Annotated in this window: 56 protein-coding genes and 1 other RNA gene (2 of these 57 cut by a window edge); 27 read left to right on the top strand and 30 right to left on the bottom strand. The window is 43.1% G+C overall.

The features are described from left to right. From J7649_RS04605 to J7649_RS04520, 18 genes are all read right to left on the bottom strand, one after another. Nucleotides 1-612, bottom strand: the 5' portion of a protein-coding gene (locus J7649_RS04605) for an esterase/lipase family protein (protein ID WP_219309572.1). The gene continues 1,395 nt to the left of window position 1, outside the view; 612 of the gene's 2,007 nt are visible here — the first part of the coding sequence; its start codon is at nucleotides 610-612; its stop codon lies beyond the left edge, outside the window. A 120-nt stretch (nucleotides 613-732) separates the two neighbouring features. Next, on the bottom strand, nucleotides 733-1,683 hold the full coding sequence (locus J7649_RS04600; protein WP_114540776.1) for an ABUW_2363 family tetratricopeptide repeat lipoprotein: 951 nt from the start codon (nucleotides 1,681-1,683) through the stop codon (nucleotides 733-735). A 117-nt stretch (nucleotides 1,684-1,800) separates the two neighbouring features. After that, nucleotides 1,801-2,610 (bottom strand): serine O-acetyltransferase, encoded by an 810-nt coding sequence (gene cysE / locus J7649_RS04595; RefSeq protein ID WP_004279928.1) that lies wholly within the window; start codon nucleotides 2,608-2,610, stop codon nucleotides 1,801-1,803. Next, the gene (locus J7649_RS04590; protein ID WP_004279927.1) at nucleotides 2,610-3,458 is read right to left on the bottom strand and encodes an RNA methyltransferase; all 849 of its coding nucleotides are present in this window, start codon (nucleotides 3,456-3,458) and stop codon (nucleotides 2,610-2,612) included. The genes cysE and J7649_RS04590 overlap by 1 nt, the downstream gene beginning before the upstream one ends. A gap of 37 nt (nucleotides 3,459-3,495) precedes the next feature. Next, entirely contained in the window at nucleotides 3,496-7,068 is a 3,573-nt protein-coding gene (gene dnaE, locus J7649_RS04585; protein WP_219309570.1) for a DNA polymerase III subunit alpha, read from the bottom strand. A gap of 619 nt (nucleotides 7,069-7,687) precedes the next feature. Continuing rightward, the gene (locus J7649_RS04580) at nucleotides 7,688-8,383 is read right to left on the bottom strand and encodes a methionine ABC transporter permease (RefSeq protein WP_004279923.1); all 696 of its coding nucleotides are present in this window, start codon (nucleotides 8,381-8,383) and stop codon (nucleotides 7,688-7,690) included. After that, the gene (locus J7649_RS04575; protein WP_071852172.1) at nucleotides 8,380-9,405 is read right to left on the bottom strand and encodes a methionine ABC transporter ATP-binding protein; all 1,026 of its coding nucleotides are present in this window, start codon (nucleotides 9,403-9,405) and stop codon (nucleotides 8,380-8,382) included. Before J7649_RS04575 ends, J7649_RS04580 begins: the two co-directional genes overlap by 4 nt. A gap of 76 nt (nucleotides 9,406-9,481) precedes the next feature. After that, nucleotides 9,482-10,357: a MetQ/NlpA family ABC transporter substrate-binding protein gene (locus J7649_RS04570; RefSeq protein ID WP_005263086.1), complete on the bottom strand. Its 876-nt coding sequence runs from the start codon at nucleotides 10,355-10,357 to the stop codon at nucleotides 9,482-9,484. Nucleotides 10,358-10,961: 604 nt separating this feature from the next. Further along, on the bottom strand, nucleotides 10,962-11,519 hold the full coding sequence (locus J7649_RS04565) for a GNAT family N-acetyltransferase (protein ID WP_219309568.1): 558 nt from the start codon (nucleotides 11,517-11,519) through the stop codon (nucleotides 10,962-10,964). A gap of 27 nt (nucleotides 11,520-11,546) precedes the next feature. Further along, nucleotides 11,547-12,272: a DUF4145 domain-containing protein gene (locus tag J7649_RS04560; protein ID WP_219309566.1), complete on the bottom strand. Its 726-nt coding sequence runs from the start codon at nucleotides 12,270-12,272 to the stop codon at nucleotides 11,547-11,549. Between the two features lie 132 nt (nucleotides 12,273-12,404). After that, nucleotides 12,405-13,688, bottom strand: coding sequence for a phosphoribosylamine--glycine ligase (gene purD, locus J7649_RS04555; protein ID WP_219309564.1), 1,284 nt, complete (start codon nucleotides 13,686-13,688; stop codon nucleotides 12,405-12,407). 127 nt (nucleotides 13,689-13,815) lie between these two features. Further along, nucleotides 13,816-15,390, bottom strand: coding sequence for a bifunctional phosphoribosylaminoimidazolecarboxamide formyltransferase/IMP cyclohydrolase (purH, locus tag J7649_RS04550; RefSeq protein WP_005246645.1), 1,575 nt, complete (start codon nucleotides 15,388-15,390; stop codon nucleotides 13,816-13,818). Between the two features lie 95 nt (nucleotides 15,391-15,485). After that, the gene (gene fis / locus J7649_RS04545) at nucleotides 15,486-15,755 is read right to left on the bottom strand and encodes a DNA-binding transcriptional regulator Fis (RefSeq protein ID WP_001086304.1); all 270 of its coding nucleotides are present in this window, start codon (nucleotides 15,753-15,755) and stop codon (nucleotides 15,486-15,488) included. 398 nt (nucleotides 15,756-16,153) lie between these two features. Then, nucleotides 16,154-17,032 carry a DUF3426 domain-containing protein gene (locus J7649_RS04540; RefSeq protein WP_219309563.1) on the bottom strand — a complete coding sequence of 293 codons (879 nt, stop codon included), beginning with the start codon at nucleotides 17,030-17,032 and terminating at the stop codon, nucleotides 16,154-16,156. A 15-nt stretch (nucleotides 17,033-17,047) separates the two neighbouring features. Continuing rightward, nucleotides 17,048-17,953, bottom strand: coding sequence for a 50S ribosomal protein L11 methyltransferase (gene prmA / locus J7649_RS04535; protein ID WP_004646702.1), 906 nt, complete (start codon nucleotides 17,951-17,953; stop codon nucleotides 17,048-17,050). A gap of 131 nt (nucleotides 17,954-18,084) precedes the next feature. Beyond that, nucleotides 18,085-18,972: a bile acid:sodium symporter family protein gene (locus J7649_RS04530; protein WP_071852166.1), complete on the bottom strand. Its 888-nt coding sequence runs from the start codon at nucleotides 18,970-18,972 to the stop codon at nucleotides 18,085-18,087. Between the two features lie 87 nt (nucleotides 18,973-19,059). Then, a complete protein-coding gene (locus J7649_RS04525; protein ID WP_219309560.1) occupies nucleotides 19,060-19,947 on the bottom strand; it encodes a bile acid:sodium symporter family protein in 888 nt (295 codons plus the stop codon). A gap of 144 nt (nucleotides 19,948-20,091) precedes the next feature. After that, a complete protein-coding gene (locus J7649_RS04520; protein WP_004279893.1) occupies nucleotides 20,092-20,559 on the bottom strand; it encodes a hypothetical protein in 468 nt (155 codons plus the stop codon). 254 nt (nucleotides 20,560-20,813) lie between these two features. On the opposite strand from J7649_RS04520, the gene mnmG reads away from it, so the two are divergent. Both mnmG and mhpT read left to right on the top strand, forming a co-directional pair. Beyond that, on the top strand, nucleotides 20,814-22,694 hold the full coding sequence (mnmG, locus tag J7649_RS04515; RefSeq protein WP_004279892.1) for a tRNA uridine-5-carboxymethylaminomethyl(34) synthesis enzyme MnmG: 1,881 nt from the start codon (nucleotides 20,814-20,816) through the stop codon (nucleotides 22,692-22,694). Nucleotides 22,695-23,008: 314 nt separating this feature from the next. Then, entirely contained in the window at nucleotides 23,009-24,214 is a 1,206-nt protein-coding gene (gene mhpT, locus J7649_RS04510) for a 3-(3-hydroxy-phenyl)propionate transporter MhpT (RefSeq protein ID WP_219309558.1), read from the top strand. Nucleotides 24,215-24,277: 63 nt separating this feature from the next. Here mhpT and J7649_RS04505 read toward each other — a convergent pair whose 3' ends face one another. Next, nucleotides 24,278-25,429, bottom strand: coding sequence for an IS4-like element ISAbe18 family transposase (locus J7649_RS04505; protein WP_004645517.1), 1,152 nt, complete (start codon nucleotides 25,427-25,429; stop codon nucleotides 24,278-24,280). Nucleotides 25,430-25,626: 197 nt separating this feature from the next. Here J7649_RS04505 and J7649_RS04500 point away from each other — a divergent pair, with 197 nt between their 5' ends. Next, nucleotides 25,627-25,953, top strand: a complete 327-nt coding sequence (locus J7649_RS04500; RefSeq protein WP_004279890.1) for a hypothetical protein — start codon at nucleotides 25,627-25,629, stop codon at nucleotides 25,951-25,953. A 49-nt stretch (nucleotides 25,954-26,002) separates the two neighbouring features. On the opposite strand, the gene glnG is transcribed toward J7649_RS04500, so the two are convergent. Continuing rightward, a complete protein-coding gene (gene glnG, locus J7649_RS04495; protein ID WP_219309557.1) occupies nucleotides 26,003-27,478 on the bottom strand; it encodes a nitrogen regulation protein NR(I) in 1,476 nt (491 codons plus the stop codon). Next, nucleotides 27,465-28,574, bottom strand: a complete 1,110-nt coding sequence (gene glnL, locus J7649_RS04490) for a nitrogen regulation protein NR(II) (RefSeq protein WP_005266616.1) — start codon at nucleotides 28,572-28,574, stop codon at nucleotides 27,465-27,467. The genes glnG and glnL overlap by 14 nt, the downstream gene beginning before the upstream one ends. Nucleotides 28,575-28,915: 341 nt before the next feature. Here glnL and rimO point away from each other — a divergent pair, with 341 nt between their 5' ends. The 12 genes from rimO (at nucleotide 28,916) to lpxA (ending at nucleotide 41,366) form a co-directional block, all read left to right on the top strand. Next, a complete protein-coding gene (gene rimO / locus J7649_RS04485) occupies nucleotides 28,916-30,259 on the top strand; it encodes a 30S ribosomal protein S12 methylthiotransferase RimO (RefSeq protein ID WP_219309556.1) in 1,344 nt (447 codons plus the stop codon). 46 nt (nucleotides 30,260-30,305) lie between these two features. Beyond that, nucleotides 30,306-31,034 carry a UMP kinase gene (gene pyrH, locus J7649_RS04480; protein ID WP_004279886.1) on the top strand — a complete coding sequence of 243 codons (729 nt, stop codon included), beginning with the start codon at nucleotides 30,306-30,308 and terminating at the stop codon, nucleotides 31,032-31,034. Between the two features lie 80 nt (nucleotides 31,035-31,114). After that, entirely contained in the window at nucleotides 31,115-31,669 is a 555-nt protein-coding gene (gene frr, locus J7649_RS04475) for a ribosome recycling factor (protein WP_004279885.1), read from the top strand. 7 nt (nucleotides 31,670-31,676) lie between these two features. Continuing rightward, nucleotides 31,677-32,429 carry a polyprenyl diphosphate synthase gene (gene uppS, locus J7649_RS04470; RefSeq protein ID WP_219309555.1) on the top strand — a complete coding sequence of 251 codons (753 nt, stop codon included), beginning with the start codon at nucleotides 31,677-31,679 and terminating at the stop codon, nucleotides 32,427-32,429. Between the two features lie 3 nt (nucleotides 32,430-32,432). Continuing rightward, nucleotides 32,433-33,257, top strand: a complete 825-nt coding sequence (locus tag J7649_RS04465) for a phosphatidate cytidylyltransferase (protein ID WP_004279883.1) — start codon at nucleotides 32,433-32,435, stop codon at nucleotides 33,255-33,257. After that, on the top strand, nucleotides 33,258-34,454 hold the full coding sequence (ispC, locus tag J7649_RS04460; protein WP_219309554.1) for a 1-deoxy-D-xylulose-5-phosphate reductoisomerase: 1,197 nt from the start codon (nucleotides 33,258-33,260) through the stop codon (nucleotides 34,452-34,454). It abuts the gene before it with no gap. A gap of 3 nt (nucleotides 34,455-34,457) precedes the next feature. After that, entirely contained in the window at nucleotides 34,458-35,813 is a 1,356-nt protein-coding gene (gene rseP / locus J7649_RS04455) for an RIP metalloprotease RseP (RefSeq protein ID WP_219309553.1), read from the top strand. Nucleotides 35,814-35,852: 39 nt separating this feature from the next. Continuing rightward, nucleotides 35,853-38,438, top strand: coding sequence for an outer membrane protein assembly factor BamA (bamA, locus tag J7649_RS04450; protein WP_219309552.1), 2,586 nt, complete (start codon nucleotides 35,853-35,855; stop codon nucleotides 38,436-38,438). A gap of 80 nt (nucleotides 38,439-38,518) precedes the next feature. Continuing rightward, entirely contained in the window at nucleotides 38,519-39,016 is a 498-nt protein-coding gene (locus J7649_RS04445) for an OmpH/Skp family outer membrane protein (RefSeq protein WP_219309551.1), read from the top strand. 3 nt (nucleotides 39,017-39,019) lie between these two features. Further along, on the top strand, nucleotides 39,020-40,090 hold the full coding sequence (lpxD, locus tag J7649_RS04440) for a UDP-3-O-(3-hydroxymyristoyl)glucosamine N-acyltransferase (protein WP_005266607.1): 1,071 nt from the start codon (nucleotides 39,020-39,022) through the stop codon (nucleotides 40,088-40,090). Between the two features lie 5 nt (nucleotides 40,091-40,095). Continuing rightward, nucleotides 40,096-40,581: a 3-hydroxyacyl-ACP dehydratase FabZ gene (fabZ, locus tag J7649_RS04435; RefSeq protein WP_026055766.1), complete on the top strand. Its 486-nt coding sequence runs from the start codon at nucleotides 40,096-40,098 to the stop codon at nucleotides 40,579-40,581. Next, nucleotides 40,578-41,366, top strand: coding sequence for an acyl-ACP--UDP-N-acetylglucosamine O-acyltransferase (gene lpxA, locus J7649_RS04430; protein WP_219309549.1), 789 nt, complete (start codon nucleotides 40,578-40,580; stop codon nucleotides 41,364-41,366). The genes fabZ and lpxA overlap by 4 nt, the downstream gene beginning before the upstream one ends. 60 nt (nucleotides 41,367-41,426) lie before the next feature. Here lpxA and J7649_RS04425 read toward each other — a convergent pair whose 3' ends face one another. Then, entirely contained in the window at nucleotides 41,427-42,224 is a 798-nt protein-coding gene (locus tag J7649_RS04425) for a tol-pal system YbgF family protein (protein WP_219309547.1), read from the bottom strand. A gap of 294 nt (nucleotides 42,225-42,518) precedes the next feature. Between J7649_RS04425 and ffs the strand changes: the two genes are divergently transcribed. Beyond that, an RNA gene (gene ffs, locus J7649_RS04420) (signal recognition particle sRNA small type) lies at nucleotides 42,519-42,615 on the top strand. 220 nt (nucleotides 42,616-42,835) lie between these two features. On the opposite strand, the gene J7649_RS04415 is transcribed toward ffs, so the two are convergent. The 4 genes from J7649_RS04415 to J7649_RS04400 all read right to left on the bottom strand — a co-directional run bounded on the left by J7649_RS04415 (nucleotide 42,836) and on the right by J7649_RS04400 (nucleotide 45,853). Next, on the bottom strand, nucleotides 42,836-43,453 hold the full coding sequence (locus J7649_RS04415) for a regulatory protein RecX (protein ID WP_219309545.1): 618 nt from the start codon (nucleotides 43,451-43,453) through the stop codon (nucleotides 42,836-42,838). Nucleotides 43,454-43,544: 91 nt separating this feature from the next. Next, the gene (gene recA / locus J7649_RS04410; RefSeq protein WP_219309543.1) at nucleotides 43,545-44,588 is read right to left on the bottom strand and encodes a recombinase RecA; all 1,044 of its coding nucleotides are present in this window, start codon (nucleotides 44,586-44,588) and stop codon (nucleotides 43,545-43,547) included. 145 nt (nucleotides 44,589-44,733) lie between these two features. Continuing rightward, complete coding sequence (locus J7649_RS04405) at nucleotides 44,734-45,174, bottom strand: RNA-binding S4 domain-containing protein (RefSeq protein ID WP_219309541.1); 441 nt, start codon at nucleotides 45,172-45,174, stop codon at nucleotides 44,734-44,736. Further along, nucleotides 45,167-45,853, bottom strand: a complete 687-nt coding sequence (locus J7649_RS04400) for an HAD-IA family hydrolase (RefSeq protein WP_004279871.1) — start codon at nucleotides 45,851-45,853, stop codon at nucleotides 45,167-45,169. Before J7649_RS04400 ends, J7649_RS04405 begins: the two co-directional genes overlap by 8 nt. Before the next feature lie 13 nt (nucleotides 45,854-45,866). Here J7649_RS04400 and J7649_RS04395 point away from each other — a divergent pair, with 13 nt between their 5' ends. The 3 genes from J7649_RS04395 (at nucleotide 45,867) to J7649_RS16900 (ending at nucleotide 47,888) form a co-directional block, all read left to right on the top strand. Continuing rightward, nucleotides 45,867-46,718, top strand: a complete 852-nt coding sequence (locus tag J7649_RS04395; RefSeq protein WP_005246616.1) for a 3'(2'),5'-bisphosphate nucleotidase CysQ family protein — start codon at nucleotides 45,867-45,869, stop codon at nucleotides 46,716-46,718. Nucleotides 46,719-46,780: 62 nt separating this feature from the next. Then, nucleotides 46,781-47,521 carry a histidine phosphatase family protein gene (locus J7649_RS04390; RefSeq protein WP_219309539.1) on the top strand — a complete coding sequence of 247 codons (741 nt, stop codon included), beginning with the start codon at nucleotides 46,781-46,783 and terminating at the stop codon, nucleotides 47,519-47,521. 241 nt (nucleotides 47,522-47,762) lie between these two features. After that, complete coding sequence (locus J7649_RS16900; protein ID WP_267461083.1) at nucleotides 47,763-47,888, top strand: hypothetical protein; 126 nt, start codon at nucleotides 47,763-47,765, stop codon at nucleotides 47,886-47,888. Between the two features lie 136 nt (nucleotides 47,889-48,024). Here J7649_RS16900 and rpsT read toward each other — a convergent pair whose 3' ends face one another. Then, nucleotides 48,025-48,294, bottom strand: a complete 270-nt coding sequence (gene rpsT, locus J7649_RS04385; protein ID WP_004279868.1) for a 30S ribosomal protein S20 — start codon at nucleotides 48,292-48,294, stop codon at nucleotides 48,025-48,027. 214 nt (nucleotides 48,295-48,508) lie between these two features. Here rpsT and J7649_RS04380 point away from each other — a divergent pair, with 214 nt between their 5' ends. The 5 genes from J7649_RS04380 to J7649_RS04360 all read left to right on the top strand — a co-directional run bounded on the left by J7649_RS04380 (nucleotide 48,509) and on the right by J7649_RS04360 (nucleotide 53,423). Then, the gene (locus J7649_RS04380) at nucleotides 48,509-49,174 is read left to right on the top strand and encodes an NAD(P)H-binding protein (protein WP_219309537.1); all 666 of its coding nucleotides are present in this window, start codon (nucleotides 48,509-48,511) and stop codon (nucleotides 49,172-49,174) included. Between the two features lie 12 nt (nucleotides 49,175-49,186). Then, nucleotides 49,187-49,696: a ribonuclease E activity regulator RraA gene (gene rraA, locus J7649_RS04375; protein WP_004279866.1), complete on the top strand. Its 510-nt coding sequence runs from the start codon at nucleotides 49,187-49,189 to the stop codon at nucleotides 49,694-49,696. 118 nt (nucleotides 49,697-49,814) lie between these two features. Then, nucleotides 49,815-50,597, top strand: a complete 783-nt coding sequence (locus tag J7649_RS04370) for a glutathione S-transferase N-terminal domain-containing protein (RefSeq protein ID WP_184413598.1) — start codon at nucleotides 49,815-49,817, stop codon at nucleotides 50,595-50,597. A 220-nt stretch (nucleotides 50,598-50,817) separates the two neighbouring features. Further along, on the top strand, nucleotides 50,818-51,501 hold the full coding sequence (locus J7649_RS04365; protein ID WP_219309535.1) for a response regulator: 684 nt from the start codon (nucleotides 50,818-50,820) through the stop codon (nucleotides 51,499-51,501). After that, nucleotides 51,501-53,423, top strand: coding sequence for a sensor histidine kinase (locus J7649_RS04360; protein ID WP_219309533.1), 1,923 nt, complete (start codon nucleotides 51,501-51,503; stop codon nucleotides 53,421-53,423). The genes J7649_RS04365 and J7649_RS04360 overlap by 1 nt, the downstream gene beginning before the upstream one ends. An 85-nt stretch (nucleotides 53,424-53,508) precedes the next feature. On the opposite strand, the gene J7649_RS04355 is transcribed toward J7649_RS04360, so the two are convergent. The 3 genes from J7649_RS04355 to J7649_RS04345 are packed head-to-tail and all read right to left on the bottom strand — an operon-like array spanning nucleotide 53,509 to nucleotide 55,684. After that, on the bottom strand, nucleotides 53,509-54,678 hold the full coding sequence (locus J7649_RS04355) for a ribosomal protein uL16 3-hydroxylase (RefSeq protein ID WP_004279861.1): 1,170 nt from the start codon (nucleotides 54,676-54,678) through the stop codon (nucleotides 53,509-53,511). 29 nt (nucleotides 54,679-54,707) lie between these two features. After that, a complete protein-coding gene (locus J7649_RS04350; protein WP_004279859.1) occupies nucleotides 54,708-55,301 on the bottom strand; it encodes a Maf family protein in 594 nt (197 codons plus the stop codon). Continuing rightward, entirely contained in the window at nucleotides 55,301-55,684 is a 384-nt protein-coding gene (locus J7649_RS04345) for a DUF2237 family protein (protein ID WP_004279857.1), read from the bottom strand. Before J7649_RS04345 ends, J7649_RS04350 begins: the two co-directional genes overlap by 1 nt. Before the next feature lie 139 nt (nucleotides 55,685-55,823). Here J7649_RS04345 and J7649_RS04340 point away from each other — a divergent pair, with 139 nt between their 5' ends. From J7649_RS04340 to fba, 3 genes are all read left to right on the top strand, one after another. Next, entirely contained in the window at nucleotides 55,824-57,011 is a 1,188-nt protein-coding gene (locus J7649_RS04340) for a phosphoglycerate kinase (RefSeq protein WP_219309532.1), read from the top strand. 154 nt (nucleotides 57,012-57,165) lie between these two features. Next, nucleotides 57,166-57,444, top strand: a complete 279-nt coding sequence (locus J7649_RS04335) for a hypothetical protein (RefSeq protein WP_219309530.1) — start codon at nucleotides 57,166-57,168, stop codon at nucleotides 57,442-57,444. A gap of 119 nt (nucleotides 57,445-57,563) precedes the next feature. Next, nucleotides 57,564-57,671 carry the 5' end (the start) of a class II fructose-bisphosphate aldolase gene (fba, locus tag J7649_RS04330; protein ID WP_004279853.1) on the top strand. Its footprint extends 930 nt past the window's final position, so only the first 108 of its 1,038 coding nucleotides appear in the window; the start codon lies at nucleotides 57,564-57,566; the stop codon falls past the right edge of the window.

The raw sequence follows: 57,671 nt of genomic DNA, 5'->3' as shown, positions 1-57,671 counted from the left end.
ACCGACCTGAATGCGCTGGCCGGACTGTTTGGTTTTATAACGTTCAGCATAGCGTTGAATCAGATGGGCAATCGCCAGGTTATAAAAGTCACGAATCTGAACCTGGCGGTTATCAAAAATACGCTCTTGCGGCGCACGCTCGGTTTTAAATAGATAGGCATAGCTATAACGAATGCTTTTATCCAGCATAGTGAGCTGCTGATCCAGACATTTCTGGATATTCTGCTTGTGTTGTTGCTGTTTTTCCGGTGATCGGGTTTTGTTTAAAACACCGGTGTTGCATTCGGCAGACTTGGCATTTTGTAAGGAGTTGGCTAGATATAATTCACTTGCTGTAGAAAGCAATTGTTCATCTAAAATCTGGGGAATACTTTTCAGATCTTCCACACATTCTTCGGGCTGATCAATACAGATCTGAGCTTCACGACCTGTCATGGACAACACATTCAGACTGGCTTCGCTAAGCTTGTCGCGGGTCAAGATGCTGTCACGCTCATTGTTCAGCGTGACATTAATCGCCTGTTCCTTAACACTGACCACCTGACAGCCGCTGAGTACGCTGGTGATGAGTAAAGTGCACAGCATTAATCTTTTATTTATTTTTTCGTGCATAAAACTTTTCACTGAATTCAAGTTATAAAGCGGGATAATGTTTTGTATTTTACTAATTTTTTCCCATAAAAATAGACCGCCGTAGCAGTCTATTTGTAATCAAATTGAAGCGAATCTTGATTATGGGGTTACCGGTGCTGTTGCTGGGTCTGTAGCCGGAGCGGGTGTTGATGTTTGCAGAATTTGCCAAACATTCCAGCGGCCATTTTTTTCAATTTCCTGAATCAGACGGTCGGCTACTTCAGCTTCTTGCGGATATTTCACCTTATAGTTCGCCAAGGTTTGAGTGGCATTTTTTTTCTGTTCTAATGCAATATAGTTATTGGCTGCAGAAAGATAAGCCTCCTGAACGCCAGCTTTCATGGCTTTGTCCAGATAAGCGATGGCTTCTCGTTGACCACCGCCTTCAGACAGACCAAAACCAAACCAGAAGTTGACTTCAGGATCATCCGGGTTGATTTTGAGAATACGCTGGGCATAGGTCAGGGAATTGGTAGTATAGACTGAACCCAGATCCAGGTTACGTGCCATCACGCTGGCTTTAAAAGCACGCATCAATACATCAAAAGAGGCATTTGGACGGGCCGCTAAAGTATCCAGTTGTCGGGTGACTTCACGTAGTTTGGCTTCAAAGCCACGGCGTTCCTGACGATCGCTGAAACGTGGTGGATAATGACGTGCCTTACCTTCGACCATTTGCAGAAAATCGTCAATTTCAGTGATATCGATTTCATTTGAATTGGCAAGTGCTGCATAACGCATTGCACGGGTATTGCTATCTACCACTGGAATAATCAGTTTATTCACATCCAGGGTCAATTGCTTGGATGGATCATTAGGATCCGTCACCACCATCTTGGTTACAGGCTGGGCCGCAGCCTTTTTCAAATGCACTTCAAATTCAGGCGGTTCATTATAATTGAATGGATTTAAAGCATAAAATGGTGGGGACAGTTCAGGCTCTACAAAAACCACTTGGTCTACAGGTTTCTCAGCAGATTTCTGAGGAGTGATCGAACACGCAGTAATTGTGAATGCTAAGCAAGCAAGTGCCAAGGGCTTAAAGGTCATAATAGTCATCCATTCTGTTATTTTTAAAACATCTATTCAAAAATTGCATGATCGTCAGTCTATGAAAACTATAACCATCATGCAAGTAAACCCGTGTTACAGAGTGAAGTGTGATATTCAGGCCTTGGATTGGCTGGTTTGCGCTTCACATTCACGGCGCGCTTCTTCCAGAATCTCCAACTCTTTTTTGCTCAAAGGCTGGCCATCCTGTTGCTGCTTGTTAAAGGTCGGATCTAACAAAGAAAGACGATTGCACAAGTTGTTCATGCGTTTTTCATTTTGCTGAATGCGATCCAGCAGAATCCGCATACCTTCTAAAATCGGATCAGACTGGTCTTCAGTTGCGGCATAGGGCTGGAAACCGATACTTTCGGCATAGTCACGACGACGGGCTTCAGCATCATCTTTGGGTTTGTCTTTGGTAATAAAACGTGCCGGGTTGCCCACAGCTGTGGCGTTTTCAGGAACCGCTTTGGTAACGACCGCATTAGAACCGACTTTGGCATTTTTACCTACGGTAAATGGCCCAAGAATCTTGGCACCAGCACCGACTACCACGCCATCTTCTAGCGTTGGATGACGTTTACCTTTATTCCAGGTCGTTCCACCCAAAGTCACACCGTGATAAAGGGTGACATCATCGCCAATTTCAGCAGTTTCGCCAATTACGACACCCATACCGTGATCGATAAAGAAACGGCGGCCAATTTTTGCACCCGGATGGATTTCAATGCCCGTGGCAAACCGGCTAAACGAAGACAACGCACGCGCAGTTCCTTTACAGTCTTTGTTCCATAGCTCATGTGCCATGCGATGCATGATCAGCGCATGAATGCCAGGGTAAGTGGTTAAGACTTCTAAGGTATTGCGTGCTGCAGGATCGCGCGCAAAGACAGCTTGTATATCTTCTTTGAGCTGTTTTAGCATTAGATTTGATCCTCGTCCTGTGATGATGTGTGTGAAGATTTTTTCCAGGTACCGTTATTCAATGCCTGAACACGGCTGAAAATACCACGAAGTAAGTGATATTCCATACGATCTAATTGTATACGTCCGAAGAGACGACGCAAGCGTAAAGGCAATAATCTTGGATTTTTTGGATCCATAAATTCAATTTCTGCCAACATTTTTTCCAAGTGTGGATAGAACTGTTCCATCTGCGCATGATTGACCAAGGGTTCATCCCATTCCATTTCAATGCCATCAATGACTTGCATGGTCGCTTTAGCATCACGTGGTTGTTCAATTTGGCTCATCGTTGCCATGCGCATCTCATAGCAGATCACCTGAATCGCCTGAGCTACATTCAGTACGCCGTAGTCCGTATTCACAGGAATAGTCAGATGATAATTGGCCATCGCCAGTTCTTCATTGGTCAGACCACGGTCTTCGCGGCCAAATAGAATCGCGACTTCCTGCTGATCTTGTACCACGGCGGTCATGGCTTTTTCAGCGGCAGGGCGCACATCTAACAGCGGCCAGGGAATAGTACGGCTGCGTGCGCTGGTGCCGAATACAATCTGGCAGTCTTTAATGGCATCTTCAAGGGTTTCGACAATCTCGATCTGCTCGATCAGGTCAGTTGCACCCGCGGCCAGCGCGTCAATATCCGGATGCGGATAGGTTTTCGGTGCCACCAGAACCAGCTTGGACAAGCCCATGGTTTTCATGGCACGTAAGGCACTGCCGATATTGGCAGGTAAAGTGGTATTGACCATGACAATACGCACATGGGAGAGATGTGCTGAAACAGCAGCATTGTCAATTTGACTCATGAGGATTCCAATTTTAAGGTGTTTTAAAGATCAGGATTTATGAATATTGCGGCTGGGATTCAGCCTGATACAGCTCCAGTGCATCATCCATGCTCATGCCCGCAGGCGGCGGAGGAATATCCACCGGCTTGGCCTGTTCATAGGACACGGCTTTGGCAGCTTTGGACTTGACCTGATACTCAATATGCAAGGCTTCTTTACCAAAATAATCACGCAATTTGGCTAGGAGCTCATCCAGTGGGGCGACTTTCCAGTTGAGACCCAGATGCAGTTCAGTCGTGGCATACGGGTAATCCAGATATAGAATCACCGGAATATGTGCCGACATATCGACATTGCAATAAGGAGTCAGAGTCTGCTGCAAGTCACGGCTCAAGCTCTTGCTGAAATGCTCGGCTGTGAGGGTAATCTTGATGCTATTGGCACGTTTCTGGCGAATTTCATTCAGGCTAAATGCTTTGGTGAGGCGTCCCATCGGACGGTCAAAGCCTTCACGCTCATAAATTTCACCTTCAATCACCACCACTTTATCGAGCTGGATAATCTCTTTAAAGCGGTTGAAGCGTTCGTGATTGGCTGAAATCTCAATCCGTGCCGTACCATCATCCAGGGTCATCATCATTCGGTTCGGAAAGTTGGCAATATCCACCACCAATCCTGCAAACACGGTGTTCACGCCACGGCGGGTCGGCGTCAGCTCATTGATCTGACTAGGCACAAAGGCTTTCAGTTCATTGCGATACACATCAATCGGGTGACCGGTTAAATACAGACCAAGTGTATCTTTTTCACCTTTCAGACGAACTTCATCTGCCCATGGTTTGACTGGCTTAGATGGCTTGCGCTGAACTTCTTCCACTTCGCCAAACAGGTCCATGATGCCGGTTTCACGATTGGAACGTGCCTGTTCCGCAGCTTGAACCGCTTCAGGCAGTTGCGCCATCAGGTCGGCGCGGTCAATGCCTAAGCAATCCAATGCACCTGAACGAATCAGTGCTTCCAGAGTACGCTTATTGATTTTTTTCAGATCAATACGGTGACAGAAATCAAACAAGTCACGGAATGGACCTTCTTGCGCACGCGAGTCAATCACCGACTGCATCGCCGCTTCACCAACGCCTTTGATCGCACCCAGACCATAGACAATGGTTTGCTCATCAATGGCATGGAATTGATACAGCGACATATTCACTGACGGCGGCAAAACTTCCAGATTATTCTTGCGACAGTCATCAATCAGGAATACCACGTTGTCGGTGTTCTGCATCTCCGAGGTCAATACCGCAGACAGGAATTCTGCCGGATAATGCGCTTTCAGCCATGCAGTCTGATAAGCAACCAAAGCATAGGCAGCCGCATGCGATTTGTTAAAACCATAGCCGGCAAACTTTTCCATATAGTCGAAGATATGGTTGGCGGTGGCTTCATCAATGTCTTTTTTCGATGCACCTTCAATAAAGATCTGGCGCTGTTTGACCATTTCTTCCGGTTTTTTCTTACCCATGGCCCGACGTAACAAGTCCGCACCACCAAGGGTATAGCCGGCACAGTACTGTGCAGCCTGCATTACCTGTTCCTGATACACCATAATCCCGTAGGTGGGTTCTAGCACGCCTTCAAGCAATGGATGCAGATATTCAAAATCGCCACCATGCATCCGGTGAATAAAGTCAGGAATCAGATCCATCGGGCCTGGACGGTACAGCGACACGAAAGCAATAATTTCTTCAAATTTGCTTGGGCGTGCCTCTTTCAGCATCTTCTTCATGCCCACGGATTCAAACTGGAATACCGCAGTGGTGTTGGCATTGGCAAAGACCAGATATGCGGCTTTATCTTCAAGCGGGATATAGGCAATGTCTAAAGGCTGGTCAGATTTGATGCGTTTATTAATATTTTTAACCGCATCTTCAATCACGGTCAGGTTACGCAGACCCAAGAAGTCAAACTTCACCAGACCTGCAGATTCAACATCGTCTTTATCGAACTGTGCCACGCGTCCGGTACCATCGGCATCACACATGACTGCAGAGAAATCGGTAATTTTGGTAGGTGAGATGACTACACCACCGGCGTGTTTACCGGTGTTTCGGGTAATACCTTCCAGTTTTAGTGCCATTTCCCAGATTTCGGCTGCATCGTCATGGTCTGGATTGGATGGATTGGTGACGATATCTTTAAGCTGGGGTTCAGCTTCTAGTGACTCAAGCAGGCTTAGACCTAAAGGCTTGGTCGGAATCATTTTCGAGATACGATCCGCCAAGCCATAAGATTTACCCAAAACGCGCGCAACATCACGAATCGCACCTTTGGCCGCCATAGTGCCGAATGTTGCAATCTGGGAGACCGCATCACGGCCATAGGTACGTGCTACATAGTCAATCACGCGGTCACGGCCTGCGATACAGAAATCGACGTCGAAGTCGGGCATCGAAACACGTTCCGGGTTCAGGAAACGTTCGAACAGCAGTTCATAACGCAGCGGGTCAAGATCGGTAATTTTTAAGCTATAGGCGACCAGTGAACCTGCACCCGAACCACGGCCCGGACCGACCGGAACGCCGTTACTTTTCGACCACTGAATGAAGTCCATCACGATCAGGAAGTAGCCCGGGAATCCCATCGAGTTAATGATGTTAATCTCGTATTCGATACGCTCATCATAAGGCTTGCGGATTTCTGGCCAGTCTTCATCACGTTGTTCAGGCGGATACAGGAAATTCAGGCGTTCTTCCAGACCTTCTTTGGACAAGTGTGCAAAGAAGGTATCAATGGTATGACCTTCAGGAATCGGATAATCAGGCAGGAAGTATTTGCCCAGTTGCAGCGTCACATTACAGCGTTTGGCAATGTGATAGGTGTTCTCAATCGCAGATGGAATATCCGAGAACAGCGCTGTCATTTCTTCAGCAGATTTGAAATATTGTTCAGGTGAATAGGTTTTAGGGCGGCGGTTGTCACCAAGCACATAACCATCTGCAATACATACCCGTGCTTCATGCGCTTCATAATCTTCACGGGTCATGAAATGCACATCATTATGTGCGACCACACCGATATTGTATTTTTTTGCCAGCTTAACGGCTTCCAGAATAAAGTTATCTTCATCCGGACGATTGGTACGGGTCAGGGCAAGATAAACACGATTACCAAATTTTTCGACCCATTCTTCTAGCAGCGGTTCCGCTTTTTGCGGATTTGAACTCATCAGCATTTTGCCGACATCGGAATGCATGCCGAGCAGGGCAATCATGTCCTCAGGCTGATTTAAAATCCATTGTTTTTGAACGCAGGGAATATCCAGTTGCTGGCCACTGATAAAGCCTTCAGATACTAATTCAGTCAAATTACGCCAGCCGGTATTGGTCATGGCCAATAAGGTCATGCGATGTTCGGCATCATTCAGGCGAATTTCAGAACCCAGAATCGGCTTGATGCGTTTGCTCAGACATTTGCCATAGAACTTGACGGCAGCATGCAGGTTAGAAAGATCCGTGAGCGCAAGGGCAGGCATCTGTTCTTCTTCGGCAGCTTTGACCAAGTCAGGTATCCGTACGATGGATTCAGTAATCGAAAATTCTGTATGAATACCAAGATGAACAAAGTGCATAGATGAGTCCCTGCTAAAACCATTGAATAGTTTAACATGGGATTTATTGTTTCAGTTTGAAAATGAGGGGAAATGCTGAACTTTTAGATTTTAATTAAATCTTGATTTGGGGCTTTGTTCATCTCTATAACGAGATGGGATTGTTAACCGAAATTGAATTTCTGACTAGCGACATGGATGTCGCCAGTTGATCTGTGGCACAAGGAAGTGCCATCAGATCAACAAAGGGGTTTTGTTACTTTTGCCCAGTCAAAAGTAAGAGAAAACTATAAATAGTTGAAGTTTGCTCTTTCTAATATTTAAACAAAAAGCTTTAATGAGGCTTAGAATAAATAACTTGATTAGAAAAGTTAAAGTTTCAGAAAGTAAACGATTTAGAGCTGATAAAAGTTAATAATTAAAATTCTTCTTTTACTTTTGAAAGATCAAAAGTAACAAAAATCTTTTGTTAGCTTGATGATATGTCCATATATCACAAGCCAAAGGGCGACTTCCTGTCGCCGTGGTACGTATCAAATAGTTGCAGGACTTTATTTTGAAATAATGAGAAAGGGTTCGTAAGTATTAAAAACAATAAAACCCTCAAAAAGAGGGCTTTATTCATACATAAAAAACTAGCTTAACGAAGTCGGGATAACCAGTCGCCGAGGCTTTGTACAATCTGCACCAGAATCAGTAATACAATCACCGTCATGATGACCACAGAGGTATCAAAACGCTGATAACCATAAGAAATCGCTAAGTCACCAATACCACCCGCACCCACAGCACCGGCCATTGCCGTTGCACCAATCAAACTGATGGTAGCAGTAGTCAAGTTTAGAATCAGTGAGCTACGCGCTTCCGGCAGAATAAACTTAAAGATAATTTGCATTGGCGTCGCGCCCATTGCTTGGGCAGATTCGATAATACCTTCATTCACTTCAAGCAAAGATGTTTCAATCAGGCGACCAATGTATGGGCCGACATAAATGGTCAATGGAACAATCGCTGCCCATGTACCAATTGATGTGCCGACGATTAACTTGGTCAGTGGAATGACTGCAATCAGCAAGATAATAAACGGCAATGAACGTAGCGCATTCACAATCGGATTGAGACCGTGATAAATCACACGATTCGGCAGAATCCCATTCGGACGGGTCACCAGTAGGGTAATCGCCTGAATGAAGCCCCAGATACAGCCAAACAGCATCGCGAAGAACACCATATGAAAGGTTTCTTGCAATGCTGTCACGAACTGATCTATCGACAGGGAGCTTTTCCAGAACGGTGCCGTGATCGTTGTTAGCCACTGTACAATCAAATCTCTCATGCCTGTACTCCCGCCTGATCGACTTGCACGCCGTGTTGTTCAAGGAATTTTATTGCTGCTTGAATTTCTTGTACATCACCCAGTAGCTGAATAAACATCTGGCCAATCACCGTGCCATTAATTTCGGTCATATTGGCAAACAGAATATTTAAACTGATATCAAACTGTTTAATCACCGCTTGAATCACGGTTTCCTGTGCCGAGCTACCAAGGAATTTCAGGCAATAAATACTGTTGTGATTCTGGTTTTCCAGATTATTCAGAATATTGACTGGTAAATGCTGCTGTAATACGGTCTGAATAAAATTCTTGGTCGTCGGGTGCTGGGGCTGACTGAATATTTGTAAGGTACTGCCGGTTTCAATCACATCACCTTTTTCCATCACGGCGACATAATCACACACGGTTTCAATTACATCCATTTCATGGGTAACCATAACAATGGTGATGCCTTGTTCTTCATTAATTTTTTTAAGTAGCTGTAGAACAGATTTGGTGGTTTGTGGATCAAGTGCAGAAGTCGCTTCATCACAGAGTAAAATTTTTGGATGATTGGCAAGGGCACGGGCAATACCAACACGCTGCTTTTGACCGCCAGACAATTCATCTGGAAAAGCATGACGTTTATGTTTCAGGTCAATAAAGTCTAATAATTCTTCGAGGCGTTTTTCCCGTTCTGCCTTGCTCCAGCCCAGGAGTTTCATGGGCATTTCGATATTGGCTGCTACGGTTTTGGTTTGCATTAAATTGAAATGCTGGAAAATCATGCCGATGCTGGCACGTTCTTGACGCAATGCTTTGGCATCCAGTGCGGTAAAATCTGTTCCGTTAATGATAATCCGGCCTGAGCTTGGGCGCTCAAGCAGGTTGATCAGACGGATGAGGGTGCTTTTACCGGCACCACTATAACCGATGATGCCAAAAATACTGCCGGTTGGAATCTGAAGATTAATCTGATTCAAGGCATGCAAGGTTTGACCCTTAAGCTCATACTGTTTTGAAATATCTTTAAATTCAATCATAGTGTCAAAAACTGCATCACGGATAAAAAAACAGGCAAGAAATCGTCCTTGCCTGTTCTAAAAGTCTATTATAGTACTATTTTGATTCAGTTAAATACGTCACCGGTTTGTTTACCGCAACTTTCGTACCACCAAAATGTTCATCAACATATGCTTTTACTGCTGGCGTATGATACAACGCACCTACTTTTTGCAGGACTGGATCGTTTTGACGGTCTGCTGCAACCGCTAATACGTTGACGTTCATTTTTGTGCTTTGATCAATTGGCTCATAGTAAATCGCATCTTTTAATACGTTTAAACCACCTTCCATTGCCAGGGTATTGCCCAGCACAATCGCATCCACTTCGTCTTTTACGCGTACTGCAGTCGCCATTTGAATCGGCTTAATCACGATTTGTTTTGCATTTTCGGTCACATCAGACGTTGTGCCTTTGACATTGTCAAAACCAGCTTTTAACTTAACCAGACCTGCTGATTGTAAAAGTAATAATGCACGTGATTCGTTTGCGCCGTCGTTAGGAATAGCAATGGTTGCACCAGTTTTAAACTCGTTTAAAGATTTCACTTTGCTTGAGTAAATACCCATTGGCTCTAAATAAGTGGTAGATAGAGGTACAATTTTGGCTGTGTTGGCATCGTTGTAAGCCACCATATAGGCATAAGACTGGAATGCATTCACATCAATTTCTTTGTTGGCTACTGCCGTGTTCATTGACACATAGTCAGTAAAATTTTTCACATCAAGTTTGATACCGGCTGCTTTGGTTTCAGGCAGGGTCGCGATATAACGCCATACGTCTGCATCTGAACCGGTCGAAGCCATAGTTACAGTTTGAAGACCATTAGCATCTTTGCTTTGCGCTGCATCAGTGGCAGGCGCTTCTTGTTTACCACACCCAGTTAAAGTCAATACAGAGGCACTCAAGATAACGCCAAGTAACTTTTTCATGAAATTGTCCTAATTCTATTCTTGCCTAAAGTATAAGCATTTTTAAATCGTGTTAAATAAGAGTTTTATTACGATCTAAGTAGGTGGCTTGATCATTGCTGAGGAGGGCTTGAGATCGGAAGATGCAAGCGTGCAGCAACAGTTCTGGTGAACTTGATCAAGTCAGAGGCAGCCCAAATCTGATGTACTTGATCTATTTTGGAGAGAGAAAATAGATATTTTATAAGTACATGCCAAGGTTTATGTGCTCTGAAGTTGCGGATATCATAGCAATAAATCTATATTCGATATACTGGATAAAAAAGCCTTGCTTATCTCTTTAGTCGAATATAAAAAAAAGATCTTTTAAAGAAAATATTAATTAAAACAATATATTATTTATATTGAAAATATAGTTTTAATGGATGTGTTTAAATAGTGATCTTTATAAGATTTTGTAAGATAGAAATATAAAAAATGCATATAGATAAATATAAAAAAATATCTGATTTTTTGGGAAATGAAGAAAATTCGATCATTAACGAGATAAATCTTTCCTTTATATTAACTAAGCGAGTCAGTATCTGATCTTGGTTTCCTCAGGTCATGATACTGCAAGCTTGTTTTAACAAAAGGGAATATAGAGATAATCCGAACGCTGTTTTTCATAGAGTACGTGTCTACACAAGATATGATCGGCAGGTACAAGCGGATGATCAAACTCTCCCACTTTTTCTAAGCCAATGTTTTGCATGACACGTTCTGAGGGCGTGTTGATGCAGGCAGTAAAAGAAATGACTTTCTCTAGGCGCAGGGTTCTAAAAGCATATTTCAGTACCGCTTTGGCTCCTTCAGTGGCATAGCCTTGATTCCAGTATTGCGGTAGCAAGCGCCAGCCAATTTCAGGTGCATCGGCAATTTCAAATTCAGGTGGATGTACGTGTAAGCCAATAAATCCGATGAATTCGCCTGTCGCTTTGAGTTCTACGGCAAAGAGTCCCCATCCACGCGTTTTAATAGCAGTACGAATACGTTCAAGAAAAGCGGTTGCCTCAGTCGCATCGAGTTTTTTAGGGAAGTAGCGCATGACCTCATCATCTGCACACATTTGGATAAATGGGGTAGTGTCGGATTCTTGCCATTGGCGCAGGATCAGGCGAGGGGTTTGAAGGTGAATAGTCATTAGGTATCTTAATTTGGTTACGATTTTTTAGTTTCGTTTAGGGATTTGCTCTTTAAACTCATTAAACTGTTTCGTTTTATAGTCCAAAGATATTATATCCTCGACTACGTCTAAAAATGTTTTTACCATTTCCTCTTCAGGTCTAAAGCCTCTATGGTTAGAAGCATTTCCACCCTCAATAATCGTATTTAATATTTCATATTGTGTCTTACTAATATGTTTGTCATCCAACATTTTTTTTAGTTTTGTTTCAAACCCACCTTTATCGCCTACCTTTTTTACTAAGTATCTATCTACTAGAGTTCGAATTCCCGAAAGAGCTAAAATAAATAATCCTTGTTCATAAGCTTGAACGATTTCAAAGAAGAGCAACATATCATCTTTAGGTAGATTGAAAGACCATTTTTTCTCTAGCAATAAGGAGCTATTGAATCTAGGAAAGCTCATACTCTTTACATGGTAAGAATCAGATTTACCTGAAGTTTCTAAATCAGATTTAATCGAAGTGACTTTTTGTTTAAGATCCAAATCGATCTCTTTTATATGAAATGAATCTATATGTAAGGAGGGTGCATTGCATTTTTGGCATTGGGTAAATTGATAAGCATCGATGCTATAAGTCCATATAGATTTCGCTTGATTATTAGTTATATTTTTTGAAAAGCCTTCAATAGCTCTCGGATAGATTTTCAAATTTAATCTATTTTGTGGAGTATCGTGCTTACATTCCCAGCAGTATTTCCAAATATGCATATATTTAACATCTTATTTTAGTGATGTGGAAAAGAGTAAATTATTTATAGGCGTATGAATAGTTGTGTAGATTGTATAAGCAAATAAAAAACCCCGAACGAATCGGGGTTTTATATTTAATCTAAATTTAGATTAAGCATTTTCACGAGCAATTGCGCGGTAACCAATATCTTTACGGTATTGAACGCCGTCGAATGTCACTTTTTTGCAAAGTTCTAAAGCTTTTGCTTGTGCTTCACCAATGGTATTACCCAGTGCAGTCACGCAAAGTACACGACCACCAGCAGTCACGATCTCACCATTTTCATTGGCTTTAGTACCTGCATGGAACACTTTCGCATCTGCCATTTCAGTGTCTAAACCTGAAATCACATCACCATTGCTAGACGTTTCAGGGTAGCCACGTGACGCAAGTACGATACCGACAGTCTTGCGCTCATCCCATTCAGCTTCCGCAGGTAAGTTACCAGCAATACCAGCTTCAACCAAATCAACTAAAGATGATTTTAAACGCATCATGATTGGTTGAGTTTCAGGGTCACCAAAACGGCAGTTAAACTCGATCACTTTAGGTTGACCTTGTTCATCAATCATCAAGCCTGCGTATAAGAAACCTGTGTAAACATGACCATCTGCTTTCATGCCGTCAACAGTCGGACGCATCACTTCTTTCATGGTTTTTTCAAATACGTCAGCCGTCACAACAGGAGCAGGAGAGTAAGCACCCATACCGCCAGTGTTCGGACCTTGGTCGCCTTCAAAAATACGTTTATGGTCTTGAGAAGTTGCCATCGGCAAGATGTTGTCGCCATCAATCATACAAATGAAAGATGCTTCTTCACCAGCAAGGAACTCTTCAATCACAACACGAGAACCGGCATCACCAAATTTGTTGCCAGCCAGCATGTCATCAATCGCAGCAAATGCTTCTTCGTTGGTCATCGCAACGATTACGCCTTTACCTGCAGCAAGACCGTCGGCCTTGATCACGATCGGCGCGCCATTTTTTTCTACAAATGCTTTCGCTGCATCGACTTCTGTGAATACGTCATAGAATGCAGTTGGAATGTTGTGACGTTTTAAGAAGTGCTTTGCAAATGCTTTAGAGCCTTCAAGCTGTGCAGCAAATTGAGTAGGACCCCAAATTTTTACACCTGCTTCACGGCAAGCATCAACGACACCATTCACAAGTGGTGCTTCAGGGCCGACAATGACAAGTTCAACTGCATTGCTTTTTGCAAAGTCGATAATCGCAGCATTGTCTAAAATATTTAAGGCAACATTTTCGCATTTATTTTCTGTTGCAGTACCTGCATTACCCGGTGCTACAAATACTTTTGCGACTTTATCATCTTGCGCGATTTTCCATGCAAGTGCATGTTCACGACCACCATTACCCAAAACTAAAATATTCATTAAAAAAAATCCTTCTGAAATAGAATCCCCCTAAATCCCCCTTTGATAAAAGGGGGACTCCCTTCGCTCTACTATGATATAGAAAACCCTCCTTTATTAAGGAGGGCTAGGGAGGATTTAAAATTAATTAGTGACGGAAGTGACGCATACCAGTGAACACCATTGCAATACCAGCTTCGTCAGCCGCAGCAATCGTTTCTTCATCACGCATAGAACCACCCGGTTGGATAATGCATTTGATGCCTGCTTTCGCAGCGTTATCAATACCATCACGGAATGGGAAGAATGCGTCAGATGCCATTACCGCACCTTCCACTACTAAGCCAGCATGTTCAGCTTTGATTGCAGCAATACGAGCTGAGTTTACACGGCTCATTTGGCCAGCGCCGACACCAATGGTTTGACGGTTTTTAGCATACACAATCGCGTTAGATTTTACGTATTTCGCTACTTTCCAAGCGAAGATCATGTCATCGATTTCTTGTTCAGTCGGCGCACGTTTGGTGACTACTTTAAGATCATCTTTAGTGATCATGCCCAAGTCTTGATCTTGAACTAACAAACCACCGTTTACGCGTTTGTAGTCAAGTTGCGATTGACGCGCATCGATTGCTGGAAGTTCGCCACATACAAGTACGCGTACGTTTTTCTTCGCGCCTGTTACTTCAAGAACGCCTTCAGCAACGCTCGGTGCAATGATCACTTCAACGAATTGACGATCTACAATCGCTTGTGCAGTTGCAACGTCTAATTCACGGTTGAATGCAATGATGCCACCGAAAGCAGATTCAGGATCTGTTGCATACGCAAGATCATAAGCTGCTTGAATACCGTCTAAAGATACTGCAACGCCACATGGGTTAGCGTGTTTAACGATCACACAAGCAGGCTTCGCAAATGATTTCACACATTCAAGTGCTGCATCAGTATCTGCGATGTTGTTATAAGAGAGTTCTTTACCTTGAAGCTGTTTCGCTGTTGAAACAGAAGCTTCAGTCGCTGTGTCTTCTACATAGAATGCAGCAGCTTGATGCGGGTTTTCACCGTAACGAAGGTCTTGAACTTTGTTCAATTGAGTATTGAAAGTACGTGCAAATTTGTCTGCCTGACCTTCTTCTTTACCTACGCGAGCGCCAAGGTAAGAAGCAATCATGCCGTCATATTGAGCAGTATGTTCAAATGCTTTCACCGCTAGGTCGAAACGAGTTGCATGAGATAAAGCACCCTCAGCTTTAAGCTCGGCAACTACAGTTGCATAGTCAGATGCATTTACCACGATACCGACAGATGCATGGTTTTTTGCCGCAGCACGAACCATGGTAGGGCCACCGATGTCGATGTTTTCAATCGCATCAGCAAGTGAACAGTTTGGTTTTGCTACTGTTGCAGCAAATGGATAAAGGTTTACAACGACTAAATCAATAGCATCAATGTTGTGTTCAGCCATCACAGCTTCGTCTAGACCACGACGAGCCAGGATACCCCCATGAATTTTTGGATGTAGTGTTTTTACACGGCCGTCCATCATCTCTGGAAAACCTGTATGCTCCGAAACTTCAACTACAGCCACATTATTGTCTTTCAACAATTTGTAGGTACCACCTGTAGATAAAATTTCTACCCCTAGAGCAGCAAGTTCTTGTGCAAATTCAACAATACCAGTCTTGTCAGACACAGAGATTAAAGCGCGTTTAATAGTCATGATCTTCGTCACAGTTTTCAAGGAACAGAATAAAACAAAATCAGCAATTTACAGGTTAAAAAAAATGCCTGCGGAAGCCGCAAGCATTTTATCATTTATTCACTCATTAAACCGTGAGCTTTTAACTTTTTACGTAAAGTACCACGGTTGAGTCCGAGAATCTCGGCAGCACGTGTTTGGTTACCACGTGTATATTCTAGAACTACAGATAGAAGAGGTTTCTCCATTTCTGCTAGCACCATGTCGTATACCTGAGATGGTTGCTCGCCCTGCAGTTGTGCAAAATAGTGGCGAACTGCGCGATCTACGTGGATACGTAAAGCAACATCAGATTGTGCAGTAAAAATAGGAGATTTGCTATTCATGCGAATTAATCCGAAAAACAAATATCACTTGGGTAAAGTGATATATAAAAGTGGTCTAGAAATTGAAATGAACTCCATTTTAGATCCTAAAACGGAAGTTCTAAAACTTAGTCATTACATTGAGCCTGTAGCTTGACACATCTCTGCGATTTGGTCGAAAAATAAGCGTAACAATAGTTAAAGTTTTGTTACTGACCAAAATCAAAACAAAAAAATCTGCACGATACGCAATAAATTTTATAGCGCATTAGGCAAGACTGTATTTGTTGTGAAAAAGTCGCGAGGAGTTGCAGCACATAGCTTTCGTGGCGCGTATCATACCATTGTCTAAGCAAAAGTGAGCAAGAAAACTGCATTTTTTTTAACTTTTTTTAATTTTTTAATGCTTTCTCAGTAGATTAGGGGCGAATTATTTCCAAAGTATAGCGATCAAAGCTTTTGCGATCGACTGGAAGCTTAAATTTGAATTTAAACGGGCTGTTTTTCGGAATGCGCTGAATATTGACTAAACTTTCAATCAAGTACTCTTCGGAGGACAGGTTATAAGTTGCAATCACTTCACCGCGATGTTCCAGATTGATTCTTAAAATTGGTAAAGCCAGACTACGGTCATGAAAATTAATCAGCTCACCGCTAAACTCAGCTTCATTATTACCGGTTGCCTTGATTTTGACTTTATTAACCTGAATTAGTGTGTAGTATTTTTCCAGATTGGAACAATTAAACACTTCACAAGCACTGTTAAAGGCCAGACTCATGACGTGACTGTTTTTGATGTATTGCGGATTGAACCAGAAAAATTGAAACAGCAGCAGGCTGAACAGCGACAGATTAAGTAAACTCCAGCCTATATAGTACATTGGCCCGCGTTTGGTTTGTTTTTCTGCCTGATCTTCCCAATTCATGCTCGGCAGGACTGAAATCGGCTCGGTACTGAAATAATTCAGGTTATTTAAATAGGTTTCCAGGTCAATATTGGAATGTTCAACTTTTTGATTAAAAATCTGTAGCAGGCTATGACGATGCTGCTGCTGATCCGTGTGATAAACACCTGAGTTATTTTGAGCATTAGTTTTGCTGAATTCGCTGGAGTTTGATTGAGCGTGAGACATTGAGGCAGTGACCGAATTCCGGGTTTCGGTCACCAAATGCGATAAGGCATTAAATGAGGTGGTACATTTAGGACAGCAAACCATTCCCTGCGCAACGGTGAGTTGAGCAACTGTGACCTTATAGGTGGTGGAACAGGTAGGGCAATGGGTTCTTTTGTCACTCATGGATTATTTATAGGCTCATTCGTTCTTATGGCGTTTACCCGAGATACGGCACCAGTGCTCATCTCGTTTTTCTACTTCTAATATATCAAAATAATTTGAGTAAATGCTAGTAACATCAGCAACTTGCTCTTCAATTACTCCGGCAAGTGCGAACTGTCCCTCAGATTTAATTAAAGTTGCGAACTCAGGAGCCAGCATCATCAGTGGTGCTGCCAGAATATTGGCAACAAAGACGTCAGCTTTGGTATTGCCGAGCTCATCTCTAAATTCTTCTGGCAGTCCGACATAAAGCTTGTCCAGTACGCCATTCAGTTCAGCATTTTGCTGGGTGGCCAGTACAGCTTGTGGATCGATATCAGTGGCATATGCTTTTTTCGCACCTAAGAGAAGTGCAGCTACCGCGAGAATGCCTGAGCCACAGCCATAATCGATGACAATTTTATCTTTCACATCAATCTTGCCGAGCCATTGTAAGCATAGGAAAGTTGAAGCGTGGTTGCCTGTTCCGAAAGCCAGACCTGGATCAAGCTTGATATTTACCGCATCGGCATCAGGTGCTTCCATCCATTCGGGTACGATCCAGTATTTATCAGCAATCTGAATTGGCTCATAGGCATCCATCCAGGTGCGTTCCCAAGCCTGATCTTCAATCAGTTCATGACGGATCGGAGCATCTGGCATTTGTGCACGAATAAAGGTTTCTAGTGCGGTAACATCAATTTCTTCGCCTTCTTCCTGCGCATAAATACCGGTCACAATCACTTTATTCCAGAGTGGTGTTTCACCTGGAAGTGGTTCCAGCAAATCCTGGTTTTCAGCATCATCCAAAGTCACACTCACTGCGCCTAGCGAGCTGAGTAATGTCTCAGTAAAATCAACCTGAGCCTGTTCAACCGTAATATGAATTTGTAACCACTTCACAGAAATAACCTTTATACATTTTTCAAAAAGCTATTGTAACGGAAGTTCAGACTCAACGCTGCTATCTTCTTGATCCATTCCCAAAATAAAAAGGATGCCTGAGGCATCCTTTGAACAGTTCCAGAGCTTATCTAATCCAGATTCGTTAAAGGTGTTTGCGCCGGGAGTGGTGCAAGCCGGTTCAACAGACTGCCAAAAATTGCAGCAAAGATATACATAAAGATAGAATAAACCGCGGCTGGCATCGCCACAGCAGCACTGCCAATCACGGTCAGGGCAATGGTCATGGCGAGGGTGCTGTTATGAATGCCAATTTCAAATGCACTGGCACGGGCTTGAGCGCTATTAATATTCAGTAGTCGCGGAATCAGATAACCAATACTCAGGCTCAGGATGCAGAACAAGGCAGTCGCCAGACCCACCTGGGTCAAGTATTCACCGATATTGCTGCGCTCTTTGATGAGTGTGGCAATAATAATCAGCACCAAAAAGCCAATCGAAAAAATCCGCAGCGGCCGATTCAGTTTTGCTGTCACGCCTGGTGCATAGCGCCGAATCAACATGCCAATTCCCACCGGAATCAGGATGATCGCAAAGACTTGCAGAATCTTGCCGAATTGCAGGCCAACTTGCTGGCTATCCTGCATAAAATGCATGATCGAAAAATTAATAATTAAAGGTAAGGTAATCGCTGCGATGACTGAGTTGATAGCAGTCAAAGTGATATTGAGGGCTAAGTCACCTTTAAACAGATAGCTAAACAGGTTGGCCGTTGCACCCCCTGGCGAAGCCGCCAGGAGCATCAACCCGACCGAGAGTAATGGAGTTAAAGCGAATAGTTTGCAAAGCAAAAAGGCAATGCCAACCAGAACAACCAGTTGGCAGAACAATGCTATAAATACGGCTTTGGGGTGGCGAGTGACACGGCTAAAGTCCCGAGGCGTCAGTTCAAGGCCAAGCCCCATCATGATGATTGCAAGTGCCAGCGGCAGTAATATCGTTATAAGGCCAGAATCCATCTGTATGCTCCTTGTCGAAAATTGTTTTAATACTTCTGCTTTTCTTTGGAAAAGCATACAGCCTTATAGTAGAATCAGCCAAATAAATTACAAATCTGATAAACGACTTTTATTACTATATACCACTTGCTGGCGGCTAATCAGCACACCGAAAATGGTGGCGAAAGTGTACATGAAAATCGTATAAATGCCTGCTGGGATGGCCATCGTGACATTATTCAGAACCGATATCGCAATGGTCAGGGCAATGGCAGTGTTATGAATGCCGATTTCAAAAGTACAAGCGCGTGCCATTTTCTCTGGAATGCCCATGAGTAGAGGGATGCAATAGCCAATAAACAGGCTGGAAAAACATAAAATCGCAGTTGCTGTGCCAATACTGGCAAAGTATTCGACCAAATTCGAACGTTCTCTGAAAATGGCAAATATCAACAATATGGCTAAAAAGCCGATAGAGAGTAAGCGCATGGGCCTGCTGACAGTAATCGACAGGTTTGGAAATTTGGCCCGAAGCAGCATACCCATGATCACGGGAATCAAGGTAATTAAAAACACCTGCACAATCTTTTCAGCTGGAAAAGTCACGTTTGAGTCATGACTCATAAAGTAGTGTAAGGATAGATTGATAATAAAGGGCAGGGTAAAAATAGAGATGATGGTATTAATGGCGGTTAGAGTAATATTCAGTGCCACATCACCTTTATATATGTAGCTAAATAGGTTCGCGGTTGGGCCACCAGGTGAGGCGGCTAGCAACATCAGACCTACAGCAAGCAAAGCGGGCAAGTCCAAAATCAGACAAATAAAAAAAGCAACGCTGGGTAATAGGACTAACTGCGCAAATAAAGTAATAAAAATGACTTTAGGATAGCGACTTAAGCGCAGGAAATCTTTGATAGTGAGTTCTAGCCCCAGCCCCATCATCATAATTGCCAATGTAATTGGCAAAAAAACGCTAAAAAACCCCGAATCCATGAATTTGCCTTTTTATTATACATTTATAGGTATATTTCCAGTTTAGCCTAGATGAATAAATAAGCAATAAAAAACGGGCAAAATGCAGTCACTTTGCCCGTCAAAGCTTTTACTTGAAATCTAAACTATTTAGATATATATCGGCTACATACCTGGCTGGCCTTGCATTGGTGAATCAGGCTGTGCTGGCTGGTTCATCTGATGCTGCATAGGCTGGTTTTGCATATGTGGCTGCATCGGTTGGCTTTGCATCTGAGATTGTCCCTGAGGGCGTGGTGGCATAAAGCCTAATGCACATTTACCTTTGACTTCGGCACCATTGATGGTGGCAGTAGTCGCACCACTGTTGCCGCTACAGGTACTCATGAGTTCGGCTTCATCGCCTTTGATTGAAGCATTTTTGGATGAAGCGAAAAACTGCGGCTCACAGGTACCATTCCAGATAATGCCGCGATAGGCAAAACTGACTTGTGCACCTTGGGATTTGCCTTTACAAACCTGTTGGTACTTTTGTGCATTATAAATGGTTTCGACCTTATCATTCGCTGATGCAGCAAATGGCGCAAAACATAAACCACATAGAACGGTTGAGAGGAAAATATTCTTATTCATCTTTTATACCTTTGTTTGTAATGTAACCAACATATAGATTAAAAAATGCGCGAGATTAAACAATGCAAATCGAGTAAATTTCTCAGCTTATATGTTTAATTTATATAGTTCCTCTGCAAAGTTAAATTACAGTGCTTTATTGTTATGCGAGTTAAGTGCGATTTATCTCAGGATAAATTCAACTGAATTTGTCTACTTTAGAGTGAAATTTGCTATAATGCTCAGCTATTCTTTTTTATCTCTCAATTACCATTATGCATTATCCTAAAGTATACGATGTCATTGTTATCGGTGGCGGTCACGCCGGTACGGAAGCGGCTCTGGCTGCAGCGCGTATGGGTCGACAGACTTTACTCTTAACTCATAACATTGAGACTTTAGGGCAGATGAGCTGTAACCCGGCCATCGGTGGTATTGGTAAATCGCATTTGGTGCGTGAAATTGATGCCTTGGGCGGTGCGATGGCACTGGCTGCCGATAAAGGCGGTATTCAATTCCGTATTTTGAACTCGCGTAAAGGTGCTGCAGTACGTGCAACACGTGCGCAGGCGGACCGTGTACGTTATAAAGCGGCTATTCGCGAAACATTAGAAAACCAAGCAAACCTTGATATTTTTCAGCAAGCCGCAGATGACCTGATTGTTGAAGGCGATACCGTTAAAGGTGTGGTTACCCAAATGGGTATCCGTTTTGATGCGAAAACTGTGGTGCTGACAGCAGGTACATTCTTAGGTGGTGTCATCCACGTTGGTCTGGAGAAATCTAGCGGTGGTCGTGCTGGTGATCCGCCATCTATTTCACTTGCACATCGTTTGCGTGAATTAAACTTGCCAGTAGGTCGTTTAAAAACAGGTACACCACCACGTATTGACGCGCGTTCAGTGGATTTCTCTGTGATGACACCACAGCCGGGTGATTTCCCATCTCCGACCATGTCATTCATGGGGGATGTGTCTATGCATCCTGAGCAGGTAAATTGCTATATCACGCATACCAATGAACGCACGCATGAAATCATTCGTGGCGGTTTAGACCGTTCACCGATGTACACGGGTGTGATCGAAGGTGTTGGACCACGTTATTGCCCATCGATTGAAGATAAGATTCACCGTTTTGCCGATAAAGATTCTCACCAAGTCTTCTTGGAGCCTGAAGGCTTGGATACACATGAGCTTTATCCAAATGGTATTTCGACTTCTTTACCGTTCGACGTTCAGTTTGAACTGGTTCGCTCGATCCGTGGTATGGAAAATGCGCACATTCTTCGTCCGGGCTATGCCATTGAATACGATTATTTCAACCCACAAGCGTTGAAATTTACCCTTGAAACCAAAGCAATTAATAACTTGTATTTCGCCGGTCAAATCAACGGCACAACCGGTTATGAAGAAGCGGGTGCGCAGGGTTTGCTTGCAGGCTTGAACGCTGCACGCCGTGCTTGGGATCAGGAGCAATGGACGCCAAAACGTGATGAAGCATACATGGGTGTTCTGGTCGATGACCTGATCACATTAGGTACCAAAGAACCATACCGTATGTTCACCTCACGTGCCGAATACCGTTTGATGCTGCGTGAAGATAACGCAGATCAGCGTTTAACAGCCATTGGTCGTGAAATGGGTCTGGTGGATGACGCGCGTTGGGCAGTGTACTGTGAGAAAATGGAAGCAGTGGAAAAAGAAACAGGCCGTTTGCAACACTTGTGGGCCGCACCAAATAACCCAATGGGTAAGAAATTCGTTGAGATGACCGGTGCAGACCTGTCTAAAGAATGTTCGGCGATTGATTTGTTGAAACGTCCAAACATTTCATTTGCTCAAATTGCAGAGTTAACCAATTCTGAAGTATCACCATTTGTCGGTGAGCAAATTGAAATTGCAGTGAAATATGCGGGTTATATTAACCGTCAGCATGAAGACGTGGCACAAATGAAACGTCTGGAAGAAACCCGTATTCCTGCGGATTTTGATTATGACATCGTGTCGGGTCTTTCACGTGAAATTACCCTGAAACTGAAAGATGTTCGTCCTGAAACATTGGCGCAAGCCAGCCGTATTCCGGGTGTAACGCCTGCAGCAGTTCAACTGGTGATGATTACAATTCGTAAGAATGCACAAGCAAAGAAATCTGCTTAAGATTTTGAGCTAGAAAAGCCCGCGTTAAGCGGGCTTTTTATCGACTTATAGTTTTGTATAAGTTTTGACTATCGTTGAATTAAAAATAACTACTATTAAATTAAGTTGTTGATAAATATATATAATGAATATTATTAAGATGTATTAAGTCTAGAAATACAATCTTTTAGGTCTAATTTAGATGATATTTACACATGCTGATGTGCTTAAACCCGACTATTGTCGTGCTATTTCTCTATCAAGATTAGGTTAAGAATAATGCAATGGATCGTCAGACTATCAAACGGTTTGTGAATTATTGATGGAGATCAGTCATGGCGCAGCCATATAGGGGAAAAGCCCAAAAAATATTAACCATATTCTTATGTTTTTGGGTCGCATTTTTTGAAGGTTTTGACCTTCAAGCTCCCGGGATTGCAGCGAAAGGAATTGCGGCAAGCTTTAGTTTAGATCAAATCCAAATGGGCTATGTATTTAGTCTGGGTGTCTTTGGAATGCTGTTTGGTGCATTCTTTGGCGGACGTATTGCAGATTATCTAGGACAAAAGAAAGTCCTGATGCTTTCTGTGACTATTTTTGGTCTGTTCATGTCGCTGACTGCAATTGCGCCCAGCATCGAAGTTTTATATGCAGCGCGTTTCTTTACTGGTTTGGGTTTAGGTGCGGCAATGCCAACCATGATTTCAGTCGTCGGTGATGAAGCCACCGAAGCCAACCGTGGCAAGCTAAATAGTCTGATGTATTGTGGTTTACCGGTAGGAGCGATCTTTGTTGCCGGTCTGGCCATGCTGCTTCCAGAGATTCAATGGCAAACCTTATTCCTGATTGGGGGATTAACACCTTTAGCACTGATTCCATTAATGGCGTTTATTCTTAAAGATAAACCTAAGGTGAATGCGGAGGTTCAGGTCTCTGGAGAAGCTGTGCCGGGTATGGTTGAGGTGTTGTTCAAGCAGCAACAGTATAAAAATACAGTGCCTCTTTGGGTTGGTTTCTTTTTTACCTTGATGATCAATTATATTTTGATCAGCTGGTTACCTAACTTACTTATGGAACAAGGTTTGCAGAAACAGCAGGCATTTTTGGTGATGTTGGTGTTCCAGGTGGGCGCTGTCATTGGAACCCTAAGCCTGGGTTATTTACTGGACCGTTTAAAGCTCTGGCAAATGGCGACTATCATTTATAGTGGTTTGTTTGTTGCCTTGGTATTGCTATTCACCACAACTTCTATTCCGTTATTAATTTTGGCGGGAGTCATGGGGGGTATTTTCTCTACAGGTGGCCAATCTATTCTGTATGGGATCTCACCAATTTTTTATTCAGGCGCAGGTAAAGTCACCGGTGTGGGTAGTGCGATCTCTCTAGGACGTTTAGGGGCGATGACTGGACCATTATTAACTGGAAAAATTCTGGCATTAGGTTTGGGAACGACGGGCATTCTTGTGGCAAGTTTGCCAGCAGTGGTCGTATCGGCAGTAGCTGTCACCGCACTATCACGTTATAAGGCTGCTCATAAGTAATTGATCATTGATATCTGTCAATACAAAAAGGGAATCTGAAGATCATTGCTGTCCCACAATTTTTCACAAGAGGAAGCTCATTTGAGCTTCCTCTTGTTTTATGGGTATTTTATCGGGTGAAAATAAAGCTTTTAAAGTTCTTCTTTCAAACAAATTCACTTGAATTATTCTGAGTAAACGTTGAACTGTCCAACCTGTTTTCCCTAAATGTTGAGCGAAACTCACCAATAAATAGGCGATCATCGCAATCCAGATTTGTGTCTGAATTGCGTTCCTGCTGCGGCCTAGAAACGCTTTTAATTTGAGATTCTGCTTAATCGCCTTAAAGAACAGCTCAACTTTCCAACGATCTTTATAAATCGCCGCAATGGTGGAGGCGGCTAAATGAAAGTTATTGCTGAGAAAGCTAAAGTGCTTGCCACTTTGCTGATCTCTATATTCAATTCTTCTTAACACTGGGGCTTTTCTTTTTAGGGCATGTGCGCTATTCAGCTGAATGGTTTCATCTTTTAGAATACCTTTGGATTCAAGCACTGGATGTTGCTGGATCACCTGATACACAGATTTAGGCCTAAAACGTGTGACAAATCCAATGTTTTGAGCAGTCAGATTTGCATACCATTGGTAATCGACATAGCCTTTATCAAAAACTACAATGCTGCCAGCAGGAAACTGGAATTTGCGGCCTTGTACCATGTCATTTTCTTTGCCATTTTCAACTGCAACAAACTCAGGAATATCATTGCTGTGATTCAATCCTATGCTGAGTTTCATGCTGGCTTTTGAGTCGTGAACTTTGGCCCATTCACATAAGGAAAGCGACAGGTCAATATGACTGGCATCCAAGGAATACAAGGGATTCTTAAAGCGAAATTTATGAGCTACTTTTGAGTGTTCATAGTATTTAAGCAACTTGTGAAATAGCTGTTGATACAAGGCAGCAGGCTGCTGCTCATTGATTCGTGCCAGCGTGCTTCGGGGAATAGACTTTGCTCCGAGATGACTTAGCTTTTCCTGTTGGCACTCCAAATTGGATTGAATATCTCTCAGACTTTGTCTACAAGAGAATTGAGACATCAATATGGCAATAAACTGATCCCACCGGGAAGCCGCTCTAAATTTCTGTCCAACATGGTGTACTTTAGCAAGTTGTTCAAAATCCTGTCGCACAACAGGTTTAATTAGCTCATGAAATACGGTATTCTGATGTGACAAAACCTGAATCCTGGTCGTTAAAGTGTTTGTTTGCACTCATATTTTAACTGTTAGGACTCAGGTTTTTTTATTTAAAGCAAACTATGGGACAGCAGTGATCTGAAGATTCCTTTTTTTATCGTCGAGGTTTTTAATTGAATAAAGTCAGTCCATAAAATTTGCTAAAATATACGGATAGTAAACAGATTGATTTTTATATGGCTTATCAACTTATTCCACTCTCGATTCAGGCCACTGATAATATTGCCTGTCCACATTGTCAGCACAACGTGATTGATTGGGCAGAAGAGCAGTATGTGCAACCTTGTGAACATACCCTGTTTATTGCCATGGATATTGGCTTTGAATATATGACGGATGAATTCGAGCACAGCATGCCGCGTTCTGTAGATGATCTGCATGCCAATGATGATCAGGTGAATATGCTGGATGAAATCACCCAAGCGACTTATTCAAATTATCTGATATATAAGTCTGATCTGGGCATAGATGGGTATTTCCGCTATGTGGGTTTTACTGCATAAATCATCATCAATAAAAAAGCGCCAATCGGCGCTTTTTTATATGGAAAGATTAACTTTCTATTTCTTCTTCGATTTCATCATCCGTAGTATCCATGCCCAATTCTTTAAGCTTGCGCGTTAAAGTGTTGCGACCCCAACCTAAAAGTTCTGCGGCATGACGTTTACGGCCACGGGTTTGTTGCAAGGCTGCACTGATCAAGGTGCGTTCAAACATTGGCGTCGCAACATCCAGAAGTTTCATTTCACCATTTTTGAGTTTCTGCATCGCCCATTGACCCAGCAATTCATCCCAGTGATGCGGTGCGATCTGGTTCAGCGTTGGAATTGGCGCACCCGGATCCTGCTGATGAATTGGAATCTGTTTCAGCTCAGGTGGCAAGTCTTCAGGATAGACTTCACGACCTGTGATCATGACAGTCAGCCAGCGACAGGTATTTTCAAGTTGACGCACATTACCTTGCCATGGCAATTTCTGCATATATTCTTGGGTTTCAGGACGTAATATCTTTGGATTGACCCCAAGTTCTTTACCGGCACGTGCCAGAAAATGCTGCGCCAGCATCGGAATATCTTCACTGCGATGTGCCAGTTTTGGAATATGAATACGAATTACATTCAGGCGGTGATATAAGTCTTCACGGAAACGACCATCATGGACCAGTTTTTCCAAATCCTGATGTGTTGCAGCCACGATACGCACATCGACCTTAACCGGAATATGACCGCCAACTCGGTAGAACTCTCCATCGGCTAGGACACGCAATAAACGGGTCTGGGTCTCAAATGGCATATCGCCAATTTCATCTAAAAACAGCGTACCGCCATTTGCCTGTTCAAAACGACCTTGGCGCTGGGTATTAGCACCGGTAAATGCACCTTTCTCATGGCCGAAAAGTTCAGTTTCGATCAGGTCTTTTGGAATGGCTGCCATATTGAGCGCAATAAAAGGTTTGGCACTACGTGGTGAATGACGATGCAGGGCATGCGCTACCAGTTCTTTACCTGTACCAGACTCACCATTAATCAACACGGTAATATGCGATTGTGATAAACGGCCAATGGCACGAAACACTTCCTGCATGGCAGGCGATTCACCAATAATTTCGGTAGATTGAATTGGTGGAGCCGCTTTTGCTGATTCTTGTTGCTGTAACTTGGTGATATGTAAAATTGCACGATTTACCAGCGCCAGTGCTTCATCAATATCAAAAGGCTTAGGCAGATATTCAAAAGCACCAGTTTGATAGCTAGAAACAGCCGATTCTAAGTCTGAATGCGCCGTCATAATAATGACAGGTAGGTCAGGATAACTGTGTTTAACCTTGCCCAGGAAGGTAAGTCCATCAATACCCGGCATGCGGATATCGGTCAAAATCACATCGGGTGCTTCCAGACTCAGTTGGTCTAGTGCAGATTGTGCTTCTTCAAAACTGGTCACATCCAGACCTTCCTCTTTAAAGGTCTTTTCCAGTACCCAGCGCATGGCGCGATCGTCATCAATCACCCATATTTTATTTCGCGACATGATTCGACTCCCAAGGTAAATATAAGCTAAAGACGGTTTTTCCAGCCACGGACTGACACTCGATCATGCCGTTGTGCTGATGAATAATATTTTGAGCAATACTGAGGCCCAGTCCGGTCCCTTTGGCACGGCTGGTGACCAGCGGATAAAACACCGATTCGATAATCTCTTCCGGCACACCTGGACCGTTGTCTTCAATATCAATCCTTACTACAGAGCGGTGAATCACCCCGTTAATGGTAAAGAGACGCTGAATCCGGGTTCTTAAAATCAGTTCCGGTTGATGTTCGACAAAGAACTCCTTGTTCTCGGTCATGGCCTGTACGGCATTGGCGCAAATATTCAAAATGACCTGAATCAATTGGTCGCGGTCTGCCAGAACTTCGGGTAAGGACAGGTCGTAATCCCGGGTAATCTTGATTTTCTTTTTGGTCTGATTGGCAATCAGTGAACGCACCCGTTCCAGAGGTTCATGCACATTGACCAGCTCATAGCTCGGAAGCTGGCGTGAACCGAGCATGGTATCGGCCAGATTTCTCAGTCGATCCACTTCGCTAATAATAATGTCGGTAAATTCTTTGTATTGTGGATCATTCAAACTGCGTGCCAGGAGTTGAGTCGCCCCGCGAATGCCACCCAAGGGATTCTTGATTTCATGCGCAACACCGCGAATCAGCTGACGCGCTACCTGATGCTGTTGCAGCAGATTTTCTTCACGCGAGATTTTTAACATGCGATCGCGAGGATTGAGTTCGATGAGCAGTAGCGGATGATAAGGTTTTCCCAGATTTAGCTGAGAAACAGTGTAGTCAACATGAATGTCTTTAAAGTTGACCAGAATAGTGGCTTCGCGGCGTGTATAAGGTTGTCCCGTACTTAAAGTATTATTCAGGGCTTCTTCGGTATTGAACTCATCTGTCGGGTTTTGCAGAATATTGAGTACGGATGTGCCGCTCGCGCGGAATAAGCTCACATCAAATAAGGCTTCACAGGCAGAATTCAGATAATAAATATTAAGATCGCGGTCTATCAATAAGATACACGTGGTCATATTGTCCACTAAAGCACGATAGTCGATCGGAATAATTTGATCCATTCGCGGGTTTGTTCCTGTATTAAAATGGCGCAATGGCATCTTCATAAAGCAATTTAATCAATTTTAAGTTCTGATTTGATGCAAGATGCACGCCAACTTTTATGACGAGAGATTATTTATTGCGATGAAATGCAGAAATGTGACAGAGCAACATAATTCATCTTAGATATAGCGGATTAAATTGAGGCTGTAAATCTAAAATGATTCATTTTGGTGCATGAGTGGGTATGTTGAATATTTTATGGCAATATTTTAGTGCATGATGCAAAGAGTCAGGTTTTCAACTATTTTTATGATGCGAAAAGACATACAATACGCGCATTCTAGTAGAGCGAAAATTCATGAAGTCCCCCAAAGTCGGTTTTGTATCTTTAGGTTGTCCTAAGGCATTGGTAGATTCTGAACGTATTTTAACCCAGTTAAAGACTGAAGGTTATGACGTCGCTTCGGATTATGACGGTGCTGATTTAGTTGTAGTAAATACCTGTGGTTTCATTGAATCCGCAGTGCAAGAATCGCTAGATGCGATTGGTGAGGCGATGAGCGCGAATGGTCGCGTGATCGTAACAGGTTGTCTAGGTAAAGACGAAGACAAGATTCGCCAAATGCATCCCAATGTCCTGAAAGTGACAGGTGCAGCGGCATATAAAGAAGTTATGGATGCGGTTCATCAATACGTACCTGAGCCGCCAAAACACAATCCATTTATTGATCTGGTTCCAGAGCAAGGCATCCGCCTGACGCCAAAACACTATGCTTATCTGAAAATATCTGAAGGCTGCAACCATCGTTGTACCTTCTGTATTATTCCAAGCATGCGTGGCGATCTGGTTTCACGTCCAGTCGGTTCTGTGCTTGATGAAGCTGCAGCGCTGAAACGTGCCGGTGTAAAAGAAGTACTCGTCATCTCCCAGGATACTTCTGCTTATGGCCTGGACACGAAATACAAGCTGGATTTCTGGAATGGCCAGCCGGTTAAAACCAAATTCTATGACATGTGTGAAGCATTAGGTCAGTTGGGAATCTGGGTGCGTTTGCACTATGTTTACCCGTATCCGCATGTAGATGCAGTAATTGACCTGATGGCACAAGGCAAAATCCTGCCTTATCTGGATATTCCATTCCAGCACGCAAGTCCAAGAATTCTCAAACTAATGAAACGACCTGCGCACAGTGAAAATACACTGGAGCGTTTGAAAATCTGGCGTGAGAAATGTCCTGATCTGGTGTTGCGTTCAACATTTGTGGTGGGCTTCCCGGGTGAAACCGAAGAAGACTTCCAGATGTTACTGGACTGGTTGAAAGAAGCCCAGCTGGATCGTGTGGGATGTTTTACCTATTCGCCAGTTGAAGGTGCGACAGCAAATGATTTGCCAGATCACGTTCCTGAAGAAATTAAACAAGAGCGTTATGAGCGTTTCATGCAGGTTCAGCAAGAAATCTCGGCAGCCAAACTCCAAAAACGTATCGGTCAGACCATGACTGTGCTGGTAGATGACCTGGAAGACGAATTCCCGGTAGCGGTTGCGCGTTCTTATGCAGATGCACCTGAAATTGATGGCAATGTTTTTGTTGAAGATATCGATAAAAGCGTCATTAAGGCAGGGGATTTACTTGAAGTCGAGATTACCGATGCAGATGAATACGATCTGTACGCAAAACTCATTTCAATCAAGTCTGCTTAAGATTTTGAATTAAAAAAATTTAAATTGAATACTTTGGAGTTTGATGATGTTGGATTCTAAAAAGCCACGCTTTGGTCGCATCCTGTTAAAGCTTTCTGGTGAAGCGCTGGCAGGCAATAAAGACATGGGGATCGATGCACAAGTGCTCGATCAGATGTCACTTTCTATTGCGCACCTCGTGGGTTTAGGCGTACAAGTAGGTATTGTTGTGGGTGGTGGTAACCTGTATCGCGGTAGCCAGCTACAAAAAGATGGTCTGGTTGGCCGTGTAACTGGCGATCAGATGGGTATGCTGGCTACAGTCATGAATGGTTTGGCACTTCGCGACGCTTTGGTGCGCCGTAATATTAAAACCCGTTTAATGTCTGCATTGCCAATTGGTGCTGTGGTTGAGTCTTACTCAAGCCGTGATGCAATCCGTCACCTGACTCAGGGTGAAGTGTGTGTATTCGTGGCAGGTACAGGTAATCCGTTCTTTACGACAGATACAGCTGCCTGTTTACGTGGTATCGAAATCGAATCAGACTTGATCTTGAAAGCGACCAAAGTCGATGGCGTATATAACAAAGATCCAAGCAAATATGATGATGCGGTTAAATATGACACATTGACTTTTGACCAGGTTCTGGACGAAAAGCTGGGTGTAATGGACTTAACTGCAATCTGTTTATGTCGTGATCACAATGTGCCGCTACAAGTATTCGATATGAATAAATCTGGCGCATTGCTTTCCGTTGTAATGGGTGAAAAAGAAGGGACTCACGTTACCAATTAATGACGTGAGCACCAAAGCACTTTATACTACACGCTAATTTAGTAATAACCTCTTTTCAAGAATTAAGTAAGGAAGATCATATGATTAACGATCTTAAAAAAGATAGCGAAGACCGTATGAACAAAACTCTAGAATCTCTAGAGCATGGTTTTGCAAAAGTTCGTACCGGTCGTGCGCATCCATCAATTTTAAATAACGTGATGGTTTCTTACTATGGTTCAGACGTTCCATTGAACCAGGTGGCAAACGTAGGTGTTGAAGATTCACGTACTTTGTTAATCCAGCCTTTCGAACGTTCAATGGTTTCTGCAATTGATAAAGCGATTCGTGAATCTGACTTGGGTCTGAATCCAATTACAGCAGATGCGATTCGTGTACCGATGGCTGCGTTGACTGAAGAAACGCGTCGTGACATGCAAAAAGTTGCACGTAATGAAGCTGAAAATGCAAAAGTCGCGATCCGTAACATCCGTCGTGATGTATTGGGCGATATCAAGGCTTTGTTGAAAGAAAAAGAAATTTCTGAAGACGAAGAGCGTCGTGCTGCTGACGAAATCCAGAAAATTACTGACAAATTTGTTGCTGAAGTTGACAAGCGCTTGGCTGCGAAAGAAGCTGAATTGATGAAGGTCTAATTCATCGATGACCGTTGCTGAAGAAAATCCCCGTCTTCCGAAACATGTTGCCATCATCATGGATGGCAACAATCGTTTTGCCAAAAAAAATCAGATGCAGAAAGGTGATGGACACCGTGAAGGAAAAACGGTTCTGGATCCGATTGTTGAACACTGTAAAAAAAGAAATATCCAGGCTTTAACTGTATTTGCCTTTTCCAGTGAAAACTGGAATCGTCCACAGTTTGAAGTTGAATTGCTCATGAAATTGCTGGTTGAAACCATTCATGAACAATTACCCCGCATGGAAAAATTCAATATTGCCTTACGCTTTATTGGTGATCGCAGCCGTTTGTCCCCAGAATTACAGGGGCTTATGTTGCATGCCGAACAAAGGACTGCTAATTTCAATAGTATGACACTCACTATTGCAATCAGTTATGGTGGTATGTGGGATATGGCACAAGCTGCACAGCGAATTGCTAGCGATGTTTTAACAAATAAATTAGATCTTGATGCAATTAATACTGATGTATTTGGTCAATATGTCAGCCTCGGTGATTTACCTGCAGTTGATCTGCTGATTCGTACGGGTGGAGATTTCCGTCTTTCGAATTTCCTGTTATGGCAGGCAGCCTATGCAGAGCTTTATTTCACTGAGACGCTATGGCCAGAATTTACCGTTGAAGAACTTGATGATGCACTTGCCGTATTTGGCGGGCGTGAACGTCGTTTTGGTAAAACATCAGAACAGATTCATCAGGAAAAACTTGAGAATTAATACATGTTTGAGCGGATTATAACCGCATTGGTGTTGGTAGCAGTTGTACTGAGCTGTATGTTTGCTACTGAATCACATTATCCAATGTTTGTATTGATGGTTCTTGCTGCTGGGGTGGCCGGTTATGAGTGGTTCAAACTCATGCCGCGAAAATTTAAACATGTCATCAAACCTGTTGCTTGGGGATATGGAGTGCTCACTGCGGCACTTTCAGCTTTGGCATTGTATTTTGCCGAAGTTGCCTTATTGTTATGGGTAGCTTCTATAATTACCTGGTTGCTCAGTATTTACTGGGTTAAAACCTATCCTGAATATGATGGCTGGTACAACGCCAGCCTGCACGGAATCGGCGTAGTTCTGATCTCTGCTGCGGTTACTGCAATTTTCTCTGTCTGGCAAAGTTCACCGTGGTGGCTGATGTACCTGTTTTTACTGGTATGGGGCGCAGATAGTGGTGCATATTTTGTGGGTCGTAAATTTGGCAAGAAAAAGTTGGCGCCGAATGTTAGTCCTAATAAATCCGTAGAAGGGCTGTATGGCGGTATCGTTACTTCAATGCTGATCGTGACGGCAGTTGCCTTGCTTTATCTGGATATGACTTGGCCAGAACTGATTTTATTTCTGATTCTATCTGTCGTTACAGTATTTAGTTCGGTACTGGGTGACCTGTTTGAATCCATGATCAAACGTCGTGCCGGTATTAAGGATTCAGGTCGAATTTTGCCAGGACATGGCGGAGTACTGGATCGTATTGATTCTTTGCTTGCTGCAGCTCCAATCTTTGCAGCAGGTATGGCTGTTTTAAAACTTATTGGTGTAGATTTATAAATGTCACAAGCAGTTTGTATACTGGGTGCTACAGGTTCCATTGGTCAAAGTACTTTAAAAATCTTGCAGCGACATCCTGAAGCATACTCGGTTTTTGCTGTGACCGCGCAAAGTCGTATCGAGGAGCTGGTCGAAATTTGCCGGCAATATCGTCCTAAAGTGGCGGTGGTTCCGGCTGAAAAAGTAGATGAACTTTCAAAACTACTTCAGCAACACCATTTATCTGATATTGAAATTCTGCAAGATGAAGCCGGTTTAATTGCTGTGGCTGAACACGCTGATGTTGATATTGTGATGGCAGCAATCGTTGGTGCTGCAGGATTATTGCCGACATTGGCTGCGGTGAAAGCGGGTAAACGCGTACTGTTGGCCAATAAAGAAGCTTTGGTGATGTCGGGTGACATCATGATGCAGGTAGCGCGCGATCATGGGGCATTACTGCTTCCCGTTGACTCTGAACATAACGCGATTTTCCAATGTCTGCCACAGCATTATTTTGAGGCAGAGCGTCATGGCAAGCCTAAACTGGGTGTATCCCAGATTCTGCTGACCGCGTCGGGTGGGCCGTTTCTGAACCATAGCATGCAGCAACTTGAAGAGGTCACACCTGCCCAAGCTTGCAAGCATCCTAACTGGTCCATGGGTCAAAAAATTTCAGTTGATTCTGCTACCTTGATGAATAAAGGTTTAGAATTGATCGAAGCGTGTCATTTGTTTGCAGTTCAAGAACAATTTGTTACAGTTGTTGTGCATCCACAGAGTATTATTCACTCCATGGTTCAATACGTTGATGGTTCGACTTTGGCACAAATGGGTAATCCGGATATGGGCACGCCTATTGCACATGCATTGGCATGGCCTGAGCGTATTAGTACGCATGTGGCGCCACTGGATCTGTTTATGCATTCACAACTTAATTTTCAAGAACCGGACATGCTCCGTTTCCCTGCATTAAAATTGGCCCGTCAGGCCATGCAGAGTGGCGGAATTGCACCTACGATTTTAAATGCGGCCAATGAAATTGCAGTTGCTGCATTTTTAAATCAACAGATCAGATTTACCCAAATTCCTCAGGTAGTTGAGCACGTCCTGAATCAGATGGACAATCAACCTGCACATGATCTGGAGGCTATCTTGCAAGCAGATCAAATGGCACGAGGTTTATCACAGCAATACGTTGTGAATAAAGGAAGTTAAGATATGAATGCCTTGTTTATAATTGCCGCTGCAATTCTCTTACTCGGTCCCTTAATTGCGATTCACGAGTTCGGTCACTATATTGTGGCGCGTAAACTGGGCGTTAAAGTATTGGTCTATTCGATTGGATTTGGGCCAACATTATTAAAATGGACCTCGAAAAAATCCGGAATTCAGTATCAATTGTCTGCCTTGCCTTTGGGTGGCTATGTCAAGATGCTGGATGAACGTGAAGGTAATGTCGCTGAAGAAGACTTACCCAAAGCCTTCAATCGTCAGCATCCTTGGAAGCGGATTGCCATCGTGGCAGCGGGACCGTTGATAAACCTGATTTTTGCAGTCCTTCTGTTCTGGGTGTTGTTTTTACCGGCACAAGAACAGCTCAATACCCGGGTAGGCAAAGTTTTACCAAATACACCTGCTGCAACAGTACAAATGCAGCCGGGCGACAAAATTATAGCTGTGGATGGTACTCAGGTAGAAACTTGGGAAAAACTCAGTTATGCCTTGGTGGATCGTGTTGGTGAAACTGGCGTGGTTTCTATTCAGGCAGATCGTGCTGGTGAAAACAAACTGTTCCAGTTGCCGATTCAAAACTATTTAAAAGATCAAAGTCAATCGCCACTTGAAAGTTTGGGTTTCTTGCCTTATCGGCCAGAAATTCCGGCTGTAATTAGCAAACTGAGTGAAGATGGTGCAGCCATCCGTCAAGGTTTGAAAGAAGGCGACAAGATTCTGGCCATTGACGGCGTTCAGATGAAAGACTGGTTTGATGTGGTGCAGGTGGTACAGGCATCTCCAGAAAAATTACTGAAAATGGATGTACTACGTGCAAATCAGGTGGTTCAGCTAGAAGTCATGCCACAAGGCAAACGTGACAATATGGGCAATGTGACCGGTATGCTGGGTGTACAAAGTGATCCGGGTAAAATGACCATTCCTGCAGAATATAAACAGACCATTCATTACTCGCCAGGCGAAGCACTGGTAATGGCATTTGATAAAACAGCACATTTATCTTCGATGATTCTGAACTCGATTGTCAAAATGGTACGTGGTCTGATTGGCCTGGATAATTTATCAGGTCCAATTACTATTGCCAAAGTGGCAGGACAAAGCGCAGAAATGGGCTGGGAAACTTTTATTTCCTTTATGGCGCTAATGAGTGTAAGTTTAGGAATATTAAATCTACTGCCTATTCCAATGCTTGATGGCGGACATCTGGTTTACTATTTTGTTGAATTAATTCGTGGTAAACCTGTTTCCGAACAAATACAATTGGTTGGGTTAAAAATTGGTATGGTACTGCTCGGCAGTATGATGCTTCTGGCATTATTTAATGATTTTATGCGTTTATAACAACGTAAATGGAATAAATTAACAGCGGAAAAGACTGGCATGCAGCACACACATTTATTTATGCCTCTGGCACTCGTTAGTGCAATGGCAGTAGCACAACAAGTATATGCAGCAGATGAATTCATTGTACAAGATATAAAATTTGATGGATTAGTACGTTTAACTCCTGACAATGTGTATGGCCTAGTGCCAATTAACAGTGGTGATCGGGTCAATGATCCAATCATTGCCAATGCAATTCGTAGCATGTATGCATCAGGCCTATTTGATGACATTAAAGCCGTGCAGCAAGGCAATACTTTGGTTTTCCAAGTTGTTGAACGCCCGGTCATTTCAAAAATCGAATTGAAAGGCAATAAGTTGATTCCTAAGGAAGCACTTGAGGAAGGCCTGAAAAAAATGGGTCTGGCTGAAGGTGAAGTTCTGAAAAAATCAGCGCTGCAAACTATTGAAACTGAACTTGAACAGCAATACATGCAGCAAGGTCGTTATGATGCCGATATTACGGTCACTACTACGCCTCGACCAAATAACCGTGTTGAATTGCTAATTGATTTTATTGAAGGTAAAGCGGCCAAAGTTTTTGATATCAATATTATCGGGAATACTGTATTTAAAGAGTCTGATATCAAGCAGGCCTTTGCTGTAAAAGAAAGTGGCTGGAGCTCGGTCATTTCGCGCAATGACCGTTATGCACGTGAAAAGATGGCAGCCAGCCTGGAAGCTTTGCGTGCCATGTATCTGAATCGCGGCTATATCAACTTTAATATTACCAATTCCAGCCTTAATTTGAGTGAAGATAAAAAGAATGTTTTTATCGAAGTTTCTGTGGATGAAGGCGAGCAATTTAAATTTGGTCAAACCAAATACTTAGGTGATGCGCTTTATAAGACTGAAGAATTACAGGCTTTACAAATCTTCAAAGAAGGCGAAATTTATTCGCAGGAAAAAGTTAACGCGGTTAAGCAATTATTGCAGCGTAAGTATGGTAATGCAGGCTATTACTATGCAGAAGTCAACATCGTTCCTCAAATTAACAACGAAACCAAACTGGTTGATCTAAATTACTATATTAATCCAGGTCAGCAAGTCACAGTACGACGTATTAATTTTACTGGTAATACGAAAACTGCAGATGAAGTACTACGTCGTGAAATGCGCCAAATGGAAGGTGCGCTTGCCAGTAATGAAAAAATTGACCTGTCTAAGGTTCGTCTGGAACGTACCGGTTTCTTTAAAACTGTCGATATCAAACCTGCACGTATTCCAGGTGCACCAGATCAGGTGGACTTGAATGTTGCCGTTGAAGAGCAGCATTCAGGGACCAGTACTCTTGCAGTTGGCTTCTCGCAAAGCGGTGGTGTAACTTTCCAGGCTGGTTTAAGCCAGACCAACTTCCTGGGCACAGGCAATAGTGTCTCAATTGATTTGTCGCGTTCTGAAACGCAAGATTACTATAACTTGAGCGTGATGGACCCGTACTTCACCATTGATGGTGTGCGTCGCGGCTATAACATGTACTACCGTAAAACCAAGCTGGATGATGATTATAACGTCAACAACTATGTGACGGACAGTTTTGGTGGCGGGATTAACTTTGGTTATCCAATTGATGAAAATCAGAGTGTTAGCCTAGGCCTGAATATTGATAATACTGAAGTGACTACAGGTCCATATGTCTCTACTTATGTACGTGACTATTTATTAGCGAATGGTGGCAAACCTAAAGGTGAAGGACAATACTGTTCAACTAATACTCTAAAATCAGAATGGGATCTTGCTAGAGAGAATAATCCTTCATTACCAGAGCCTGCTGATCCACCTGAAGGTTATTATGATCTTCTTTGCCGAGATAGCAGTAATAGAGATATTGGTTTTACTTCATTCGATGATAAGTTTGGTGGAGACTTCTTAACTTATAATTTAAATTTAGGCTGGTCTTATAATACTTTAAACCGTCCAATGTTCCCGACAAGTGGTATGTCACATCGCGTCAATGGTGAAATTGCATTACCAGGCAGTGATGTGGAATACCAGAAACTGACCTATGATGCTCAGGCGTTCTTCCCATTAGGTAAAGATTTTGTCCTGCGCGGTTATGGTAAGTTGGGTTATGGTAATGACCTGCCATTCTACAAGAATTTCTATGCAGGTGGTTTTGGCTCAGTTCGTGGTTATGAAAACAGTACATTGGGGCCTAAATACCCTGGTGTTACTTATAATGAATCACGGAAAAAAGATTTTGATCCAGAAGAGGTCGGCGGTAATGCTTTAGTTCAGTTTGGTACTGAACTGGTACTGCCAGTACCATTTAAAGGTGATTGGGCACGTCAGGTTCGTCCGGTTATCTTTGCGGAAGGTGCGCAAGTATTCGATACAAGCTGTGATGTCCCATCAGGAAAACTATATTTAACGGGTGAAGTAAATGACCCAGGTATAGATGCAAAACAATACTGTAAAGACAACTTCGGTTTCGATGCAGATAATATGCGTTATAGCGTGGGTGCTGGTTTCACCTGGATCACCATGATTGGCCCATTATCACTTAGCTATGCTTATCCGTTGAATAAAAAAGACGGTGATGATACTAAAAACATCCAGTTCGAAATTGGACGTACTTTCTAAAATCGTTTTGACCTAGAAACTAAATTTTGCTCATAAAACCTTCAGGTTTTGTGAGCAAATTTTTTTGAATGAGTAAGAATATGAAAAAAATGATTATGGCAATGAGCCTGGCTTTGGCAAGTGTTGCTCCTTTGACTCAAGCGGCTAGTATGGGGGTAATTGACTTAGAGCGTGTGGTTGAAGGTAGTACCTATTTGAAACAACAAAACACGATATTTCAGCAAAAAATTCAGCCACAAACCACCAAGATTGAACAACTCAGCAAGGAGCTGGAAGCTTTGCAGCAACGTGCTCAATCCAATACCAAGCTCAGTGAGACTGAAAAACAGAAAATGTCTGCGCAATATCAGGCTAAGTTGCAAGAATTAAATCAGTTACAACAATCTGTACAGACGAATGTCCAAAGCTCGATTCAGCAGATCCGAATTGTATTTGATGCACGTGTAAAGCAAATTGCTGAACAATTGCGTAGAGAAAACAACCTGGATGTGGTTTTAAATAAAAATTCAGCGCTTGCTTATGATGCTAAATATGATTTAACTGATAAAATGATTCAAAAGGTTAATGCAATTAAATAATCAATGAATCATCAACAGCTTCAGTTAGCTGATCTCGCTCGCCTGGTTCAGGGCGAGTGCATAGGTCAGACAGATTTACGTTTGAGTGCTTTGGCCAGTCTTGAACAGGCAACTTCACACGATCTGGCATTTGTGAATGCCGATAAATATGTAGAGCAGGCCAATCAAAGTCAGGCAGGTGCTTTAATTGTCACGGCTGAACTAAAACAACAGATAACTTCACATCAAAACTTTATTGTTGTGGCAAATCCCTATCTGGCTTTCGCGATTCTGACGCATGTCTTTGAGAAAAAACATCGCCAGCGCGGCATTGAGAGTACTGCTCAAATTCACCCGTCGGCAGTGATTGCGGACGATGCTTATATTGGTCATTATGTGGTGATTGGTGAGCATTGTGTCGTGGGTGCGAATACGATTGTTCAGGCGCATGTGCAGATCGATGATGATGTCGAGATCGGTCAGGACTGTTTTATTGACTCACATGTGACCCTCACCGGCGCAGCAAAAATTGGTAATCGGGTACGTATTCATGCCAATAGCGTGATTGGCAGCGAAGGGTTTGGTTTTGCACCTTATCAAGGGAAATGGCACCGTATTGCGCAATTAGGTTCTGTACGCATTGAAGATGATGTGCGTATTGGGTCAAATTGTAGCGTAGACCGTGGTGCGCTGGATGATACGATTTTGCAACAGGGTGTTATTATTGATAATCTTGTGCAAATCGCGCATAACGTTAAAATTGGTGCACATACCGCAATTGCTGCAAAAACTGCCGTTGCAGGAAGTGTTTCAATTGGCAAAAACTGTATCATTGGTGGTGCCTCTGCGATTTCTGGACACTTGAATATTGCCGATAATGTGACGTTGACCGGAATGTCAATGGTCACAAATAATATTTCTGAAGCTGGAAAATATTCATCCGGGATTGGTCTGTTTGAAAACCAGAAATGGAAACGTACCGTGGTTCGCCTCAGACAATTAGCAGATGTGCCATTGACCCAGGTGATCAAACGACTAGATCATATGCAATCTCAGATTGAGTCCATTGAATCAACATTTAAGTTGCGTAAATAATTATGATGACAGAGTCGAATTTGCCTACATTCACGAAGCCTGAATTGCCAATGAATATTCAAAAGATTCGTGAATATTTGCCCCATCGCTATCCATTTTTATTGGTTGATCGCGTCGTCGAAATTACCGATAATGGCATTGTTGGTTATAAAAACGTCTCAATTAATGAAGAGTTTTTACAAGGCCATTTTCCGAATTATCCAATTATGCCGGGTGTACTGATTGTTGAAGCGCTGGCACAAATCTCTGGAATTCTGGGTTTTGTGATGAATAATGAAGTTCCAAGTGAGGGTTCTTTGTTCCTGTTTGCCGGTGCGGAAAAAGTTAGATTTAAAAAACAGGTGGTTGCAGGTGACCAATTGGTTTTAAAATCTGAATTAGTGATGCAAAAGCGGGGCATTTACAAATATAATTGTATTGCCACAGTAGATGGCGTCGTCGCAACAACTGCGGAAATTATGGTTTCGCATCAAAAAGTCGAGCAGGCATGAGCAATAATCCCCTTATTCATCCAACTGCCATTATTGACCCGTCAGCAGTCATTGCTGCTGATGTAGAAATTGGCCCATATTGTATTATCGGGCCAAATGTCACTATTGGTGCGGGTAGCAAACTTTATTCACACGTGGTGGTGGGTGGCTATACGCGTATAGGTGAATATAATGAAATTTTCCAGTTCGCCAGTGTAGGCGAGGTGTGTCAGGATCTTAAGTATGCCGGTGAAGAAACCTGGCTTGAGATTGGCGATCACAACAAGATTCGTGAGCATTGCAGTCTGCATCGTGGCACGGTTCAGGACCAGAGTCTAACCAAGATCGGTAGTCATAACCTGCTCATGGTCAATACTCATATTGCACATGACTGTATGGTCGGGGATTATAATATCTTTGCCAATAACGTCGGTGTGGCTGGACATGTGCATGTCGGAGACTACGTTGTCATTGGCGGAAACTCGGGCATTCATCAGTTCTGTAAGATTGATTCTTATAGCATGATTGGTGGTGCATCCCTGATTCTGAAAGATGTACCGGCCTATGTCATGGTTTCAGGTAATCCTGCGCATGCATTTGCCATGAATATTGAAGGTATGCGTCGTAAAGGCTGGTCGAAGACCGTGATTAGCGGTTTACGTGATGCCTTTAAACTGATTTATAAATCAGGTTTAACGACTCAGGAAGCAATCGAGCAGATCCGTACAGGAATTTTGCCGGAAGTGGCTGAGGTGCAGCGTCTAATCGATTCTCTTGAACAGTCGAAGCGCGGCATTGTGCGCTAAAAGTTTAAGATAATAAAAAAGACACCCTATGGTGTCTTTTTTATTTTGGAAATTTCTATTTTACTTAAGAAATTTTACTTCCTCAGCTTTCGGATAATTCTTCAATAGCTTTGTTTTATATTGAGAAGCAAGCGTAGTATTCTTTTCAACATCTTTGCTGATGTTATAAAGCTGATACAGGGCAGTGGAGGCTTTCGCAGAATTTGGGTAACGGTCAACGACAATCAGATAATTACGTTTCGCTTCAGTAAATTTTGGCGGGTCAATCGCCAGATTGAATTCCGCTAACCAGAAATAGGCATTGCTGATATAAACGCTATTCGGATTGTTTTTAATAAAGTTTTGCATCGGTGCAATGGCTTTGGCTGCACCGCCATTTTTATAAGCATCTAAAGCCACGGTATAAGCTGCTTTTTCCAGCTCAGCAGGTTGCTGTCCGCTGCTTGCTGTATTAACCTTATTTTCGCTTAGGCTGGGTGTAGTATCCTGTGGGTTTTCCTCCGTTGGATTGTCTTCAGCAGGTTCAATTTTTTGCTGTAACAGTTCGAGGCGCTGGTCGAGATCGGCATAGCGATTGGTCAGTTCATTTTTGAGCCGTTCAATCTCATTTTCCTGTTCTTCCATTTTACCGCGCAAAATCCGCAGGTCATTTTCGAGTTGCTGGTTCTTTTGCATGATTTGCCAGCTGGTATTGGTTTGAACTGCTGGAGTTGCACCAGCCGCAATTGCTGCTGGGGTATTTACTGTGGTTTGATTCGTAGCTTGACTCAAGCCACGCGATTCAATCGGAATATTGGCAAATAGAGGCGTGGTAAAGAGTGCTGTCACTGCACACAATACGGTCTTTTTAAACATCATAAAATTTCCATAATTCTTTGTGAGATGCGGATCCGCTGCTCATCTTTTCAAAGTAGATCATTCATATACATTGCACACATTAAAAACGGCATTTTTAGAAAATGCAACAAGGTTTTACAAAGATCATGTGAATCTGAGTGTTGATGGATTGATTGTGAAGATCCCTTAAAAATCAGCAGAAATATCAATATTGTTTTTAAAATAATCAAACGGATAGCTTGAAGGATGATTTTAGGAAACAAGGCTTGCAACTTGATTAAAAATCTCTATACTCTGTTTTTGTAATGGTAGCCCTGCTGGTTACTTCGCAATTGTACTCTATGAACCCCGCCAGGACCGGAAGGTAGCAACGGTAATAGAACTATGATGTGCCGGAGCTTTGCTGGTAGGGTTGCCACCATATTCTTATTATTATAATAACAATGCAAATTCGCAGTTTTCTATTCTCAAATATTATTCCTTTTTCAATGTCGTCAAATAGCGCTATCTTATTATTTTAATGATTAAATCATCATTATCTTTTGCCGTGCTTTATTTTATTTTGCAGCTAATATTGAATTAAATATCCAATATGTTTATACGTGTATTAAGGCTTTCAAAGAATATAAGACTTAGTCTTCTGCTTTACGGTTAATCGCCTTGATAATCGCATCCATTTCAAAACCACGATACATTAAAAAACGGATCTGTTTGGCTTTGAGCTTCAGGTCTTCACTGACCTCAGTCCCATATTTTTTGACTTTTAGTTCATAGGCTTGTTGAACCCAGTCGGTTTCTTTGAGTTCTTCTGAAATCAGAGCAGTATCAATCTTTTTGCTCTTGAGTTTCATTTTAATTTGATTGGGACCTTTACCTTTACGCTTTTGACTCGACAACATGGTTTCCGCCACGCGCTGATCACTTTGATAGTTCTCACAGGACAGTTCTTCCACTAAGGTAATGACTTCATCACGATGCTCTGCATAGAGGGCGAGTTTCTCTATTAGTTCAGCTTTGGAATATTCCTTGCGCGTCAGTACCGCAAAAGCATAAGAACGTAAACGTGAGCCAGTCAGTCCTGGTTTTTTTTCATCTTTGGCTGACGATGAAGAAAACAGGCGTTCCTCGGGATCAAATTCAGGAGTGTCTTGCAGCGCTGTTTCTGCAGGTGGAGTGTGATCTTCAGCATCGCCGAACTGCTGTTTTAAAGTTTCATAATCGAGCAGTTTGCTAAATTTCGCGTCTGACATGATTCTCTCGGATTTTACATTCCCTATATAATAACAAAACGCCCCGGAGGGCGCTGTGTATTGACGTTTAAAGATGATGCACCTAATAAGATCACACATCTAAAAAGTCAGGTTCTTCCTTGCTATCGTCTTCTTCAACAACCACTGCTTTGGTAAGCAGCTGGTCGCGAATCAGCTTTTCAATCGTCTGAGCCATTTCTTTATGCTCTTCCAGATAACGGATGGTGTTGTTCTTACCTTGGCCAATTTTGTCGCCTTGATAAGAATACCACGCACCAGCTTTCTGCACGATTTCTTGCTGTACAGCAAGGTCGATCAATTCACCTAGATGGTTAACACCTTTGCCATAAAGAATCTGGAATAATGCTTCTTTAAACGGAGGCGCCATTTTGTTTTTCACGACTTTGACTTTAGTTTCAGAACCAACAATCTCGTCGCCTTCTTTCACTTGGCCGATACGACGGATGTCCAAGCGAACAGAGGCATAGAATTTCAGTGCGTTACCACCAGTTGTGGTTTCAGGGCTACCAAACATGACACCAATCTTCATACGAATCTGGTTAATGAAGATCACCATACAGTTTGAGCGTTTGGCATTACCGGTAATTTTACGCAGTGCCTGGCTCATCAAACGGGCTTGCAGACCCATATGCGAGTCACCCATTTCGCCTTCAATTTCGGCACGTGGTGTCAATGCAGCAACAGAATCGACAACGATCATGTCGATCGCGCCAGAACGTACCAGCATGTCTGCAATTTCAAGTGCCTGTTCACCGTGATCCGGTTGCGATACCAGCAGATTGTCGATATCTACGCCAAGTTTGCGCGCATATTGAGGATCAAGTGCGTGTTCCGCATCGATAAATGCACACGTACCGCCTGCTTTCTGACACTCTGCAATTGCTTGCAATGTCATTGTGGTTTTACCTGAAGATTCAGGACCATAGATCTCGACGATACGACCTTTTGGTAAACCACCAATACCGAGCGCGATATCCAGCGTTAAAGAACCTGTAGACACGGCTTCAACTGCCTGAACGGTATTGTCACCAAGACGCATTACTGTATTTTTACCAAACTGTTTTTCAATCTGGCTTAAGGCAGCGTTGAGCGCCTTGTTTTTATTCTCATCCATCTTACAACCTCAATACGATGTCACTAAGTTAGTACTCAAGTGGATGTCTTAAATTAGAGCTTTGTTCCACAGGTGTATAGTGACAGAATTTTCCCTAGTGTTCTATAAAAGTCAGCGCATGTACGACATATTCTGACGCTTAAATTTAATCGTCATTATAGGACCATGACTGATCGAAACTCTGACTATTTTCATTTTTAAATCTACTGATATCACGACGATCTTTCTTGCTTGGACGATGGTCGGGACGAGCTAGATTATGCAACTTTCTTTGTGACGTAATCAATTCCCGGCGCGCAATACTGACTTCGGTTTCTTCATACAGTTTTTGTGCCACGGGTGCAGGGCCACGAACATCAGAAAGTTCCTTAACCAGCACGGTTTTTTTGTCGATGCCTTGCTGAATCGTCAGTTCCATACCAACACGGACTTCGCGCGATACCTTGACACGTTCACCATTGTGATGGACTTTGCCACCTTCAATCGCATGTTTGGCAATCGAGCGGGTTTTAAAAAACCGTGCTGCCCACAGCCATTTGTCTATACGCATGCCTACCGCATCTTCGGGTAAAGACGATTTACGCATATTTTTTTTCTACCTCAGCCTGATTTAAATGAGTGATTAAATCTGTTAATTGGTGCAGCATCGGGTAATTACAAGTCTGGCGTGCTACTTTGGCTGAAGAGGGTTGCTGGATGCTGAACAGGTTCTGAATGCCATAGGCTTGAGCCCCATTCAGGACTTTTTCAGTATCATCAATAAAATAAGCATGTGCAGGATCAAATGGATGCAGTTCATTCAGGCCTTGCCAGAACTCGATAAATTCTTTGGCATGTCCGATCGTTTCTGAACTGACAATTACATCGAAATAATCTCTTAAATTCAAATGATCCAGTTTAAATGCTAGACCCGCACAGTCAGCATTGGTGGCCAGCCAGATTGGATAGCCATTATTTTTAAGATAATCGAGCAATTCGAGACAATGAGGGCGTAAGGCCACTTTATCTTTATGTTCAATTTGCATCGCCAGAACATCGACTTCGACTTTAGCCGTCCAGAAGCGTGAAGAGTACCAGTTTAAGGTATGATTATGTTCCTGATAGAATGCATAGAGTGTCGCCTGGCTGTGTTCCAGGCTACAGCCATGTGTGGCAGCATAACGCACAGGCAATAACTCGTTCCAGATGAAATCGTCGTAGGCAAGATCAAGTAAAGTGCCATCCATATCGAAAATTATGGTAGGTTTTTCAGAGCATTTTGACATATTTAGGTTTTCTATGTTTAAAGCAACAGCAGCACCACAAGATCCAATGATTTTGCAGTTTGTGCCCATTTTGACACAAGCCTGTGAAATTTTGCGAGAAGAATATCAGCGTTATTGTTCTGGTGCGGCTTTTGATGTCATCAAAAAAAATGATAATTCTCCGGTGACTCAGGCAGATTTTCGGGTCAATACTTATCTGACCCAGGCTTTGGCAGAGATTTCCAGCTTGCCTTTACTGTCTGAAGAAGGACAGGAACATGAACGCCGCTCATGGTCAGAATTCTGGTTACTGGATCCGCTAGATGGTACCAAGGAATTTCTGCACCAGCGCCCCGAATTTACCATTAATTTGAGTCTGGTCAGAGGCAGTTTGACCACTTTTGCCATATTGGCGGTTCCGGAGCAGCAACTGATTTATTTCTGTCCTGAGCAGGGCTTGCCTTATAAATATGATATCCAAAAGATGACATGGTTTGCTTATGAAATGCTTGAAACTACTAAAATGATTGCTGTGGGATTGAGCCAAAGTAGCCAGCAGAAACCGAAATATACCGAGTATTTGCAAAGTCTGGCTAAGCTCACTGACTACACCGAATTTAAAGCGGGCAGCGCTTATAAATTTTGCATGATGCTGGAAGATCAGGTAGACATCTATCCACGTTTTCATCCGACCTCGGAATGGGATACCAGCGCTGGTCAATGTATGCTCGAACGGATTGGTGGTGGTCTGGTTGATTTAGAAGGTCGTCCATTTATTTATAATCATCGGGATACCTTGCTGAACGGTGGATTCATTGCTTATAAAAATAATGATATGAAAATTATTGCATTGCAGGCAGTGTCTGACATGCAGGCCGAGCATTGAGCAAAATTCTGAGCGTGTTATAGTGGTGCTTAACCTATTACCAATCCAGAGTTGGCTGTAACGTGTCCCTGAAACTGCTTCCACCGAGTATGTTGAGTGCAATTGATTTATTGCCTGATGTACAAACGCCTGTCACCTTATTCACACGGCATTCGATTCGTGAGGAGGTTCCGGGTCAAGGTTTGGCAGGCTATGATCTGCAACTGACCAATCAGGGGCGGGATCTGGCGCAAGAGTGGGGGGCTTATCTGGCTGATCAAACCGATCGCGTGATTCATCACTGTATTTCGAGTCCGATTCAGCGTTGTATTGATACCGCTGCATTGATGATTGAAGGGGCAGATGCGGTTACCCCTGAGCAGAATACCCATCGTATTGAAATTATTGAACAGGGACTTCTGGTGGAGCCTGGTAGCTTTGTACTGGATATTCAAAAAGCTGGACCTTATTTCGCCAAGCAGGGTGCGCTCGGTTTCATTAACAGTTTTGTCAATAATGCCTTGCCGGGGATGAAACAGCCGATTCATGGCGTGGTGGATGTACTGGAACTGATTTACAACACCCATCCGCAAAATAAATATGGGCTGAGTTTGGCTGTCAGCCACGATACTATTCTCGCAGCCATGATTGCAGTGATGTCTGGGCGTCAGGACGTCAGTCGAGAAGACTGGCCAAAAATGATGGAAGGTCTGTTTGTCTGGTTTGAAGGTGATGTGTTTTTGGAGTCCAAACTGAAATGGATCTGGCGCGGTCAGGTACATGAACTGGATATTGCCGATTTTAAACGTTCCCAACTTCCTTAGATCAAATTGATCTATTCAAAACTCAATTGTTCGCAGCAGTTGAGTTTTTTTATTTATGACCAGAAATTTCATAAAGAGGAGGTGGCGTTTCATATTGATCATTCAATAAAGTTCAGGCTAAAACGATAAAAATAAATTTTGAACTGCATCTTTTACATTTATAGGGCGAAAATTCAATAATGTAAGTATAAAAATTATCTATGCTTAATAAATATAAAATTATTCATCTTGAGGAAAAACCATGAAAATTATCACAATTCTTAGCCTGATCGCGATTCTGGGTTTAACCGCATGCCAAAAACGGGACACTGACAATACCAAACAGGATAAAACCACTTCGCCATCTTCTATGGATAAAGATCAATAATCTAAAAAGGGAGGTGCGACTCAGTTTTTATCTCATCATATCGGCTAGATGAGGGGCGTCTAAACGGATTGTTTTTCTGATTTCTTTAAATTTCAGACACAAAAAAAGCCCTAAAAAGGGCTTTTTTTATTTGCGATTAGTTAGAAGCTAGTGCTTTAACTTGCGCGTTCAAGCGGCTCTTATGACGAGCTGCTTTGTTTTTATGGATGATGCCTTTGTCAGCCATACGGTCGATTACTGGAACAAGCGATTTGTACGCTTCAGTAGCAACAGCATAGTCATTAGTGCTGATAGCAGCTAATGTACGTTTAAGATAGGTACGAACCATAGAACGCAAGCTTGCGTTGTGTTTGCGTGCTTTAACGTTTTGACGAGCACGTTTTTTAGCTTGAGCAGAGTTTGCCACTCGTGCACTCCTTGAAATAGATTGGTCTGGGCGGGCTGAAACTCAACTGAAAACCAACATCAGAGGAATTATCACCAGCCCGTAAACAAGTGCCATATTTTGATTAAACTAAGCACCGAAGTCAAGTCTTGACATGCTTTGACAACATTTTAGATGCAGAAAAATTCTAAAGAAAACGTTAGATTAGTATTCCACCTAGGAGATCGTATAAAAAATGACTAAATCACTGACTCATCCCATCGTGATAGGTGCCACCGGCTTGGTGGGAAAACAACTGATAAAACGTTTGCAAGCTGAGCCGACTTGCCAGCAGATTACTGCAGTGGTCAGAAAACATCAAAATGATCTGGATGCTTTGGATAAAGTTCAACAACTGGTACTGGAAGATTTCCTGATGTTGAATGATCAGGATGTCAGCAAGCATAGCCATGGTTTTAGCTGCCTGGGCAGCACCATGAAAAAAGCCGGATCCAAACAGGCATTTTATAGTATTGACTATACCATAAATGCTCACTTTGCAGAGCTATTACAGCAAACCTCAGTCCATTATCTTTTGCTAAGCGCAATGGGTGCCGATTCCCAATCACATTTTTACTATAATCGGGTTAAAGGTGAACTGGAGGAATATGTACAAACATTGACTCTGGACAGAATCAGCCTGATCCGACCTTCATTGCTCATTGGTGAACGTCCGGAGCAGCGTTTTTTGGAAGATATCGCGCAGCAAGTTTACCACAAAGTATCGCGTTTTATTCCAGATAGTTTTGCCTATAAGCCAGTGACAGCCGATCAGGTGGCTCATACTATGGTCGAGGCCGCGCTGACTCAGACGGTAAAATTTGAAATTTATGATAATTTACGCATACAAAAAATGAAATGAGGGGAAAACACCGTGTCTACAGCAGCATTTGTCACCTGTGACTTGTTAGATGATCATCCAGAATTAGAGCTTCAGGTAGTGACACCTTGCCTGGACGGTAAATTTTTCAAGAGTTATGGGGCGCGCAAAACCTTTGGCGGTCAGATTGTGACAGTAAAATGTTTTGAAGATAACTCACGGGTGAAAGAGTTATTGGCCACAGATGGAACAGGCAAGGTCCTGGTGGTGGATGGTGGTGCCTCCATGCGCTGTGCCTTGATGGGTGACCTGATTGCCGAATCAGCGGTAAAAAATCACTGGAATGGCGTCATTATTTACGGTTGTGTCCGTGATGTGGATGCGATTGCTGAACTTGATCTTGGTGTGCATGCATTGGCGGCTATTCCGCAAAAGAGCAACCGCAAGGGTGTGGGTGAAGTTGATATCTCTCTCTGTTTTGGTGGTGTCACGTTTAATGCAGGCGAGTATGTTTATGCAGACAATAATGGTATTGTGGTGTCTAAAACAGCATTAGTGGCTTAATCGGCTGAAATCCGCATTTCTGCATGCAAGAATAACAACAAAACTCATCTGTACCCTGAAAGACAGGATGTTTACTTTCTGTCTTTCAGTTTAATAAAACAAAAAACAGGAAAATAGTATGTTGGGTCATCAAATTAAAGTTGTACAAGCTTTGGCCTCTTCAATCGCTGAAGGTGGACGTGGGATGGTGGGTACACCGTTTCCAAATCAGCCTGAAAAAGCCTTGAAGCTCTATGAATACGAGGGTTCACCATTTTGTCGTCGGGTGCGTGAAGTCATGACCTTGCTAAATCTGGATTATGAAGTTTATCCATGTCCACGAGGGGGTACTCATTTCCGTCCTGAGGTGCAGCAATTGGGTGGAAAACTGCAATTTCCTTTTTTAGTTGATGAAAATACCGGTGATCGACTCTATGAGTCTCAGGATATTATCGATCATCTGTTCAAGCATTATGGCAAAACCGGCAAAACTCCCAAGAAATATGCTCACTATCCTAAAATTCCAGTGGCTGCAATTGCGGGAACCGTCCTCAATGGTTTACGCGGCGGAATGGTGAATCCCAAGATTAAGGATCGGCCAACACCTGAACTGTTATTAGAATTATGGGGCTTTGAGGCCAGTCCTTATACCCGAATTGTACGCGCCGTTTTGAGTGAACTGGAAGTGCCGTTTGTTTTTCATAATGTCGCTAAAGAGCGCTGGCAAGATTATGGACCGGCCAAATTGCGTTTAAAACCGGGAAAATATGAACCACTACCAGGCGGTAAGCGTGAACATTTGTTTGAAATGATGGGAAATAATATTCAGCTTCCCTATCTGGTCGATCCAAATACAGATACCAAAATGTTTGAATCGGCTGAGATTGTGAAATATTTAAAACAGCAATACGGTACTGCTTAAAGTAGACAGCTCGTATAACTTCAAAAGATTTTCTATCTTGAACTGCCATCTGCTAAACAGATGGCATTTTTTATGTCTATGATATGGAAAACGGGCGTAAGCGTTTCTCGCTGCTTAAAACTTCAGATAATAAAAAATAAATAAATCATGATTTTTAGTGTGATTTTGTTTATATTTTAATCTTCAATGGGGCATAACAATAAATATAAGGGGCGTGCTTATGACAGCACCAGAGGCAGTCTTGCCAGTACCTGTATTAATCGTTGAAGATGAATATGTCATTCAGCGCCGTTTAAAAATTATATTAACCAATCTGGGTTATAACGAAGACGTTCTGCTATTTGCCAATACGGTTAAAGAAGCATATTCCATAGTTCAGCAACAGCCGATTGCACTGGCCTTAGTAGATCTGGGGTTGCCAGATGGAAGTGGGATTTCAATTATTGAAAAAATCCGCGAACAGGACGCACAAGCATTGATTCTGGTGGTGTCTGCCTGGAGTACCCAAGATAGTCTGTTTAGCGCAATTCAGGCCGGTGCAACCGGTTATGTGCTGAAAGAACGGGATGATGTTGAAGTCGCCTTGGCTATTCGCAGTATTTTGCGTGGCGGTGCACCAATTGATCCCTTTGTTGCCCGTGAAATTTTAAAACAGATTTCTATTCCTGCCATTTCAGCAACAGTAGAGCAGAACAGGTCAGCTGCGGATCATGAAACGCTCACACACCGGGAGCAGGAAATTCTGTCCTTGGTTGCGCAAGGTCTGAGTAATCGTGAAATTGCCGAGCAGCTCTGTGTGTCACGCTATACCGTCGAAAGTCATATCAAGCATATTTACCGCAAACTCTCGGTCAGTAAACGTACTAAGGCGGTCAGTACCGCACGGCACTTGGGAATTCTGTAATGTCATCTGCCTGTTCCAGAAGCAGCGAACGGCAGCGACTGAAATGGATCTGCATTTTTGTCCTGTGCAGCTGGCTTTGCTTGTTCTGTAGGATGAGTCAGGCACAAAGCCATTTTCAGATTAATGATCTTTGTCAGGTGAAGATCGACTATATTCAGAAGGTTCAGGCTCAGGGTCCTACCGAGATGCCGAAATCGGGCTGGCAAAGCGTACGTTTGCCGGATAACTGGCAGAACAACTGGAAGAATTATCATGGAGGTGCCTGGTACAAGATTGTCTGGCGCTGGTCATGCCAAGACAACATCCGCCTTGCAGAACCAGTTGCCTTTTCTATTGATTATATTAATTCGGCAGGTGCCGTATTCCTGAATGGTGACTTGCTTTGGTCTGACCGGAACTTGCAAGAACCCTTGTCGAAAAGCTGGAATATGCCGCGTTACTGGGTTTTCCCGATTAGCGGTTTGCGTAAAGACAGTAATGAAATCCTGATTTATGTAAATGGCTACAGTTTCCAAAGCGCGGGCCTGGGCAACATTCAATTTAATAATGTGCTGGTGAATAGCCAGCAGTATCTAGGCAAAATCTGGGATCGCCGTACTGTATTCCAGATTAATATGATTTTCTCTGCCACGATTGGGCTGATCTGTTTCATTATCTGGTTATTCCGGCGTTCAGAAACCACTTTTGGCTGGCTGGCACTCAGTTCACTGTTGTGGATTCTGTTTATTTCCAATGTCTTGACTACAGAAAATTTTCCATTTCGCTCCACGATTTCGGCAGCTAAAGCCAATATGCTTTTTTTTATTGCTTATATCCATTGTTTCTGTCTGTATCTGATCCGCTTTGTAAAACAGAAATTTAAGCAGTTGGAGCGAGGATTTATTCTGGTCAGCGTTCTGTCCAGCCTACTGGTGATGATCAGTCCCTTGAATTATCTGGAGCAGGTACTGGGCGGAGTGTTTATCTTCTATGTATTGCTCTTTGTCACTTGTACTGTGTATATCAGCTATCAGGCCATCAGAACCCGAAATGGAGAATATCTCTTCCTGACGCTGTGTCTTTGGGGGATTTTGCTTTGTGTAGTCATCGACCTGATCATGTTGAACCAAACCAAGGTCAATGAGTTTTCACCTTTATCTCCCTATACCTCACCAATTATTACCTTGTTTGTCGTGCTCATTATGGGTACACGCTTGAATCGTAATGTCAGGAAAATCGAAAAATTTAATAGCCAGTTAGAACGTAAAGTCCAGCAGGTCAGTGCTGACCTGAATAAAAGCCTGAGCGATAAACATCAATTGGAGCTGACCAATGTTCGTCTGCAAGAGCGGATTAATCTGTCACATGAACTGCATGACGGGTTGGGAGGGTCTATTGTGCGTTCCATGATTCTGGTGGATCAAAGTAGCGAAACAGTTTCTAAACAGCAGTTTCTATCCATGCTGAAACTGCTCAGAGATGATCTCAGGCAAATCATTGACAGTGGTTCATCTATTGAAAATAAAGTCCCACAAACGCCGGTACTCTGGATCGCACCGGTACGTTATCGTTTTACCCAGCTGATGGAAGAAATGGGGATTGTAGTTGAATGGTCATTTCCAAAAGTCTGGCAGCGTGAACCGACGGCATTACAATGTTTGACCTTGATCCGAGTAGTCGAAGAAAGTCTGACCAATATCATTAAGCATAGTCAGGCCAGTCAGGTAAAAGTCAGTCTGGAATATTCCCAGCCACATCAGCTTACTTTAAGCATTCAGGATAATGGCATCGGTTTCGATGCTGACATGGTGCAAAAAAATGGTCTGAGTATTGGAATGCGCAGCATGAAAATGCGGGTTGAGCGCATGGGAGGATTGTTCCAGATTGAATCTGAACAAGGAGATACGCTGATTCGTGTTGTATTAGAGCTGTATCAGCCTTAATTAGTTAGAATTCTAGACTCTAAAAATAAAAAAGAGGATCATGTGATCCTCTTAAAATTATTGCCTAAATAGAACCGTGGAAAGATTACTCGTCTTCTGGCGGTGGAACCAGCATCAACACGGCTTCATTTAATAATGCAGCAACATCTTCCAGAATTTCTTCATCAGCGAAGTCTTCACCGAATAACAGCGCTTCACCATCTGCAAGCTGTTTGAGTTTTGCGGTAAATGTCTCAGAGATGCACACACCCTCACCATTTGCCCAGAACAGAACGTCGCCGTCCGTTTCAGTATAAAGCAGGCGTGACGCAGGTTCGAGCATCAGGCTATAGCCCTGATCGAGTGCTTCTTCCAGATCACCTGTACCGATTTCTTCTGCTTCAGGCAGGTTTTCAGGATATTTAGGTTCGGACATCAAGCTCATGATGGCATCTTCGAGAACATTGGAATTATGCAGTTGCTGCATGATGTGTTCTTTCAGATATTCCAGCTCATTGCTGCTCACTTCACCGATAGCACCGACTTGATCACGGATGATATCCAGCAATGGGTTACGCAGCGTTTCATTTTCAGAGAATTTATCCCCGACACGATCCATCATGTCACTGATATTTGGCATGCGGAAACCGAATGAATAAGTCAGGCAGTCATCTTCAGCCACGCCGTAATGAGCCAGACCAGGCGGCACATAGAGCAAGTCGCCAGGTGCCAGCACTTCATCAAAGTTCACTTCTATTTCAGGCAATAATTTAAGCGGTTGACCCGGAACAAATGGAGTTTCGGTATCACACATTTGCCCAAGCTGCCAGCGACGATGGCCATAGCCTTGTACCAGAAACACATCATAGAAATCGAAATGCTTGCCGACTGAACCGCCTTGCGGTGCATAAGACACCATGATGTCATCGCGACGCCATTGTGGAATAAATGGGAATTTTTTCCAAAGTGCCGACAGGTCAAATGAATAGTGATCTACAGCCTGAACCAAAAGCGTCCAGAGCTTGGGCATTTTCTGGAAATCTGCTTTGAGCAAAGGTGAAGATTTCACGCTCCATTGATTCGGATCACGATCTTTCTGCTTGATGAGACGGGCAGTGACATGTTCTTCAAGCGCAAGTTCCATCACATCATTGGGTTCAAGCAAACTGGCGATTTCAGGCATTGCATTACGCACCAGTAAAGGTTTCTTTTGCCAGTATTCGCTAAGGAATTGTTCAGCGGTAATACCGCCTAGTACGTCTAAAGGTTGAGACATAGAGTAAAGCCTGAATTTAAAGGGAGAGATTAAGGAACCAAAATTTTTAATTCACGAAGAATATGACAGAGCTTGATCATTGGCATGCCCATCAGCGTGGTCTGATCTTGTCCGATCATTTCTTCAAACAAGCTGATACCGAGGCTTTCACATTTGAAACTGCCTGCACAATGCAAAGGTTGTTCAATTTCGACATAACGCTCGATTTCGACCTGAGACAGTTTGCGGAACTTGACTTTATAGTGTTCAACCAGACTTTGTTCAAAACCGGTCGATAGCTGCTGCACACTGAGCGCAGTACTAAAATAGACAATCTTGTCCGAGTTGGCTTGTAGCTGGCGAATGGCCTTTTCAGTCGTTAACGGTTTGCCAATAAAAATATCCGGCGCACCTTCACGCCATGCCACCTGATCTGAGCCGATCACAATCGCTTCTGGATTTTGTTCAGCAATATATCTGGCTTTCTCAAAAGCCAGTCGTTGTGCCAGATCATCTGCGTGATTTTCCCCGCGAGGAGATTCATCAATATCCGGTACCATGGAAATATAATTAATATGCAGACGATCCATCAGCGCTTTGCGGGTTTGACTGGACGATGCCAAGATAATCTGTGCAGAATTCATTAGACAGCATATTCCTCAAGAATATTTAACGGTACATACGCCAGAACAGCTTTGTGACAGGCTTGTAGCTTGATGGGTGGAGCTTGACCCGCTTCATAGGCTTCGACCCAGCGCGTTACGCAGATACACCAGAAATCGCCCGGTTGCAGGCCCGGGAAGTCCAGTTCGGGCAAAGGCGTAATCAGGTCATTACCGACTTTTTGAGAAAAATTCAGAAATTCTGAAGTCATTTGTGCGCATACCGTGTGCTGGCCCAGATCGGTGGTCGCAGTATGGCAAAAGCCATTGCGGAAATATCCGGTAATCGGATCGAAGCAACAGCTGGACAAAGGCTCACCTAACACGTTCAAACGGTTAAGATTTGGATCAGGATGTATCGACATAGGGACTGAATCTAAAAGAGGCTTTTTTCTATCATAACAAAACTTTGGCATTCATAATGTTTTCTGCAAAAGATGCTAACCTTTTTCTGCATAATCATTTAAAATCGCCTGGTTTTAATATCTATAAAGTGAGCTCTACATGAACTTTCAGCGTATGACTGACCTCGATTTAGCAGGTAAACGTGTTCTGATCCGTGAAGATTTAAACGTTCCTGTTAAAAATGGTGTGATCACCAGCGATGCGCGTCTTCGTGCAGCATTGCCAACGATTAAAGCAGCACTAGAAAAAGGCGCTGCAGTCATGGTGTATTCTCATCTGGGTCGTCCGGTTGAAGGTGAGCCTAAAGCTGAACAGTCACTTGCTCCTGTAGCGGCTTACTTGACTGAAGCTTTGGGCCAAGAAGTGAAACTGTTTACTGACTATTTAGATAGCGTTGATGTTCAGCCAGGTCAGGTAGTTCTACTGGAAAATTGCCGTTTTAACGTCGGCGAGAAGAAAAACAATCCTGAACTTGCAGCAAAATATGCAGCATTGTGTGATGTATTCGTGATGGATGCCTTTGGTACAGCACACCGTGCAGAAGCATCTACTGAAGGCGTAGCGCGTCTGGCTAAAGTTGCAGCTGCAGGTCCTTTACTGGCAGCTGAACTTGATGCGCTTGGTCGTGCACTGCAAACCCCTGAAAAGCCAATGGTGGCGATTGTTGCAGGTTCTAAAGTCTCTACCAAGCTAGATGTTTTAACCTCACTTTCTGACATTTGTGATCAATTGATCGTCGGTGGTGGTATTGCCAACACGTTCCTTGCTGCGGCCGGTTATAACGTGGGCAAATCATTGTGTGAAAAGGATCTGATCGATACGGCAAAAGCCATTGCTGCAAAAGTAGCAGTTCCACTTCCTACTGACGTTGTGGTTGCAGATGCCTCTGAAATTAACTTTGAAGACTTCTTGGGTTCATTGGCTGCTGCAAAAGCAACGGTGAAAAACGTTGCAGATGTTGCTGATAACGACATGATTCTGGATGTAGGCCCGGAAACTGCGAAAGCATTTGCAGAAATCCTGAAAACCTCTAAAACCATTCTTTGGAATGGTCCGGTCGGCGTATTTGAAGTAGATCAATTCGGTGAAGGTACTAAAACTTTATCTTTAGCAATTGCTGAATCGGAAGGTTTCTCGATCGCGGGTGGTGGTGACACTCTGGCTGCGATTGACAAGTATGAAGTGGCTGACAAGATTGGCTATATCTCGACTGGTGGTGGTGCATTCCTTGAATTCGTTGAAGGTAAAACCCTGCCTGCTGTTGCGGTACTGTTAGAACGTGCTTAATTGCATGTTCTAAGCTAAAAAGCTGGCCAAGTGCCAGCTTTTTTTATGTCATTTTTTTGACAGTGAAAACTTACCCTTCATGGCTTCGTCATTAAAATGCAATAAATCTGTCATAAGATGCAGTCATTAAATCACCAAATGACGAGAATACGTGATGAAAAAACAGTTAACTACGGCAGTATTATTAGCCGCATCTCTGGCATTGACTGCGTGTGCAAAACAGGACAGTGCACCAGAAGCTGAAGCAGAAAGCTCGGCAGCAGTGGCGGATCAGGCGGTGACTCCAGAACAGCAAGCTGCCATTGATGCCATTGACCAGCCAATTTTAGATGAAAAAAATACCGATATTCCAGCTGAAGTTGCCAATGCGCCAGCCGATGAAGCGACTGCAGACGAGTCGGTTGCTGCGACTTCAGAGCCTGTAGCGCCTTAATCCGGTTAATGTGACACAAAATCCCTGCAAATGCAGGGATTTTTTTTAAATAGTGTTATTTGTTGCTGAATTGAAACCTTTGAACATGTAGAATATGTGGCATTCACTGGGAGGATATTATGGCTCTTATTTCATTGCGCCAGCTCTTGGATCACGCCGGCGAACATGCTTACGGCGTACCAGCATTTAACGTAAACAACTTAGAACAAATGCGTGCAATTATGCTT

The sequence above is a fragment of the Acinetobacter lwoffii genome (genome assembly GCF_019343495.1).
In the GTDB taxonomy this organism is placed as follows: Bacteria; Pseudomonadota; Gammaproteobacteria; order Pseudomonadales; family Moraxellaceae; genus Acinetobacter; species Acinetobacter lwoffii_P.
The sequence above is the reverse complement of the archived record's forward strand: the minus strand, read 5'-3'. Positions and strand labels throughout refer to the sequence as shown.

Excerpts from the sequence above, each read along its gene's own strand:
- J7649_RS04600 (WP_114540776.1), bottom strand. The coding sequence starts at position 1,683 with ATGACCTTTAAGCCCTTGGCACTTGCTTGCTTAGCATTCACAATTACT.
- cysE (WP_004279928.1), bottom strand. The coding sequence starts at position 2,610 with ATGCTAAAACAGCTCAAAGAAGATATACAAGCTGTCTTTGCGCGCGAT.
- J7649_RS04590 (WP_004279927.1), bottom strand. The coding sequence starts at position 3,458 with ATGAGTCAAATTGACAATGCTGCTGTTTCAGCACATCTCTCCCATGTG.
- dnaE (WP_219309570.1), bottom strand. The coding sequence starts at position 7,068 with ATGCACTTTGTTCATCTTGGTATTCATACAGAATTTTCGATTACTGAA.
- J7649_RS04580 (WP_004279923.1), bottom strand. The coding sequence starts at position 8,383 with ATGAGAGATTTGATTGTACAGTGGCTAACAACGATCACGGCACCGTTC.
- J7649_RS04575 (WP_071852172.1), bottom strand. The coding sequence starts at position 9,405 with ATGATTGAATTTAAAGATATTTCAAAACAGTATGAGCTTAAGGGTCAA.
- J7649_RS04570 (WP_005263086.1), bottom strand. The coding sequence starts at position 10,357 with ATGAAAAAGTTACTTGGCGTTATCTTGAGTGCCTCTGTATTGACTTTA.
- J7649_RS04565 (WP_219309568.1), bottom strand. The coding sequence starts at position 11,519 with ATGACTATTCACCTTCAAACCCCTCGCCTGATCCTGCGCCAATGGCAA.
- J7649_RS04560 (WP_219309566.1), bottom strand. The coding sequence starts at position 12,272 with ATGCATATTTGGAAATACTGCTGGGAATGTAAGCACGATACTCCACAA.
- purD (WP_219309564.1), bottom strand. The coding sequence starts at position 13,688 with ATGAATATTTTAGTTTTGGGTAATGGTGGTCGTGAACATGCACTTGCA.
- purH (WP_005246645.1), bottom strand. The coding sequence starts at position 15,390 with ATGACTATTAAACGCGCTTTAATCTCTGTGTCTGACAAGACTGGTATT.
- fis (WP_001086304.1), bottom strand. The coding sequence starts at position 15,755 with ATGAATAGCAAATCTCCTATTTTTACTGCACAATCTGATGTTGCTTTA.
- J7649_RS04540 (WP_219309563.1), bottom strand. The coding sequence starts at position 17,032 with ATGAGTGACAAAAGAACCCATTGCCCTACCTGTTCCACCACCTATAAG.
- J7649_RS04530 (WP_071852166.1), bottom strand. The coding sequence starts at position 18,972 with ATGGATTCTGGCCTTATAACGATATTACTGCCGCTGGCACTTGCAATC.
- J7649_RS04525 (WP_219309560.1), bottom strand. The coding sequence starts at position 19,947 with ATGGATTCGGGGTTTTTTAGCGTTTTTTTGCCAATTACATTGGCAATT.
- J7649_RS04520 (WP_004279893.1), bottom strand. The coding sequence starts at position 20,559 with ATGAATAAGAATATTTTCCTCTCAACCGTTCTATGTGGTTTATGTTTT.
- mnmG (WP_004279892.1), top strand. The coding sequence starts at position 20,814 with ATGCATTATCCTAAAGTATACGATGTCATTGTTATCGGTGGCGGTCAC.
- mhpT (WP_219309558.1), top strand. The coding sequence starts at position 23,009 with ATGGCGCAGCCATATAGGGGAAAAGCCCAAAAAATATTAACCATATTC.
- J7649_RS04500 (WP_004279890.1), top strand. The coding sequence starts at position 25,627 with ATGGCTTATCAACTTATTCCACTCTCGATTCAGGCCACTGATAATATT.
- glnG (WP_219309557.1), bottom strand. The coding sequence starts at position 27,478 with ATGTCGCGAAATAAAATATGGGTGATTGATGACGATCGCGCCATGCGC.
- glnL (WP_005266616.1), bottom strand. The coding sequence starts at position 28,574 with ATGGATCAAATTATTCCGATCGACTATCGTGCTTTAGTGGACAATATG.
- rimO (WP_219309556.1), top strand. The coding sequence starts at position 28,916 with ATGAAGTCCCCCAAAGTCGGTTTTGTATCTTTAGGTTGTCCTAAGGCA.
- pyrH (WP_004279886.1), top strand. The coding sequence starts at position 30,306 with ATGTTGGATTCTAAAAAGCCACGCTTTGGTCGCATCCTGTTAAAGCTT.
- frr (WP_004279885.1), top strand. The coding sequence starts at position 31,115 with ATGATTAACGATCTTAAAAAAGATAGCGAAGACCGTATGAACAAAACT.
- uppS (WP_219309555.1), top strand. The coding sequence starts at position 31,677 with ATGACCGTTGCTGAAGAAAATCCCCGTCTTCCGAAACATGTTGCCATC.
- J7649_RS04465 (WP_004279883.1), top strand. The coding sequence starts at position 32,433 with ATGTTTGAGCGGATTATAACCGCATTGGTGTTGGTAGCAGTTGTACTG.
- ispC (WP_219309554.1), top strand. The coding sequence starts at position 33,258 with ATGTCACAAGCAGTTTGTATACTGGGTGCTACAGGTTCCATTGGTCAA.
- rseP (WP_219309553.1), top strand. The coding sequence starts at position 34,458 with ATGAATGCCTTGTTTATAATTGCCGCTGCAATTCTCTTACTCGGTCCC.
- bamA (WP_219309552.1), top strand. The coding sequence starts at position 35,853 with ATGCAGCACACACATTTATTTATGCCTCTGGCACTCGTTAGTGCAATG.
- J7649_RS04445 (WP_219309551.1), top strand. The coding sequence starts at position 38,519 with ATGAAAAAAATGATTATGGCAATGAGCCTGGCTTTGGCAAGTGTTGCT.
- lpxD (WP_005266607.1), top strand. The coding sequence starts at position 39,020 with ATGAATCATCAACAGCTTCAGTTAGCTGATCTCGCTCGCCTGGTTCAG.
- fabZ (WP_026055766.1), top strand. The coding sequence starts at position 40,096 with ATGACAGAGTCGAATTTGCCTACATTCACGAAGCCTGAATTGCCAATG.
- lpxA (WP_219309549.1), top strand. The coding sequence starts at position 40,578 with ATGAGCAATAATCCCCTTATTCATCCAACTGCCATTATTGACCCGTCA.
- J7649_RS04425 (WP_219309547.1), bottom strand. The coding sequence starts at position 42,224 with ATGATGTTTAAAAAGACCGTATTGTGTGCAGTGACAGCACTCTTTACC.
- J7649_RS04415 (WP_219309545.1), bottom strand. The coding sequence starts at position 43,453 with ATGTCAGACGCGAAATTTAGCAAACTGCTCGATTATGAAACTTTAAAA.
- recA (WP_219309543.1), bottom strand. The coding sequence starts at position 44,588 with ATGGATGAGAATAAAAACAAGGCGCTCAACGCTGCCTTAAGCCAGATT.
- J7649_RS04405 (WP_219309541.1), bottom strand. The coding sequence starts at position 45,174 with ATGCGTAAATCGTCTTTACCCGAAGATGCGGTAGGCATGCGTATAGAC.
- J7649_RS04400 (WP_004279871.1), bottom strand. The coding sequence starts at position 45,853 with ATGTCAAAATGCTCTGAAAAACCTACCATAATTTTCGATATGGATGGC.
- J7649_RS04395 (WP_005246616.1), top strand. The coding sequence starts at position 45,867 with ATGTTTAAAGCAACAGCAGCACCACAAGATCCAATGATTTTGCAGTTT.
- J7649_RS16900 (WP_267461083.1), top strand. The coding sequence starts at position 47,763 with ATGAAAATTATCACAATTCTTAGCCTGATCGCGATTCTGGGTTTAACC.
- J7649_RS04380 (WP_219309537.1), top strand. The coding sequence starts at position 48,509 with ATGACTAAATCACTGACTCATCCCATCGTGATAGGTGCCACCGGCTTG.
- J7649_RS04370 (WP_184413598.1), top strand. The coding sequence starts at position 49,815 with ATGTTGGGTCATCAAATTAAAGTTGTACAAGCTTTGGCCTCTTCAATC.
- J7649_RS04365 (WP_219309535.1), top strand. The coding sequence starts at position 50,818 with ATGACAGCACCAGAGGCAGTCTTGCCAGTACCTGTATTAATCGTTGAA.
- J7649_RS04360 (WP_219309533.1), top strand. The coding sequence starts at position 51,501 with ATGTCATCTGCCTGTTCCAGAAGCAGCGAACGGCAGCGACTGAAATGG.
- J7649_RS04355 (WP_004279861.1), bottom strand. The coding sequence starts at position 54,678 with ATGTCTCAACCTTTAGACGTACTAGGCGGTATTACCGCTGAACAATTC.
- J7649_RS04350 (WP_004279859.1), bottom strand. The coding sequence starts at position 55,301 with ATGAATTCTGCACAGATTATCTTGGCATCGTCCAGTCAAACCCGCAAA.
- J7649_RS04345 (WP_004279857.1), bottom strand. The coding sequence starts at position 55,684 with ATGTCGATACATCCTGATCCAAATCTTAACCGTTTGAACGTGTTAGGT.
- J7649_RS04340 (WP_219309532.1), top strand. The coding sequence starts at position 55,824 with ATGAACTTTCAGCGTATGACTGACCTCGATTTAGCAGGTAAACGTGTT.
- J7649_RS04335 (WP_219309530.1), top strand. The coding sequence starts at position 57,166 with ATGAAAAAACAGTTAACTACGGCAGTATTATTAGCCGCATCTCTGGCA.